Annotated in this window: 44 protein-coding genes (1 of these 44 cut by a window edge); 14 read left to right on the top strand and 30 right to left on the bottom strand. The window is 53.4% G+C overall.

What is annotated here, in order from left to right; translation table 11 throughout:
- Window positions 1–143 precede the first annotated feature (143 nt).
- From J1779_RS08290 to J1779_RS08195, 20 genes are all read right to left on the bottom strand, one after another.
- The gene (locus tag J1779_RS08290; protein WP_056770220.1) at window positions 144–1,040 is read right to left on the bottom strand and encodes a LysR family transcriptional regulator; all 897 of its coding nucleotides are present in this window, start codon (window positions 1,038–1,040) and stop codon (window positions 144–146) included.
- A 7-nt stretch (window positions 1,041–1,047) separates the two neighbouring features.
- A complete protein-coding gene (locus J1779_RS08285; RefSeq protein WP_183848188.1) occupies window positions 1,048–1,869 on the bottom strand; it encodes a M55 family metallopeptidase in 822 nt (273 codons plus the stop codon).
- Window positions 1,869–3,008, bottom strand: coding sequence for a P1 family peptidase (locus J1779_RS08280; RefSeq protein WP_217203532.1), 1,140 nt, complete (start codon window positions 3,006–3,008; stop codon window positions 1,869–1,871). Before J1779_RS08280 ends, J1779_RS08285 begins: the two co-directional genes overlap by 1 nt.
- A 34-nt stretch (window positions 3,009–3,042) precedes the next feature.
- Window positions 3,043–3,954, bottom strand: coding sequence for an ABC transporter permease subunit (locus J1779_RS08275; protein WP_056770214.1), 912 nt, complete (start codon window positions 3,952–3,954; stop codon window positions 3,043–3,045).
- A gap of 9 nt (window positions 3,955–3,963) precedes the next feature.
- Window positions 3,964–4,884 carry an ABC transporter permease subunit gene (locus J1779_RS08270; protein WP_056770212.1) on the bottom strand — a complete coding sequence of 307 codons (921 nt, stop codon included), beginning with the start codon at window positions 4,882–4,884 and terminating at the stop codon, window positions 3,964–3,966.
- Between the two features lie 76 nt (window positions 4,885–4,960).
- Window positions 4,961–6,523 (bottom strand): glutathione ABC transporter substrate-binding protein, encoded by a 1,563-nt coding sequence (locus J1779_RS08265; RefSeq protein WP_217203531.1) that lies wholly within the window; start codon window positions 6,521–6,523, stop codon window positions 4,961–4,963.
- Window positions 6,524–6,563: 40 nt separating this feature from the next.
- Complete coding sequence (locus tag J1779_RS08260; protein ID WP_217203530.1) at window positions 6,564–8,450, bottom strand: ABC transporter ATP-binding protein; 1,887 nt, start codon at window positions 8,448–8,450, stop codon at window positions 6,564–6,566.
- Window positions 8,451–8,480: 30 nt separating this feature from the next.
- Window positions 8,481–9,446 carry an N-acetyl-D-Glu racemase DgcA gene (dgcA, locus tag J1779_RS08255; protein ID WP_122095169.1) on the bottom strand — a complete coding sequence of 322 codons (966 nt, stop codon included), beginning with the start codon at window positions 9,444–9,446 and terminating at the stop codon, window positions 8,481–8,483.
- Window positions 9,446–10,456 (bottom strand): N-acetyltransferase DgcN, encoded by a 1,011-nt coding sequence (dgcN, locus tag J1779_RS08250; RefSeq protein WP_217203529.1) that lies wholly within the window; start codon window positions 10,454–10,456, stop codon window positions 9,446–9,448. The genes dgcA and dgcN overlap by 1 nt, the downstream gene beginning before the upstream one ends.
- A 284-nt stretch (window positions 10,457–10,740) precedes the next feature.
- Complete coding sequence (locus J1779_RS08245) at window positions 10,741–11,808, bottom strand: porin (protein WP_056770197.1); 1,068 nt, start codon at window positions 11,806–11,808, stop codon at window positions 10,741–10,743.
- A 772-nt stretch (window positions 11,809–12,580) separates the two neighbouring features.
- Window positions 12,581–14,293 (bottom strand): ABC transporter ATP-binding protein, encoded by a 1,713-nt coding sequence (locus J1779_RS08240; protein WP_217203528.1) that lies wholly within the window; start codon window positions 14,291–14,293, stop codon window positions 12,581–12,583.
- 104 nt (window positions 14,294–14,397) lie between these two features.
- Entirely contained in the window at window positions 14,398–14,703 is a 306-nt protein-coding gene (locus J1779_RS08235) for a hypothetical protein (protein ID WP_122095163.1), read from the bottom strand.
- Between the two features lie 14 nt (window positions 14,704–14,717).
- Window positions 14,718–15,242: a hypothetical protein gene (locus J1779_RS08230; protein ID WP_217203527.1), complete on the bottom strand. Its 525-nt coding sequence runs from the start codon at window positions 15,240–15,242 to the stop codon at window positions 14,718–14,720.
- 159 nt (window positions 15,243–15,401) lie between these two features.
- A complete protein-coding gene (locus J1779_RS08225; RefSeq protein ID WP_217203526.1) occupies window positions 15,402–16,139 on the bottom strand; it encodes a fimbria/pilus periplasmic chaperone in 738 nt (245 codons plus the stop codon).
- Window positions 16,105–17,436, bottom strand: coding sequence for a fimbrial usher protein StbD (gene stbD, locus J1779_RS08220; RefSeq protein ID WP_217203525.1), 1,332 nt, complete (start codon window positions 17,434–17,436; stop codon window positions 16,105–16,107). The genes J1779_RS08225 and stbD overlap by 35 nt, the downstream gene beginning before the upstream one ends.
- A 17-nt stretch (window positions 17,437–17,453) precedes the next feature.
- Window positions 17,454–20,012 carry a fimbrial outer membrane usher protein gene (locus J1779_RS08215; RefSeq protein ID WP_217203538.1) on the bottom strand — a complete coding sequence of 853 codons (2,559 nt, stop codon included), beginning with the start codon at window positions 20,010–20,012 and terminating at the stop codon, window positions 17,454–17,456.
- On the bottom strand, window positions 19,996–20,751 hold the full coding sequence (locus J1779_RS08210) for a fimbria/pilus periplasmic chaperone (RefSeq protein ID WP_217203524.1): 756 nt from the start codon (window positions 20,749–20,751) through the stop codon (window positions 19,996–19,998). Before J1779_RS08210 ends, J1779_RS08215 begins: the two co-directional genes overlap by 17 nt.
- A 108-nt stretch (window positions 20,752–20,859) precedes the next feature.
- A complete protein-coding gene (locus J1779_RS08205; RefSeq protein WP_217203523.1) occupies window positions 20,860–21,414 on the bottom strand; it encodes a fimbrial protein in 555 nt (184 codons plus the stop codon).
- A gap of 703 nt (window positions 21,415–22,117) precedes the next feature.
- Window positions 22,118–23,647: an EAL domain-containing protein gene (locus tag J1779_RS08200; protein WP_217203522.1), complete on the bottom strand. Its 1,530-nt coding sequence runs from the start codon at window positions 23,645–23,647 to the stop codon at window positions 22,118–22,120.
- 21 nt (window positions 23,648–23,668) lie between these two features.
- Window positions 23,669–24,334 (bottom strand): helix-turn-helix domain-containing protein, encoded by a 666-nt coding sequence (locus tag J1779_RS08195; protein ID WP_217203521.1) that lies wholly within the window; start codon window positions 24,332–24,334, stop codon window positions 23,669–23,671.
- Between the two features lie 96 nt (window positions 24,335–24,430).
- Between J1779_RS08195 and J1779_RS08190 the strand changes: the two genes are divergently transcribed.
- Window positions 24,431–24,748 carry a hypothetical protein gene (locus J1779_RS08190; RefSeq protein WP_217203520.1) on the top strand — a complete coding sequence of 106 codons (318 nt, stop codon included), beginning with the start codon at window positions 24,431–24,433 and terminating at the stop codon, window positions 24,746–24,748.
- On the opposite strand, the gene J1779_RS08185 is transcribed toward J1779_RS08190, so the two are convergent.
- The 5 genes from J1779_RS08185 to J1779_RS08165 form a co-directional block, all read right to left on the bottom strand.
- A complete protein-coding gene (locus J1779_RS08185) occupies window positions 24,739–24,978 on the bottom strand; it encodes a hypothetical protein (RefSeq protein WP_056770162.1) in 240 nt (79 codons plus the stop codon). The genes J1779_RS08190 and J1779_RS08185 overlap by 10 nt on opposite strands.
- Window positions 24,979–25,073: 95 nt before the next feature.
- Complete coding sequence (narI, locus tag J1779_RS08180) at window positions 25,074–25,754, bottom strand: respiratory nitrate reductase subunit gamma (RefSeq protein ID WP_056770158.1); 681 nt, start codon at window positions 25,752–25,754, stop codon at window positions 25,074–25,076.
- Window positions 25,747–26,472: a nitrate reductase molybdenum cofactor assembly chaperone gene (gene narJ / locus J1779_RS08175; protein WP_136377557.1), complete on the bottom strand. Its 726-nt coding sequence runs from the start codon at window positions 26,470–26,472 to the stop codon at window positions 25,747–25,749. The genes narI and narJ overlap by 8 nt, the downstream gene beginning before the upstream one ends.
- Window positions 26,469–28,007: a nitrate reductase subunit beta gene (gene narH / locus J1779_RS08170; protein WP_122095145.1), complete on the bottom strand. Its 1,539-nt coding sequence runs from the start codon at window positions 28,005–28,007 to the stop codon at window positions 26,469–26,471. The genes narJ and narH overlap by 4 nt, the downstream gene beginning before the upstream one ends.
- Window positions 28,004–31,768: a nitrate reductase subunit alpha gene (locus J1779_RS08165; RefSeq protein ID WP_217203519.1), complete on the bottom strand. Its 3,765-nt coding sequence runs from the start codon at window positions 31,766–31,768 to the stop codon at window positions 28,004–28,006. The genes narH and J1779_RS08165 overlap by 4 nt, the downstream gene beginning before the upstream one ends.
- Before the next feature lie 384 nt (window positions 31,769–32,152).
- Here J1779_RS08165 and J1779_RS08160 point away from each other — a divergent pair, with 384 nt between their 5' ends.
- The gene (locus J1779_RS08160) at window positions 32,153–33,172 is read left to right on the top strand and encodes a transporter (protein ID WP_122095141.1); all 1,020 of its coding nucleotides are present in this window, start codon (window positions 32,153–32,155) and stop codon (window positions 33,170–33,172) included.
- Window positions 33,173–33,179: 7 nt separating this feature from the next.
- On the opposite strand, the gene J1779_RS08155 is transcribed toward J1779_RS08160, so the two are convergent.
- The gene (locus J1779_RS08155) at window positions 33,180–34,877 is read right to left on the bottom strand and encodes a chloride channel protein (RefSeq protein ID WP_217203518.1); all 1,698 of its coding nucleotides are present in this window, start codon (window positions 34,875–34,877) and stop codon (window positions 33,180–33,182) included.
- Window positions 34,878–35,099: 222 nt separating this feature from the next.
- Here J1779_RS08155 and J1779_RS08150 point away from each other — a divergent pair, with 222 nt between their 5' ends.
- Together J1779_RS08150 and J1779_RS08145 are read left to right on the top strand one after the other, a co-directional pair.
- Window positions 35,100–35,567, top strand: coding sequence for a GNAT family N-acetyltransferase (locus J1779_RS08150; RefSeq protein ID WP_217203517.1), 468 nt, complete (start codon window positions 35,100–35,102; stop codon window positions 35,565–35,567).
- A 146-nt stretch (window positions 35,568–35,713) separates the two neighbouring features.
- Window positions 35,714–36,823 carry an AI-2E family transporter gene (locus tag J1779_RS08145; protein ID WP_056770133.1) on the top strand — a complete coding sequence of 370 codons (1,110 nt, stop codon included), beginning with the start codon at window positions 35,714–35,716 and terminating at the stop codon, window positions 36,821–36,823.
- 56 nt (window positions 36,824–36,879) lie between these two features.
- Here J1779_RS08145 and J1779_RS08140 read toward each other — a convergent pair whose 3' ends face one another.
- Window positions 36,880–38,637: a sensor domain-containing diguanylate cyclase gene (locus tag J1779_RS08140; protein ID WP_217203516.1), complete on the bottom strand. Its 1,758-nt coding sequence runs from the start codon at window positions 38,635–38,637 to the stop codon at window positions 36,880–36,882.
- A gap of 463 nt (window positions 38,638–39,100) precedes the next feature.
- On the opposite strand from J1779_RS08140, the gene iraP reads away from it, so the two are divergent.
- Together iraP and J1779_RS08130 are read left to right on the top strand one after the other, a co-directional pair.
- Window positions 39,101–39,448 (top strand): anti-adapter protein IraP, encoded by a 348-nt coding sequence (gene iraP, locus J1779_RS08135; protein WP_056770126.1) that lies wholly within the window; start codon window positions 39,101–39,103, stop codon window positions 39,446–39,448.
- A gap of 143 nt (window positions 39,449–39,591) precedes the next feature.
- Entirely contained in the window at window positions 39,592–39,876 is a 285-nt protein-coding gene (locus tag J1779_RS08130; RefSeq protein WP_056770122.1) for an ElaB/YgaM/YqjD family protein, read from the top strand.
- Window positions 39,877–40,007: 131 nt separating this feature from the next.
- On the opposite strand, the gene J1779_RS08125 is transcribed toward J1779_RS08130, so the two are convergent.
- Together J1779_RS08125 and J1779_RS08120 are read right to left on the bottom strand one after the other, a co-directional pair.
- Window positions 40,008–40,766, bottom strand: coding sequence for a GntR family transcriptional regulator (locus tag J1779_RS08125; protein ID WP_240993868.1), 759 nt, complete (start codon window positions 40,764–40,766; stop codon window positions 40,008–40,010).
- 142 nt (window positions 40,767–40,908) lie between these two features.
- Window positions 40,909–42,018, bottom strand: coding sequence for a sugar phosphate isomerase/epimerase family protein (locus tag J1779_RS08120; protein WP_217203515.1), 1,110 nt, complete (start codon window positions 42,016–42,018; stop codon window positions 40,909–40,911).
- Between the two features lie 564 nt (window positions 42,019–42,582).
- On the opposite strand from J1779_RS08120, the gene J1779_RS08115 reads away from it, so the two are divergent.
- The 7 genes from J1779_RS08115 (at window position 42,583) to J1779_RS08085 (ending at window position 48,819) form a co-directional block, all read left to right on the top strand.
- A complete protein-coding gene (locus J1779_RS08115; protein ID WP_056770115.1) occupies window positions 42,583–43,695 on the top strand; it encodes an ABC transporter ATP-binding protein in 1,113 nt (370 codons plus the stop codon).
- A gap of 25 nt (window positions 43,696–43,720) precedes the next feature.
- On the top strand, window positions 43,721–44,770 hold the full coding sequence (locus J1779_RS08110) for an ABC transporter substrate-binding protein (protein ID WP_122095133.1): 1,050 nt from the start codon (window positions 43,721–43,723) through the stop codon (window positions 44,768–44,770).
- A 9-nt stretch (window positions 44,771–44,779) separates the two neighbouring features.
- The gene (locus J1779_RS08105) at window positions 44,780–45,607 is read left to right on the top strand and encodes an ABC transporter permease (protein WP_056770107.1); all 828 of its coding nucleotides are present in this window, start codon (window positions 44,780–44,782) and stop codon (window positions 45,605–45,607) included.
- Window positions 45,600–46,421 (top strand): ABC transporter permease, encoded by an 822-nt coding sequence (locus J1779_RS08100; protein ID WP_217203514.1) that lies wholly within the window; start codon window positions 45,600–45,602, stop codon window positions 46,419–46,421. The genes J1779_RS08105 and J1779_RS08100 overlap by 8 nt, the downstream gene beginning before the upstream one ends.
- 38 nt (window positions 46,422–46,459) lie before the next feature.
- Window positions 46,460–47,884: a M24 family metallopeptidase gene (locus tag J1779_RS08095; RefSeq protein WP_217203513.1), complete on the top strand. Its 1,425-nt coding sequence runs from the start codon at window positions 46,460–46,462 to the stop codon at window positions 47,882–47,884.
- A 1-nt stretch (window position 47,885) separates the two neighbouring features.
- Window positions 47,886–48,542 carry a flavin reductase family protein gene (locus J1779_RS08090; RefSeq protein WP_217203512.1) on the top strand — a complete coding sequence of 219 codons (657 nt, stop codon included), beginning with the start codon at window positions 47,886–47,888 and terminating at the stop codon, window positions 48,540–48,542.
- A 79-nt stretch (window positions 48,543–48,621) separates the two neighbouring features.
- Window positions 48,622–48,819: a hypothetical protein gene (locus tag J1779_RS08085; protein ID WP_136376529.1), complete on the top strand. Its 198-nt coding sequence runs from the start codon at window positions 48,622–48,624 to the stop codon at window positions 48,817–48,819.
- A gap of 246 nt (window positions 48,820–49,065) precedes the next feature.
- Here J1779_RS08085 and J1779_RS08080 read toward each other — a convergent pair whose 3' ends face one another.
- On the bottom strand, window positions 49,066–49,338 hold the full coding sequence (locus J1779_RS08080) for a hypothetical protein (protein WP_217203511.1): 273 nt from the start codon (window positions 49,336–49,338) through the stop codon (window positions 49,066–49,068).
- 340 nt (window positions 49,339–49,678) lie between these two features.
- Between J1779_RS08080 and J1779_RS08075 the strand changes: the two genes are divergently transcribed.
- Window positions 49,679–49,815, top strand: the beginning of a protein-coding gene (locus J1779_RS08075; RefSeq protein ID WP_217203510.1) for an acyltransferase. Its footprint extends 637 nt past the window's final position; only the first 137 of its 774 coding nucleotides appear in the window; it begins with the start codon at window positions 49,679–49,681; its stop codon lies off the right edge, out of view.

The following is a 49,815-nucleotide window of genomic DNA, read 5'->3' as shown; positions in this document are numbered from 1 at the left end:
ATATGCCGCCCCCCAAGTCGGTGTGGGCCGACGCCCACGACCTTGAACTTGAACTTGAACTTGAACTTGAACTTGAACTTGACCTTAAGGCCAGTGTGGGTGGCAACCCACGGCCCATGTGGGTGGCACCCCACAGTATCAACCTACGATAACACCCCGCTATTCCCCAACTCCCATAATTTCCTGCGAATCAGCTGTTTGAGCTTCAGCGCGGCCTGGGATACCGGCTGGTCGCGGCGATTGAGCAGGATCACTTCAAACGGCAGCGGTTCGAGCACTTCGCAGATCTTCAGCTGATCGACATATCGCCGGGCGGTAAAAGTATCGACCACGCCGACGCCGCCACCGGCCAGCACCATGTCGGCGATCACTGAGTAGGTTTTTATGTGCAGCGAAGATTGCGGGGTCAGGCCGTTTTCGCGCAGGACGCGGTTGAGCACCAGCCCGAGCGGATCCTGCTGTTGCAGCATCAGTAATTCATTTTCACACAGCCACGCCAGCGAAACGGGGCCTTCGACCGGGGAATCCTTCGGTAAAAGCGCCACCATGTTGGCCTGATAAATCGACTCGGAAACCAGCTCCTGTGTCGCGGGTTCGCCGAAGGCCAGCGCGAAATCCATTTTGTATTGCAGCAAATCCTGGCTCAGCGTATTGAAATGCCCGGTCACCAGTTCGACACTGCCGCCCGGTGTCTGGCGGCGAAAATCCACCAGCACCGGCGCCATCACGCTGTGGCCCAGGGCGTGCGCCGAGCCGATACGCACGTGCTGGCCTTCGCCCTGCCGCAGTTGTTCCGCCAGTGCGCCGATGGCCTGAATATGGCTGAACAACGCCTCAACTTCCGGCATCAGCCTTCGCCCTTCCGGTGTCACAATCAGCCCCTGCGGTGTGCGGTCGAACAGCGTGAAACCCAACTGCTGTTCGGCATGATTGAGCACCCGGCTGACGTTGGGCTGCGAAACGTTGAGCAGACGCGCCGCGCCGCTGACGCTGCCCGCCTGTAAAACCGCCTGAAACACTTCAATGTGGCGTAAGCGCATTACGGCCCTATTTCTGCGTGGTCGCTAAGTACGAGAAGGCACTTAACAGGCTGATAATGTTGGCAACCGTCGGGCTGTGATAACCGACGGTCACCGCATCAAGACGCTCAACGCCGGGGATCAGGCAGAATAAATCCGCCAGTACCGGTCTGGCCGTCATCAGTTCGAGATGATAAGGCGCGCTGAAACGCCCGGCGGTGAGGGGCGCGGGTTTGCTGACGGCAATCGTCGCCTGTTTGCGGATTTTTGCGCAGGCGATGGACGGGCTGTCTGATTCGGCAGCGTTCGCCGAAATCGCACGTTTTACGCAGACGTACTGCGATTCCGGGTAATGGTTGCGGATCCAGGTCTCGAGATGGTCATCGCCGGTCACCAGCCACAGCGGGACGCCCAGTTCAGCCCCGGCGGCGGCGTATAAATCACTTTCGCCCACCACGTTGCCGTTAAGTTTGACGCGGTAAAAAGCGCGGCCATTGATGGTGTGCGCCAGTACGCCGTTTTCGCCCGCAGCGGTGTGAAAACCGACAAACATCAGACCATCGTATTGCTGCTGTTGCAGCCCTTCGACCATCGACAGGCCGCGCGGTTTACCCTGTACAAGACGGGCGCGCGGGTCGATTTTATCGGCGCGCAGGTTTTGCATCATCGCGTGGCTGTCAGCGACCGTCACTTCCATCGCGCCACCGGCAAAGGCACCGTCAATGGCGGCGTTGACTTCCCCTTCCATCAGCGCACGGGCAGCGTCGTAATCCGCATTGCCGGGGCTGCATTGTTCAGGGCGCATCACGCCCGCGATCCCTTCAATATCTGCAGAGATAAATACTTTCATCATTCGTTCCCTATTTGGTTGGGTGACCAGACTCCCCCGGCGTTCTCCTCGTGAGAGGGGAAGGCGCCAGACGAGTTCGCCAGGTTATCTAATACGTCACTTAACCCCAGCCGGTAGTGTCCGTCGAATCCACAGACCGTTTCTGCACTCAGTAAGGCATCAATGATCGCGTGCTCGGTGGCGTCCGCCGCCATCGCCAGCAGCGGTTCCAGCGCACCGTCGGATAACGTGACACCGTCACGCTGAGTTGAAAAAGCCAGCGCGATATCCCCCGAGCCGTGCCCCCAGTAACTGCCAAGGCGCCCTAGCCCGGCACCGGCGCGTTTGGCGATGCGCGAGAGCTGGCGGCTGTCGAGATAACGGTCGCAGGCCATGATGATGATCACCGAACCGGCGTCAACCTGCGGGGCAAGTTGCGGTAAAACTTGTGCGATCGCCTCGCCCGCCCGTACACCGTCGAGCGTCAGTTCTGAAAGTTTGCCGAAGTTCGCCAGCACCAGAACGCCCAGCGTGGCATTCAGTTCTTCGCACCAGCGGGAGGCAGTGCCAATTCCCCCTTTAAGGCCGAAACAGCTCATGCCGCGTCCGGCACCGACGCTGCCACGGGTGAAAGACGTTGCTGCGCTGTCGATGGCTGTTAATGCGTCATCTTCACACACCGCCATGGCCTGAATGTCGTTAAGGTAGAAGTCATTGCACTCGAGGATCACCGGATTGATGGTCGCATCCGGGCGGCCAATCTGCGGAAATTGCCGGCAGCTGCGGGCGATCATCGCGTTGAATATCGCACCGGTGGCGAAAGTGTTACTGAGCAGGATCGGGGTTTGCAGCTCGCCCAGCTCCATCAGCTGAATCAGCCCCATCGGTTTGGCAAATCCGTTGAGCACCGCCACGCCACAGGGTAGCGGATACTGATAAAGCGTGTCCCCCGGCGGCACAATCGCGGTGACGCCGGTCTGCACGTTTCCCGCCGCCAGCGTGCTGTGACCGACGGTCACGCCGTCAACGTCAGTGATCGCGTTGGTGGCGCCGCATGCATATCGCGGGCGAAAAATCTGGCGCGTGGTGCGCCAGCGGTGCAGCAACGCGGCCAGCGCCTGTTGCGTGAATTCATCATGTTCAGGGGCTTGCGGATGCATCACTCTTCCAATTCAGCGGGTTAAGTCAGTTTTACTATTTCTTCAGTTTAGGATCCAGCGTATCGCGCAGCGCGTCGCCGAGCAGATTAAATGCCAGGACTGTGAGAAATATCGCAAGCCCTGGGAAAACGCTGACGTTCCATTTACCCGCCATCATCATATTGCGGCTCATTGCCAGAATATTGCCCCACTCAGGGACGTCCGGTTCCGGGCCAAGCCCGATAAAGCTCAGGCTGGCCGCCGTCAGAATACTGGTTCCGATGCGCATGGTGAAATAGACAATCACATTCGACAGCGTGCCCGGCAGAATGTGGCGCAAAATGACCACCCTGTCCGGCGCGCCGACGCAGCGAACCGCTTCGACGTAAGCACTTTGTTTTATCGATAATGTGGCGGCGCGCACGATGCGGGCAAATACCGGCACGCTGAACACCGCAACCGCAATAATCACGTTATTCAGACCGGGGCCGAGGATCGCCACCACCGCAATCGCCAGCAACATGCCGGGAAAGGCGAACAGTACGTCCGAGCCGCGCATGATCAGCATATCGAGCCATTTGCCATAATAGCCCGCCAGCAACCCCAGCAATACCCCGGCGATCATGCCAAGCGTGACCGAGAAAATGCCGACGTAAAGTGAAATCCGCGCGCCAAAAATGATGCGACTGAGCACATCGCGGCCCAGATCATCGGTGCCGAACCAGTGTTCCGCCGTCGGCCCGACGCCGAGCGCCATCCAGTCCGGCGTCATCGGGTCATAAGGCGCCAGCCACGGCGCGAACACGGCCACCAACACCAGCAGCAGAATAAATCCGCCGGAAACCAGCGCCATCGGGTGGCGTAAAAACGTGTGAAAAAAGTCGTACCACGGTGAACGGATATCGTCGTTATGCGCGATAACCGCAGCCGGTGTGGTTTCTTCCAGCACAGAGACGGGTTCGGTCATGTGCAGCTCCTAACGCAGACGGATAGCGGGGTTGACCACGGCATACAGCAGGTCAACCAGCAGATTTATCAGAATAAATTCAAACACGAACAGCATCACCAGCGCCTGAATCACCGGCTGATCCTGCGTTTTGATGGATTCGATCAGCAGCCAGCCTAATCCCGGCCAGCTGAACACGCTTTCGACAATGATCGAGCCGCCGAGCAAAAAACCGAACTGCAAACCGAGCATGGTGATGATCGGGATCAGCGCGTTGCGCATGATGTGTTTCCAGGTCACCAGCCGCGCACGCAAGCCTTTCGCCCTGGCGGTGCGCACATAATCTTCCTGCGCCACGTCGAGAAACGCCGAACGGGTAAAGCGCGCCATCACCGCCGCCACCGAAGAACCGAGGGTGATCGCCGGTAATATGATGTCGGTCGGCTGGTTAAATCCGCTGACCGCGAAGAGCCCGAACGGCATGGCGACAAACTGGATAAGCAGCAACCCGAGCCAGAACGGCGGCATGGAAATCCCGCCGACGGCCATACTCATCAGCGTCCAGTCCTGCCATTTTCCGCGCTTGAGTGCGGACACCACGCCAATCACCAGCCCCAGCACGACAGACCAGGCGAAGCCCGCCAGCGCCAGCAGCAGCGTTGGCATAAACCCACTTTGAATCACGTTTAACACCGGCTGGCGCGTGCGGTAAGTCGTGCCCAGATCGCCGTGCACCATGCCATCGAGCCAGTGCCAGTACTGCGCGGGCAAAGGATCGTTGAGGCCAAGCAGTTGTCGCGCTGACTCAACCGCCTCGATCGGCGCATCCTGTCCGGCGTAAATACGCGCAGGGTCACCCGGCAGCAGCTTGATAAAGCCAAACACCAGTAACGACACCACCAGTAAAACGGGGATCATTTCCAGTATCCGGCGGATAAAATAGGTCAGCATAAATACGTTTCCCTGAATCTGAATGGGAGAAGTGCTTACTCCTCCCCTTTGCAGGGGAGAGAGTTAATTGAAAAAATTACTTAAACTGTGCCTGATTAAAGATCAGCGAACCGTCAGCAAGCATGTAGACGCCGGTCAGATCTTTGCTCTTTCCGACCAGATTGTCCGGCACGCCAAGGAAGGCCACCGGGGCATCAGCCCACAGCAATTTCTGCGCATCCGCGTAAGCGGTCTGACGTTTGGCGATGTCGGCGGTTTGCAGGCCGGCGGTGATCGCCGCATCCACCTGCTTGTTGCTGTAATAAGAGACGTTATACGCCGACGGGATCCAGGATTCGGTGGCAAACAGCGGGCGCAGCGCCCAGTCTGCATCACCGGTCGACGCCGACCAGGCGCCGTAATACATTTCCACTTTGGCATCCGCCGGTTTCGGGGTGCTCCACAGACGCTGGTTGAGCGAACCGGAATCCATCGGCACCAGTTTCACCCGCACGCCAATCAGTGACAGCTGCTGTTTCAGGAACTGCGCGCTGCGGATGCGGTCAGTTTTGTTCGAGCTCCACATTTCCACATCGAAGCCCTTCTCATAACCGGCCTCTTTCATCAGCGCTTTGGCTTTGGCGATGTTGTAGCTGTAATCCGGCGTGTTTTGCTTCTGGTAGAACTGAACGTTTTTCGGCAACGGCGACGTTGAAGGCGACCCCATTCCGGCGAACCCGACTTTCAGCCACAGGTTACGGTCAACGGCATAGTTGATCGCCTGACGGACACGCACGTCGGAGAACTCTTTTTTCTGCGTATTAAACGCGATGTAATACAGGTAGATGCCCGGATTTTGCGAAATATCCAGCTTAGGATCGCTCTTCACGGTGTCCACCAGATCGGACGGCAGCGGATAAACGGCTTCCACACCGCCGGATTTCAGTTTCGCCACCTGCGTGGAATCTTCCGGCGTCGGGTACAGCGTCACGGAATCGACTTTCGGCCAGCCTTTCTGCCAGTAGTTGTCGTATTTCACCAGCTTGACGTCTTTGCCCTGCTGCCATTCCACAAACTTAAACGGACCGGTGCCGACCGGATGCACACTCAGATCCTGCTCGTTCGGATACTGTTTCAGCGACGCAGGGCTGTGCATCACCGCAGACGGATGCGCCAAGGTGTTGATCATCGCGCCAAAGGGTTTATTCAGGGTGATCCTGACCTGATAAGGCGTCACCACATCTACGGATTTGATCATGCTGAACAGCGAGTTACGTTTCAGATGATTGGCCGGATCCGCCAGGCGGTCGAGGTTGATTTTCACCGCCTCTGCGTTGAACGGCGTACCGTCCTGGAAGGTCACGTCGTGGCGAAGATTAATCGTAAACTCGGTGGCATCGCTGTTGCTGGTGTAATCCGTCGCCAGCACCGGCACGACGGCCATTTTGCTGTCGAACTGGAATAAGCGTTCAAAAATACCGCTCTGAATGGAATAGCTCAGCGTATCCGTGGTGTCGTGCGGATCAAAACCGGTCACGTCGGCATACATGGAAATGCGCAGGTCTTTCGCCTCAGCCGTAGCGCCGAAACACAGCACCAGACCGGCAGCCATCAGCGTTTTACGGAAAACCCGGGGGTTACCAAGAAATGTCGAATGCATGTACTTCTCCTGTGTGTTGCAAAAAAGAAAAGAAAGATCGTTATGCCTGCGGTTCCGCCACCCAGTGATGCGGGGAAACCTGGCTGTACCTGAGTTTTTCTATCTGTACACCGGCAGGATGCACCGGCGATTTCACTTCCACGTCGTCAAACTGACGCAACGCGCGCTGCGTCGGATCCGCCACCGGCACGGAACTGAGCAGGCGTCGGGTATATGCATGTTGAGGATTGCTAAACACCGAATCCCGTGGCCCAATCTCAACAATCTGGCCGCTGTACATCACCGCCACACGGTTGGCGATGCGTTCCACCACCGCCATATCGTGCGAAATAAACAGCCAGGCCACGCCGGTATCGCGCTGCAGATCCATCATCAGGTTGACCACCTGCGCCTGAATCGACACATCCAGCGCGGACACCGCTTCATCCGCAATGATCACCTGCGGTTGCAGCGCCATCGCGCGGGCGATAGCAATGCGCTGACGCTGCCCTCCGGAGAATTCGTGGGGGTAACGCCGGGCAAACGAGGGATCCAGCCCGACGCTTTTCAGCAACTGGTTTACCGTCGGGGTGGCTTCCGCCAGCGATTTTTTCAGGCCGTGCAGCAACAAGGGTTCGGCAATGGAAAATCCGACGGTCAGACGCGGATTAAGCGAGGCGTACGGATCCTGAAATACCATCTGAATCTGACGGCGCACCGCCTGAAACGGCGTGTCGCGCATCAGGGTGATTTCTTTGCCCTGAAGATGAATGCTTTCGGATTCGCTGCCAACCAGCCGCAAAATTGCGCGTCCGGTAGTGGATTTACCGCAACCGCTTTCACCCACCAGCGCCAGCGTTTCCCCCGGCCAGATGGAGAAATCGATCTGTTCAACGGCGTGAACTTCTTTGGTAATGCGCGAGAGCACGCCGGAGCGGATCGGGTAGCAGACGCGCAGTCCGCGCACGTCGAGGAGAGGCGGTGCATCGTAATTGGCGGTCTTCTGGTCATCATCAGCCAGTAAAGTGTGAGGCTCATCACCTGCAACCGATTGCTTTTCTGCCGCATTTTTAGCCGTCATGACGGCACCTGCCTGCGTACTCAGCAACGGGAAACGGCGCGGCCATTTCAGCCCCTGCATATCGCCCAGTTTTGGCACGGCGGCAAGCAATGCGCGGGTATAAGGATGCTGCGCGTTGGCGAAAATTTCGGTTACGCTGCCCTGCTCCACCACCTTGCCCTGATACATCACCACCACGCGATCGGCGATTTCCGCCACCACGCCCATATCGTGCGTAATGAACAGAACCGACATATCCGTGCCTTGTTGCAGATCACGCAGGATTTGCAAAATGCGCGCCTGCACCGTGACGTCGAGCGCGGTAGTGGGTTCATCCGCAATCAGCAATGCCGGGTCGCATGCCAGTGCCTGGGCAATCATCACCCGCTGGCGCATACCGCCGGAGAGCTCATGGGGATAACATTTGAGAATGCGTTCGACGTCCGGAATGCGTACCTGTTTCAGCAGTTCGCGGGCTTTGATCAGCGCATTGGCTTTGGTCGCCATGCCGTGATCGAGTAAGCCCTCTGTCAGCTGATCGCCGACGCGCAGCACCGGATTGAGCGAAGTCATCGGCTCCTGGAAGATCATCGACATTTCCTGACCGCGCAGCTTTCGGCGCGCTTCTGCAGACAATGCGGTCAGCGCATGGCGCGTGCCATTACGGCCAATAAAATCGATGCTGCCTGCGTCGATGTGCGCCGAATCCGGCAGTAATCCCATCACACTCAGGGACGTGACGGATTTACCGGAGCCGCTTTCGCCGACCACCGCCACCACTTCACCTTTATTAATAGAGAAGGAAACGCCTTTCAGCGCCTGCGTTTTGCCTTGCCGGCCGGAAAACGTCACCGACAAATCGTTAATCTGCAAAATGGGCACTGTCATCAATAAACGCCTCCTTTATAAGTTGAACTGTTAAAGCCAGACTTCGCCGTTCTCGTAGCGCAATGCCGGTTCGGCGTCCTGCGCCAGCCAGATCGGGCCATCGAGATCGACACGCTCAGCCTGCACCGCCACCGGCAGCGCGGCTTCCATCGCCAACGAGGAACCGAGCATACAACCGACCATGATGCGCAGGCCGAGGTGCCGCGCCTGCGCGGTCATCGCCAGCGCTTCCGTCAGGCCACCGCATTTGTCGAGCTTGATGTTGATCATCTCGTAACGATCTGCCAGCCCGGCAATATCTGCGCTGACATGGCAGCTCTCGTCGGCGCAGACAGGTACAGGATGCAAACAACGCACCAGATCCTGATCATTTCCGGCAGGCAGCGGTTGTTCGATCATCGCAACGCCAAATTCGTGCAGTGCCAGAAACAGGCTTTCGAGATCCAGACCCAGCCAGGATTCGTTGGCATCCACCACCAGCGTCGCCTGCGGTGCCGCCGCACGGATGGCCGCCACTTTTTCGACGATCTCGTCACGGTCGAGTTTGATTTTCAGCAATTTGGCACCGCCGGCGACCGCCACCGCGGCTGCGGCTGCCATGTTTTCCCGCGTATCCAGACTCAGCGTTTCTGCGGTGATCACTGATACCGGTGCCGGCATATCCAGCAGTTGCCAGACGCTCTTGCCCTGTTTTGCCGCATCGAGACGCCACATTGCACAATCAAGGGCATTGCGTGCGGAACCGGCCGGTAACGCCTGTTGCAGTGCGTCGCGGCTCAGACCCTGCTCAACCTGCGGGCGGATAAAGGCAAGTTGTTCACCCACGCTGTCGGCTGATTCCTGATAATGCGCCGTCGGCGTGCATTCACCGGTGGCGCTGAATTCGCCGTCGGTCAGCGTGACCCGCACCACGGTAACGGCGGTGCGGGTGCCGCGGGAAATCACAAAAGGTTTTGCCAGCGGTAACTCAACGGCACCAAAACTCATCTCAGTCATCAGCCGTTGTCCCTGATCCATTGCGCGATATTTTTGATGCCAAAACGCACCGGATCGGTGGCCGGTACGCCAAATTCTTCGCTGATGTCAGCCAGCGCCGTGATGGCTTCTTCTTCACTCACACCGGATGTATTCAGAGAGAAACCGGCGATCCTGACGTCCGGGCTGGTGAGGCGGGCTGCGGCGAGGTTGGTGTCGAGGCACTGACGCAACGTCGGCATAAACTGGTGCGGCAGATGGCGCATGTGCGGGCGGCCCAGTTCATGACACATCACTAATAAATGGGCCTGCGCGCCGTGGATCAGGCCCATGCTGACACCGGCAAAAGACGGGTGATACAGCGAGCCCTGACCTTCGATGATGTCCCAGTGATTGTCGTCATTGGCGGGGGCTAACAGCTCCACCGCGCCGGAGATGAAATCGGCAATCACTGCATCAATCGCGATGCCTGCACCGGCGACCAGGATCCCGGTCTGGCCGGTGGCACGAAAATCAGCGTTCAGATCCAGCTCGCGCATGGCGGATTCCAGCGCCAGTGAGGTGTACATTTTGCCGACCGAGCAGTCTGTCCCCACGGTCAGAATGCGTTTACCACTGCGTGGGATGCCGGTGCCGGTGTCCAGTTCAGGGCGCATATGGCGCACGTCGAACAGCTCAACATGGTGTTCTGCCGCCAGTTCGACCAGTTCAGGAATATCATTGAGCCCCTGATGCAGACCGTTCGCGACGTTCATCCCGGCGCGGATCGCCGTTTTGATGGAATCGATCCAGTGTTTAGGCAGTTTTCCGCCGGAGTTGGCCGTGCCCAGCACCATGGTTTTCGCGCCTTGCGCTTTCGCGGTGGCGATATCCATTTCCGGTAATCCGAGGGACACCGAGTCCGTCGCCAGACGAATTTGTCCGACGCAAGATTCAGGGCGCCAGACGTGAATGCCGCGCGCTGTTTTAGCGGCCAGCGGATCCATCACATCGCCGAGGAATAACAGGTACGGCATCGGTATTTGCTGCATGTCAGTTTCTCCGTTGAGATTTTTTAGAATGTGTTTTGGTGGTGCGTGCACAGACTATTCCATGCGCAGACACGGGTGACGAATACTTGTTTGGCGAGGGGGTATAACCTGAGGCTATAGGTTTATTTTATTGAATTTAAAGTGGTTATTAAAAGTGGCTTAGCCTGAGAGGCTGACAGACAAAACGGGGAATTGCAGGCATAAAAAAAGGCAGAGCCAATGAACTCTGCCTTTGCGATTACCTTTTTCAGACACAGAATGGGGTAATAATTTTGTTCACTAACTTAGAAGCGGTAAGTCAGTGCTACAGCAACGATGTCATCAGAGCTTACGCTCAGTTTGTTGTTGTCATCGATCTGGTTGATCATGTAGTCAACATAGGTGTACATGTTTTTGTTGAAGTAGTAGGTTGCGCCGATTTCGAAGTATTTAACCAGGTCAGCATCGCCCACGCCTTCAACATCTTTCGCTTTGGACTGCACGTAACCGATTGACGGACGCAGACCATTTTCAAACTGGTACTGTGCAACTAACTCATAACCCTGAGTTTTGTTAGCGAAGCCGCCAGGGATAGACGCCAGGTTGCGGGTTTCGTTATACATTGCAGAGAGATAAATCTGGTTAGCATCGTATTTCAGAGCCGTTGCCCATGCAGAGGCTTTATCACCGCCACCGATGGCAGAGTTAGCTTGTGCATTGGTACGGTCAGAGGAAGAACCTGCGATAACCGCGCCGATACCTGAACCAGCGATATCTTCATAATCGATGGATGCGCCGTAACCGTCGCCGTTCGCTTTGTTGGACGCGCGGCCGTCGTTTTCGTTCTTAGCCTGGTACTGCAAGGCCAGGTTCAGACCGGTGACCAGCCCGAAGAAGTCCTGGTTACGGTAAGTGGCGAGGCTGTTAGAACGGCCAACCATGAAGTTATCGGAGTTAGCGGTATCACCACCAAACTCTGGCAGCATATCGGTGAAGCCCAGTGCGTCATATACCACACCGTAGTTACGGCCGTAGTCGATGGAACCGAAGTCTTTCACTTTCAGACCCGCAAAGCCCAGACGGGTTTTGTTGCCCAGGTCGCCCTGAGATTCAGCGTGGTTAGCCTGAATGTTATATTCCCACTGGCCATAACCGGTCAGTGTATCGTTAATTTGAGTCTCACCCTTGAAGCCCAGACGCGCATAAGTGTAATCGCCGTCAGAACTCTTATCGTCGGAGAAATAATGCTTGGCAGTCACGCGACCGTAGAGGTCCAGTTTATTACCGTCTTTATTATAAATCTCGGCTGCATTTGCGGTTGAACCCACTGCAATTAAAGAGACCGCTAAGGCCAGCACACTGCGCTTCATCATTATTTAAATTTCCTTGATTTTTTTATAAAGGATGTCTCATGCCCGCTTTCTTTTATATGACTGGAATATCAGGCTGTGAGTATTTGTACATGTTTTTAGATGCGTCTGTCTGTAAAACGACTTGAACCTTAACACTGCGCACAAAAAGTTAAAATGGAAAAGTTCGGCGATATGAGTCTTTTTTACGTAAAGAGATGTAACATTATGTTTCTATCATAAGCCGCTAACCCACTGATTATATGCGGTTTTCGCATAACGTTTTGCACCAGCACAGTGCATCGCATCAATTTGGTGCAAAAAGGGTCGGAGTTTGTAAAGTAGTTGCAAGCCAGATCACCATTCTCAAACGTTTTTTTCTGTTAACAATCGTTAAGGAATTATCTGAAAAATCGTGCCTGTTGCCTTTTAATAGTGCATAGCAGGATAATTATTTTCATTGAAATTTCATTATCTAAAAAATAGAAAATGCAGCCATAAGAATTTTGTACTACTCAATTTTTTGGCCTTTAGGATTTTTAATAAAGGCGCTGATTAAATTAAAACCAAATTTAAGATAAATATAATTACGCGGGTGATTAAATTGAACGAACTCGCCTATTTCTAAATGACCGTCTGGGTTATTTTATATTCAAAACGGGCTTTTGTTTAAAATGGCGATATGAGAACACAGAGAGTTGCATGGAGGTTTGGGCGTTTTTCGGGGAGAATTTTTTGGTGAAGTGGCGGTGAATCCTCCACTTCAGCCCTCCCCGTGAGAGGAGGGCGTCAGGAATCAACGGAACTGTGCGGCGTGAAGCTGGGCGTAGCGCCCCTGGAGTGAGAGCAGAGATTCATGCGTGCCCTGCTCGACGATCCCTTCTTTATCTACCACCACAATACGGTCTGCATTCTGGATGGTCGCCAGACGGTGAGCGATAACCAGCGTGGTACGCCCCTGAGAGAGTTCAGCCAGTGATTGCTGGATGGCCTGTTCGGTGGCGGTATCCAGCGCTGACGTTGCTTCATCAAGGATCAGGATCGGCGGATTCTTCAGGAAAATGCGCGCAATCGACAGCCGCTGCTTCTGGCCGCCGGAGAGTTTGACGCCACGTTCTCCGATCACCGTGTCCATTCCCAGCGGTAACGCCCCGATGACTTCATCTAAACGCGCCCGGCTGGCGGCCAGGCGGATCTCCTCTTCGCTGGCATCGAGCTTGCCGTACGCAATGTTCTCGCGGATTGTGCCGCCAAACAGGAAGACGTCCTGCTGCACAATGCCGATGTTATGGCGCAGCGAGGTTTGCGTCATGTCGCGGATATCGATGCCATCGATGGTGATGCTGCCGCTGTCCAGCTCATAAAAGCGGGGCAACAGCGAGCACAGCGTGGTTTTCCCCGCGCCGGACGGCCCGACAAACGCCAGCGTCTCTCCTGCATTAATAGAAAGCGTGATGCCATTGAGGATTTTTCCGGCGGGCGTGTAGCCAAAGGTCACGTTGTCGTAATGAATGTCACCACGCAGATGGCTGACGTTCTGCGCGCCGGGGCGATCGACGATATCCGGGGCAGTATCGATAAGTTGCGTAAAGCGTTTAAAACCGGCAATGCCTTTCGGATAGCTTTCCAGTACCGAACTGATTTTCGCCACCGGACGGAAGAACACTTCCACCAGCAACAGGAACCCGACAAATCCGCCGTAGGTCAGCTGATCGTTAATCACATACCAGGTGCCGGCGATCATCACGATGATCTGCACCAGGCGGGTACTGAGATAACTCAGCGTCAGGCTGGCCGTCATGATTTTGTAGGCTTTCAGCTTGGTGATGCGGTAGTTGTTGTTATCCGACGCGAACAGCTTTTGTTCGTGCTCTTCATTGGCAAACGCTTTCACCACCCGGATGCCACCAATGCTTTCTTCTATACGTGCGTTGAAATTACCCACCATCCCAAACAGCCGCCGCCAGGTGTCTGTCATCTGCGCGCCGTAACGGCTGACCATCCAGGTCATGGCCGGAACAATAATGATGGTCATCAGCGCCAGCTGCACATGCACGGTCGCCATCAGAATGAACGCGCCGATAAAGGTCATCACCGCGATAAACACATCTTCCGGGCCGTGGTGGGCGATCTCCCCCACCTCTTCCAGATCTTTGGTGACGTGAGTGATGATGTGCCCGGTTTTGGTATTGTCGTAATAACGGAAAGAGAGTTTCTGTAAATGGCTGAACGCCTGACGACGCATGTCAGTTTCAATCCCGACGCCCAGCGCGTGACCCCAGTAGTTCACTATCGCCATCAGCAAGGTGTTAATCACATAAATCATCAGCAAGCCGACGGTTGCACCGATGATCAGCACCCAGTCATGAGCAGGCAAAAGTTTGTCGATAAAGGTTTTGATCGCCATCGGGAAGCCCAGCTCCAGCAGCCCGGCCAGAATGGCGCATCCGAAATCGAGGAAGAACAGCTTTTTATAAGGAACGTAATAAGAGAAGAAACGGCGGAGCATCAGGCATCCTCATAGAATCGGCCCGCAGCGGGCAAGTCCGTCAGTCTAAATGAAAATAGTTATCGATAAAGATAATTTTAGACTTGCCCGCCTGAAGACCGTTTTCACAGAAGTTTGCGTACGCCGCTCAGAATCACGGTAAACGCCGCGTTAAGCGCCTGCCAGGCGATCTCCGTCGTGATCGCTTCATAGGTGGTCAGCACTGCCACAAAGGTGGATTTTTGTGTCGCCAGCAAAGACTCATATTCCCCCGAGCGGAAATCGCTTTTGCCTTTTTCAATCTCCCATGTCACCTGTAACAGGGCTTCAATCTGCGGAACGGCACTGTTTGCCACCGTATTCCAGTTTGCCCCCAGTGAAGCTTTTGCCGCCGCAATGGCACTGTCTTTTACATCAAAAATATCACTCATCTTTATCACCTTTATTATTTATTCGCTGTGCCTGTGCCATTTTTTAATACCAGCTGATACGTCAGCATTGACTGTAAAATCACGTTGACCTGTTTACGCTGGATATTGATATATGCCGGAGAGTCTTGTTGCGAACAATGCTGCCTTTTATAACGGACCTGATAGAAGATATTTCGCAGACCAAACATCTGCTGATCAATCGCAGGGTTGTTATTTAAGGTTTTGGTGCGTGATTCAATCAGTGTTAAATCCGTTTCCGCGGAATTAAAAAACTGACTGTCAGGTTCTGAAGGAGCGGATATCAGCGAAAGTGCCTGCCCTGCCGCCACGGGCGCGGCCTGACAGGCCACCACCGGGGTAACAGGCGGTGGATTATCCGACATTGCCTGCGCGGTCCAGGCAACAAACTGCCGGTCAGCTTTTAGCTGAAAATCGGTGATTTGATTATCTAATGTGGGATCGTATTGATGTGTAGAACACCCGGCCATTGTCATCACGATAATACACATCGCGACGCGGGCTTTAATGATTGAGTTCAAAATGCCTCTCCTGTGACTGATTCAGAGGGCGGACAGTATTCCATTGTCCGTGCCATCAAAAATTAGTCACAAGAGAGGGGCGACGCAATCAACCGGTTAATCATTTTCAATAAAATGATAAGGCCATTTTTATCATTGGAATAAAAAAGGCGTGGGTGATTATTTTAATTTCTGGCTGCCCTGCCACCGCGTGCCATTATCATTGATAACGTCATACTCCACTTTATCCGCCAGGGTTTTATCTGCCGTAATTTCCACCCGCTCTGAAGTGAACGGCGCCACCATCACACCGGGTAACGCCGTCTTTCCCGAGCGAAGGGAAGAAAGCGTCAGGTGCCACGGCGTCGGATTTTGTATCAACAGTGTTTTATTGCCCGACTCACGGTCGATGCTGAACTGCAATTTTTGCGCATCATTTTCCTGCAATTCACCGATTTTTTCCGGCCTGACAAACACTTTCATGCGGATTTTTAATGGCAGTACGATCTTTTTCTCACCTGTATGCTGTGTTTCGGTATTTGGCGGGATCTGATAGATATTCAGCCAGTAAATACTTTCACGGTCCTGCGGCAGACTTCCTGCTGACACCAGCAGCAGGCGAATATTGCGGATCTCCCCCGGTTTCATTTTGAATACCGGCGGGTTAATCACAACCGGCGTATGTAACTGATCCGGGCTGACGGTCGGGTCACCGTTGTCAGTCCACACCTGCACGACCACCGGTTCTTTCTCGGAATTCACTAATGACAGTGATTCGGCGATGCTTCCCGAGTTGAACACCACACGGGTCTTTTCCGCATTAACCACCGCGCTGGCGTGAAACGCCGTGCAACAGAGCATAATGCTCGCCGCAACGGTGACTTTATTGAAAACTGACCACCACTTGTAACTGCGCATTGACGCTCCCCGCCGTAACTGTTTCGCCACTGATTGCCTCCAGAGACGCCGTAAAATTTCCGGTGTAGGTTGTGACACCGTCCGTTGAATCGCCCTGACTGGTGGTCAGATCTTTATAGGCGTACCAGCCGCCCGCATTTCCGGTCGTCGCCGTTTTACTCGAAAGCAGGTTTAATGCATTACCACTTTCATCATAGATACGAATTCCCACCCCTGAAGCGACACCTGAACTGCCGTAATGAGTGTCCAGTAAATGAGTTAGCCCGCTGGTTGTGGTCAGACCCAGAGTTGTCGCGGCGGTGACCGCTGTTGACTGATTGACTAAGAAACCCATCGCAACATTTGAGGATGAGGTCGATGACTGGCTCACACTGGAAACAGCCCCATCTTCACAACTCAGACTTATGTCAAAAGTGTTTTGACTTGATTCTCCGCTATTAAGTAAAACAGTGGATATTGTGGGTAGCAGAACGACCGTCGGATAATCCTTGACCAAACACATCGCACCTTTAACAATGGTGACATCATTATAAAGCGCAATTTGACCCGGCCAGTTTGGTGACCATCCGGCATAGTTATTACCTTCTAAGTTACCCTCAACTAATGCGTTCATTCCAGGCCCTACAAAAGTAATAAAACCGGACGCCATATTGTTGGCCCAAGTGTAATAACTTCGAGATGCTGCAGCCGCACTGTTTGTATAGACGGTGGAAGCCGTTTTGAATACTTCTACAAAAACATCGCTGAATGCACTCGCAGGTATATAGATTGACGTACTGTCAGTGATATATTCGTCTTCTGTTATTTCCCGCTTCTGCCAGTAACCGTTGAAATAATTACCTGTTTTTAAATTGGTCAATCTTATTGCCAGACCATTGTAATAGGTATGGTATGCGCCTTCGATATCACTCGTTTCATTCAGACCGGCGAGTGCAGAATAGGATTGCGTGGCATAAAATTCATAAAGTGAACCTGCATCGGCTAAGGCACATTTATAAAGAATTTGATTTGCCGTGAACGCAGTGCTTGCCGCTGCTGTAAGAAAATTGGCCGTCGAGCTGGCCAGTAATGTTCCGGCAGGCATAAAACTGTCGCCTGAACTCATAGAGATAACCGATGGTAAACCAATATTACCACCCGTGCCGCGGCTCGTGCCCACCCAGCTTGTTGCTGTATAACCCGCGGCAATAATCTCACTAGATAATGCTGAAGTACTGGTGACCTTTGAACAAGTTGCATGAGATACAACAGGGAGCATAAGCATCAGTGAAGTTATAAGACCTTTTACACTAGACATTTTTCTTAACCCTAATATTAAATTCGACAATGCAGCGTCAGCTGTAAAAATTCATTATCATCACTCTCTGGTAACTGATAATTAATCCGGCACTGCTCTGACTTTTCCTTACCCCATGAAACAAACAGCACGCCGGAACGATCATTAATACGAGCATAGATCTGCCCGGCCTGACCGACCATGCCTATATTATTTCCGTCTTTATCGGTAACGTCCGCGCCCATCGGGATCGTTTGATCGCCATCGAGCGTAGTGTTAATTAATACCTGTTTACCCGAGACGGTTTCAAAATTAACCTGAACAATGGCACCGGAATAAGGCACGACCTGCTGACTTCCGCCCTGAATATCCACTTTTGAGTTTAATCCCTTTGGATCCAAACTCACGGTATTATATTGATAAGGCGATAGCGACGGCATAATAGCGTAACCAAAACTGTCTATTTTCGCGCCCTGCCCGTTCTTAATCTCTGCCCCTTTGGCGCCTTTGGCTTTGACCAGCGCAAAGGTATCGCTGACATAAGGTCCATAGGTCACACCGCCAGAATGAATAAGCAGCGTACCCGACGTGCCAAATCCATACTGTTTATAACCGGTGCCCTGGGAATAAGATCCCCGGAACGTTCCTTTGGAGGTATTTTGTTGCAGTGACCCACCCCAGGTCATTTCATTACCGTTTTCCTGGTAATTTTCTACACCGCTGTATACAGAATAAGATGAATTACTCTTCTCACCTAAGCTTCCCGATACGCTGGTGGTTGCGGACTCAGAGCTTTTATTTTTCGCCACGTTGAATGCCACGTTAGAACGTGAACTTCCCCAATCCAGCGGCATTGAGAAACCGATGGAAATAGTATTCTCGGTATACTTCTGGCGATTTGTCGTATCTTCCGGTTCGCTATAAAAATTATTGCGGGTGGTATAACTGGTTCTTTGCCTGCCCACGTTGACGTTATAACTGATTCTTTTGTAGCTGTTGCTGTATCCCAGCTGTAACTGAGTGATACGTGAATTATTGCTGTAGTAATCCGATGTGCTGGCATTGAGTGACAGTGAGCCAAAACTGTCAAAGCCCTGCGCAATCGTGGCACTGAACTGATTTTTCTGGTTCAGGGTATCGGAATAATAGTTTGTCGTACTTTCCGCAGCCCTTCTTACGCCCAGCACATCCTGCAAATCACGAAAACCTTTTGTTGAATAGCGATAAGCCGCCAGGGTCAGACTGGTTCCCGTGGTAAAGGTTTTGCTGTAACTGGCTTCTGCACGCCAACCCGACTGGGTTTTATTATTTTCAGCGATGGCATGTGAATACGTGGTGTTAAGCCCTATCGCGCCAAACTGCGTCGCCATCACACCGCCAAGCAAATAAGCTTCATAGTCTTTCGCCAGCCGCACACCCGCATTACCGGTAAAACGATTATTGAGCCCGCGCTGAATAACCCCTTCCACGAACTCATTATCTACATTGTAATAATTGCGCACCTTGCCGAGGGCAAACTCGTAATTCCACATACCAGGCCGGATAGAGTCTGGCACGGCAGAATACGGGACAGTGAAAGTTGACGTCTGCCCGTTCGCCTCAATAATCTGCACCTGCAAATCACCCTGCCCACGGGTGTTGCTCAAATCATCAATGACGAACGGTCCCGGTGACACCACCGTTTCATAAATGGTTTTGCCTAGCTGGCTGACCACAACGCGGGCCGTGGTGCTGGCAACACCCCGCACTTCGGGCGCATAGCCACGCTTGCCCTGCGGCATCATTCGGGTATCGGTGGCGAGTTTGACGCCATTATAAGACAAGCTGCCAAAGAGGCTGCTGTTGGTATAGCTGTCGCCCAATGTAACGACTGAATCAAGCGATGCCAGTGGCCGTTGCGCATAGGTGCGTATGCTGCTCAGCTTATGCCGGGTGCGGCCATTGGTTTCGTTATATGTCAGGCTTGACTGGTTCCTCAGTTGCCATAAGCCGATGTTGGTACCGTTGTTCAGTCCGCTCCAGAAGTTTCTGGTGGTGTATCCGCCGGTGTTTTTGGTTTCATAATAATTGGTGTTGTGTTTAATGAATAAACCCAATGTACCGCTGTCCCATTGCGAGACGGGAATATACCCGCGTGGCTGACGGTACAGTGAGGCCTGCGGAATGAGCAATTTCAGGTGCTGCGTTGATTGTTCAAACTCCCATGAAGAGCCTTTAGAAAGCGCAGCAAAACTGACACACTGGTCATTAACAGGCAGCAACGAAACCGCATCGGCTTTAAGTTGAATAATTTTAATCTGGTCTGCATTCAAACAGGGTTGTGCATTTTGACCATCAGCCTTATCTCTGAAGTTAATTTCAACATTCTCTTTGACCAGTTTATTATTAACATACAGATCGACGCGGTAAACGCCGGCATCCAGCACTGGCTCTTTTTCATTTAATTTAGCCAGATTGACTGCAACGCCCGAACCCTCAAGCAAACCCGGATCAAAATAGAATTCTTCAGCCATCGCCGCCGAAAAATACGTCGATGCAATACATAATGTTAAAAATGAAACAGAAGGAACAAAAGCTTTATTACGGATTGATACCATATTCATAACTCACAATCGCTCCCTGATCGTTGACATACTCAATGACAGCAGTGTCATTTTTCATTATCTGCATTTTTTTGAATTCCACATTCCCTTGCGAGAACGGCGCGAGCATATCGGCAGGCCGTGAATAAATCTTATTTTTATTTTTTATCTTCACACTGGCAATTGACAGATAAAACGGTGAATTGTTTTTAATCTGCAACGTGGTTCCGGCAGCCTTTACTGAAGAGGTAACACTAATATGTTCAGTTAACTGTCCGATTTTTTGCGCAATCTCTGCCGGGCGATAAAATACCTTAATACGGTTTTTCAGCATCACCAGCATTTTGTTTTTTTGCTGACTGTCTTCTCCGGCAGCATTCACCGGCGGAATTTGCAGAAAATTAAAATAGAATAGTGATTCGCGATCATGCGGTAAGTTTTTCTGGCCAGTATATGAAATCCTCAAAACCTGCCCGTTATTTGATGCGATTTTAAATATTGCCGGTGAGGCAATAAATGGCGCTTTGCCGGTTACCGGGGTTGATTCATTGTCACCGTCATCCAGCCAGGTCTGAACAACGTAGGGAAAGAGATCTTTATTGCTGAATTCAACGTTCATGGACGGCGCATCGGAGGGATAAATTATCCGGCTACCCATCATAGTGACGCTGGAAAATGCGAATGCAGGTAAAAATAACGACACCGCCAGCATTGTATTTAAAATTTTATTAACTCTTTTTTTGCTACACGACATTGATATTACTCTTATCATTAATATTACGATGTGATTAAAGAAGACATTCTCACTGGAATAAAAATAAGATGGCAGTCTGTCTGCCATCTTATAATCGGTGATGTTTACTTAGAGGTAGCTCACTGCATACTCAACGGAACCCGCAACAGTTCCCGCCTCTGCTGCACCGGTGGCATAATAACGAACGCTATATGTCGCGCTGGAAGACGTTTCCCCTGCCTCGATGGCAAGTTCATTATTGGTACTGGTCCAGGTTGAACTCAGGTCAATAGGCTGGTTTGCTGAGTCAACTAACTGAAGATTAACGTTAGTCGCCGTACCGGTATTTGAAAGCGTTCCAAGGTTCGCCGTATCCACCAGATTGCCAGAGAATACCGCATTGACGTTGGTGACGGTTTCAGCAGTAGAACAACCGGACAGCGCCAGTTCAAAGGTCGTAGCCCCGGCAACATTTCCCAGAGCAGTCAAAGCAGAAGTGGAAACCGTAGGTAATAACACCACCGGCGCTGAATCACTGTTTACAGTTACGGCACATGTTTGCGTGGAAACTTCACCCTGAAATGAAATGGTATTATTAGAAACAGCTGACGCCGTCATTGAAAAAGCTGCTACCAATGCACCACAAGCCACTACAATTTTCTTATTCACGTTTTGTCTCTCCATTAGATTAATTTCCTTCTGACGCAACTGACCTTCAGCCGTTCAATCAGAGTGGATAATCATAATGTCGTGACAAATTTTGGTAAACAATCACATCAAAAACAGATAAAACAGTGAATTATTCCATTTCTAACCACGTTAACATCACTTTTGTGCTGAAATTGATATAAATACAAAAACCACTCAGAGAAATAATCTGCAATTTTTGACAATGTTTTGTTACCAGGTGCGAGATTTACATATCCTTAACTAGGAATATTCTCACTGCAATTAAACGCGGGATAATCTCACGGGTTATTTAACGCAGGTTAAATGGCAGGTTTGAATATTATTTATTCATTCCATCGCTAAATTTCCGATATAAATTATTCACTCAGACAAACACCTGGGTAATGTTATGTCATCAATTCGTAAATATTGATTTGGCACATAAACAATGCGCGATGACTTTTGGCTCCCGCTGATCCTCATCAGGTTGTGCTACTGATGCCTGGAACAAAAAGACGTGGTTTGCACTGATTAGCCCGCACAGAGGAATGCAGACGATTTTATCGAAGGAACTGCCAACAAGTGTTCATCACATCGCGAAGGTGTATGGCACGCGGATGAAGTTTGAGAGGGTAAAAATTGAAGGGATAAAGGGAATCAGCGGGTGCCGGTTAAAAGTCGGTTCAGGGGCTGCCAGCCCCTGTCCGTCGGGTTCAGATCAGAGTTTTTCCACTTCCACCGGCCTGCCATATAACCAACCCTGTCCGACCACGGTCGGCGAATGGCTCAGTAAGAAATCAGCCTGGGGCTGCTCTTCAATCCCTTCCACGATGATGGTTGCGCCGGTGTGAGTGAGCATTTCGAGCATCATTTTTAGCATGTTGAAGCTGACCGATTCTGTGCCGATGGCATCGGTGAATATCTTGTCTATTTTAATAAAATCAAAGGATAACTTGCTCAGATAATCCAGATTGGAATAACCGGTACCAAAGTCATCCAGCGCAATCCGGTAGCCGTACTCTCTCAGCCTGACCAGCGCGTCTTTCAGCACCCGGTGATCTGCCGTCGAACGCTCCGTGATCTCAAGTACAATTTGCTGACGTTCAACCCCCGCGTTGTCGAGTTCTTCTTCGAGAAACACTTTAAAGTCCGGATCTGTCACATCCGCCGTGGTGATATTAATACTCACGAACAGCGCTTTATTATGGCGCAGATGCGGCCCTATATCTTTCAGCGCGCGGGAGACGACAGAACGGGTCAGCGCTTTAATCTGATGAGTGGACTCAGCGAGTTTGATAAAAATATCAGGCGGGATATTGTCACCGTGGGTATCTTTCCAGCGGGCTAATGCTTCGTAGCCCATCACCTTGCCCGTCGACATCTCAATAAAGGGCTGAAAATTGATATAGATATCATCATGGCTGATCGCCATTTTGAGTTTATTCTGCATTGAACGGTTATTGCTGACGTATTGCACAAGTGCAAATGTAAACATGCCGCCGGCGACCAGACCGGCCAGAATAATAAAAACAATGGCGGTCACCGGCAGGGAGAAAATGCCAATCTGAGTATTTCTTGCCAATACGCAAATATCATATTTTTTGCTGCATTCGGTGAAAAAGGCCTGATGCGACCAGTCCATACGCCCCGGTTTGGTGGCGCCCTCCACCAATCCTGCCGTTTCTCCGAACAACCGGAACACGTGGTTGTGCTGGTGATTGGTCAGCACCGCACCAAATCCCTTGTATGGAACATAAATGTCGCGAAAAGCCGCCGGTGTGGGAAACAGCAGCACGTTTCTGGATTCCATCATATCGGCGGTAATGCGCGGATCGACAATGCCGCTGAATGACGTCCAGATGCGCTGCCCGTAAAGGGTCACCGCATCAGGCACAGACATGGTCACCGGCTCCGGCAAGCGGCCACGCATCGCCGTACATTTCAGCTGGTGGTCCTGGGTGTATCCAACATCCGAGATAAACACCGAGGTAAACGAAAGATAGCGAATTTCATCAAGAAATCTGTCACTGCAGGGCTCCAGCCGTAACGAATTGACATTACTGACAATATTGTGGGATTCATCAGCCACTTCCAGCCCGCGCGCCATGATATGTCGGGCGTAAGAAGCCAGATCGTCGCGGTCATACGCGGCGATAGCGAAATGGGTCATCACCAGAGTGAGTGCGGCCACCAAAACAGTGCTGAACAGAATGAACAGGGGTTGGCCAAAAGGTTTCGCGGTCTTCATTGTGTACCTGAATCTGAAAGGTTATTGGCCCGGTGAGTTCAAGGAGACGGGCGGATAGTCGCCAAATTTACTGCCGGCCAGCGCCATCAGCTGACTGAATGCCACATTGTTACTGACTTTCAGTTTTTTCATCATAGCGTGTTTTGTCCGGCTGATACGGCGATAGTCCGTTTTCATTTCTGTCGAGATAGTGGTAATACTCATTTGCTGGCTGAACATAATAAGCACCTGCCATTCGAAGTCGTTCAGCATACCGAAATCGTAATGACGTTTTCGGTCTTCATAAAAAAGAACGCTGACCATACTTTCGGCATTTAATATTTGAGCCGCAGAAGCACGGCAGCCCTCAACGCCTAATTGTTTCATATAAATCGCGTCAGCATTACTTTGGATCAGCAGAGCTGGAATTTCTATTTCTGTGTGAACAATAATATCTATTGCGGGAAACTGAGCTTTGAGTTTTCTGAGGAAATCCAGCCCCTGAATAATAGACGTATTGGCGTCATACACTTCGCTAAAAATGACATCGATCTTTCTTAATTCCAGCAAAGATTGCAGTGATAAAAAACTTGAAAGTGTGCCCTCAATAATAACCCCACCCTCTTCTCTTAAAATCTGCGACATCACATCGCTGACCATAGAAAGGGGTTCCATAATTGCCACTTTCTCTCTTCTTTTCCACGCCATCTTTATTCCTTACTTTGATGAAATCCTCGTTTTATTTTATCAATTGATTTTGGGATTTTTGATTTGGGAATATATTTTTAGATTAGGTCAATAATCATGAAAAAACCAGTATGGCCGTGGAATACTTCAGCTAATGTCAGGTATTTGTATTATTTCAGAATAAATCTCTGCCAGGATCCTGACAGAACAGTGAATACACAAAGTGGTAATAGTTTGGCAACTAAGAATAATCTCATTAAAATTAAACCGGAACCGGATGAACGCCGCGTGCGGCAGCATGTAGTGAAAGAGCCGGAGATTCTTAAGAGGCCCTGCGAGAGGCGCCTCTTAAGACCGGTTTGGGTGGCAACCCTGGGATTTGAAATTAAAGCTGAAGTTGAAGCTGAACGTAAACAAACAACAGATCAGATCTGACCTTTCTTCTTTTTATTACGGATCACCAGCCAGCTGATCCCGCCCATTACCGCACCCATAAAAATAAACCAGATGCCAAGCAGCAATTGCGGCGCCATTTCTCCCGGCGGGGTTTCAGGGCTGCCGACGATCAGGCCGTGGAGAGTGGCAACGATGCCGATCACCAGTAAAATCATGCTGTTGCGAAGTAAACGGCGGGCTACGGTCATTGGAGGTCTTGGAGTGGCCATTAATGCGTCCTTGAGCAATAAAAAAAGATAAGGGCGCATCATAGCGCCCTTCGTTTTTATGTCAAAACAGACAGTTCACAATCTGCTGAGGTCAATCAGCGACGATTGCGTACCAGCTGATAGCGGCGGGTGAGATATTCCACCGGTGCGCTCCAGATATGTACTAAACGGCAGAACGGGAACAGCAGGAATAATGTCATCCCCAGGACCAGATGCACGCGGAAGATAAAGGCCACGCCATCGAGATGCGCCGCCGCGCCGCCACGGAAGGTCACCACAGACTGCGCCCAGCCGACCAGTTTCATCATTTCGCTGCCGTCAGTATGCTGCGCGGAGAAAGGAATGGTGCTCAGCCCCAGCGCGCACTGGATCACCAGCAACGCGATGATCATGATGTCACCGAAGCTCGAGGTCGAGCGCACGCGTTCGTTGCTCAGGCGTCGCCACAGCAGCAGACCGCCGCCGATCAGCGTCAGCACGCCACAGGCGCCGCCTGCCCACATCGCCATTTGCTGTTTCACCGGCACCGGCAGGAAGGATTCATACATCCAGTGCGGGGTCAGCATCCCGAAGGCGTGACCCGCGATGATGCCAAGAATCCCCACATGAAACATCGGCGAGGCAATGCGCAGGATTTTCTTCTCAAGGATCTGGCTGGAACCGGCACGCCAGCTGTACTGACCGTAGTCGTAACGCAGCCAGCTGCCCACCAGGAAGACCGTGCCACACAGGTACGGGTAGATGTTAAAGAAGAAGTTATTGAGGAAGTCAGTCATTTGCGTGGTTCCCCGCAGGTAGGTCGTCAAGGTTCAGATACTGTGGCGCGACCGCGCCGGCAAAGCGTTTCTGGTGCGCGGCTTCTTCACCTGTCGCACAGCTTTGCTCACCGAGGAACTTGATTTGTTCCTCTTCCCATACCGCGTCCAGCGCCGCAGGTGTGTCGTCACGGGCTTCCTGTTTGATCCCGGCGCGCACGGTGTCGGTGGCGATATCACTGCCGGACAGCGCCAGCAGCAGATCAAACAGTTGCGCGTAGTGGCTGTCGCGTTCCTGCATACGGGCGCTCAGCAGCGCGAGGATGGGTGCGATATCACGCAGGCCGTCTCGCGCCTGCGTTTCATCACGTGTGGTCAGATATTCCAGATACAGCGGCAGATAATCCGGCAGCTCGCGGCTGTCGATCTCCAGACCGGCGGCGCGGTATTGCTCCATCAGGTCAACCATCGCCTGACCCCGATCGCGGGATTCGCCATGCACATGCTCGAACAGCAGTAACGAGGTGGCGCGACCACGATCGAACAACCCGGTGTACGCCGACTGCGCATCCAGCAGGTCCTGTTTGCAAAACGATGTGATGTACAGCGCCAGATCAAGGCGCTGTTGAGGGTCCAGTTCCGGGGAGTCGGTCACCGCTTCCAGCAGTTCGATCTGGTGTTCCCAGAGATCGGCTGAAGGATAATCGAGCAGTAATCCTGTGAGTCGTAAACTGTTCATTCGCCCTTCCTTTCCGTTTTCGCGCCGATGTCGATGGCGTCGATACGTTTACTGTTGAACAGGTTGAATTTGCTGTCGCTGCCGTGGCAACCGTCACCGAAGCTGAAACCGCAGCCTTTGGCTTCCGGGAAGGCTTCGCGAGCCTGTTCACGGTGGCTGGAAGGCACCACAAAACGGTCTTCGTAGTTGGCGATCGCCAGATAGCGGTACATTTCTTCCGCCTGCGCCGCAGACAATCCGACCTGTTCCAGCGCGCTGGTGTCGGTCACGCCGTCCACGGTTTCAGCGCGTTTGAAGTGGCGCATCGCCAGCATACGTTTCAGCGCCCGCAATACCGGTGCGGTGTCGCCCGCGGTCAGCAGGTTCGCCAGGTATTCCACCGGAATACGCAGGCTTTCGACGTCCGGCAGCACGCCGCTGTGCGGCAATGCCCCGGCGTCGGCGGCTGACTGAATCGGCGACAGCGGCGGCACGTACCAGACCATCGGCAGTGTGCGGTATTCCGGGTGCAGCGGCAGTGCCAGCTTCCATTCAATCGCCATTTTGTAGACCGGCGACTGACGCGCGGCGTCCATGACGGAAATCGGAATGCCGTCTTTTTCAGCCTGGGCAATCACTTCAGGATCGTTCGGATCGAGGAAGATGCTCATCTGGCTTTCGTACAAGTCTTTCTCGTTCTCAACCGATGCCGCTTCGGCGATACGGTCGGCGTCATACAGCACCACACCGAGATAACGGATGCGGCCGACGCAGGTTTCAGAACAGACCGTTGGCTGGCCCGCTTCGATGCGCGGATAACAGAAAATACATTTTTCTGATTTGCCGCTTTTCCAGTTGAAGTAGATTTTTTTGTACGGGCAGCCGGTCAGGCACATGCGCCAGCCGCGGCATTTGTCCTGGTCGATCAGCACGATGCCGTCTTCGCCGCGTTTATAAATCGCGCCGCTCGGACAGGTCGCCACGCACGCCGGGTTCAGGCAGTGTTCGCACAGACGCGGCAGGTACGCCATAAAGGTATTTTCGAACTCGCCGTACATCTCTTTCTGCATGTTGGCGAAGTTCTGATCGGCAGAACGTTTGCTGAACTCCGTGCCCAGATCGTCTTCCCAGTTCGGGCCGCCGACAATTTTCTTCATGCGTTTGCCGGTCAGCAGCGAACGCGGACGCGCCACCGGCTGATGTTTACCGTCTTTCGCGGTGTGCAGATGCTGATAATCAAAATCGAACGGTTCGTAGTAATCATCGATTTCCGGCATGTGCGGGTTAGCGAAGATTTTATGCAGCAGGTTGGCTTTGTTACCCATGCGCGGCTGCAGTTTGCCGTTGATTTTGCGGATCCAGCCGCCCTTCCATTTTTCCTGGTTTTCCCAGTCGTGCGGATAACCCAGACCCGGTTTGGTTTCCACGTTGTTAAACCACGCGTATTCCATCCCTTCGCGGCTGGTCCAGACGTTTTTACAGGTCACGGAACAGGTGTGGCAGCCAATGCATTTGTCGAGATTCAGCACCATGCCGACTTGTGAACGAATTTTCATTTGGCTTTCTCCTGTTTGACCGCGTCCTGCACGTAGTCGTTACCTTCGTCATCCAGCCAGTCGATGCGGTTCATTTTGCGCACAATCACGAATTCATCGCGGTTAGAACCGACGGTGCCGTAGTAGTTAAAGCCGTACGCCAGCTGGGCGTAGCCGCCGATCATGTGGGTTGGTTTCGGGCACACGCGGGTGACGGAGTTGTGAATACCGCCGCGCTGCTGGCTGATTTCCGAACCCGGAATGTTCACGATGCGTTCCTGTGCGTGGTACATCATGGTCATCCCCGCCGGTACGCGCTGGCTGACCACCGCACGGGCGCTCAGCGAGCCGTTGGCGTTGAAGGCTTCGATCCAGTCGTTGTCTTCGATACCCAGTTTTGTTGCATCGTCTTCACTCAGCCAGACAATCGGGCCGCCGCGACCTAAGGTCAGCATCAGCAGGTTGTCGCTGTAGGTGGAGTGAATGCCCCATTTCTGGTGCGGCGTCAGGAAGTTCAGCGCCATTTCAGGGTTGCCGTTCGGCTTCGCGTTTAGCAACGGCTGCGCGGCGCGGGTGTCGATTGGCGGACGGTACACCAGCAGGCTTTCACCGAAGGCGCGCATCCACGCGTGATCCTGATAAATCTGCTGACGGCCTGACAGCGTGCGCCACGGGATCAGCTCATGCACATTGGTGTAACAGGCGTTGTAAGACACGTGTTCATCTTCCAGACCAGACCAGGTCGGGCTGGAGATGATTTTGCGCGGTTGTGCCTGAATATCGCGGAAGCGGATTTTCTCGTCTTCTTTGTTCAGCGCCAGATGCGTATGGTCGCGGCCGGTGTTCTGGCTCAGCGCCGCCCAGGCTTTCACGGCCACCTGACCGTTGGTTTCCGGTGCCAGCGTCAGGATGACTTCCGCCGCATCAATCGCGGTGTTGATCATCGGCTGGCCTTTGGCGGTGCCGTCCGGTTTGGTGTAATTCAGTTTTTTCAGTAAATCGACTTCGCTGTCGGTATTCCAGCTGATGCCTTTACCGCCGTTACCGAGTTTTTCCAGCAACGGACCGACCGAGGTGAAGCGCTCGTAGGTGTTCGGATAGTCGCGTTCAACGGCCATCAGATGCGGTGCGGTACGCCCCGGGATCAGGTCGCATTCGCCTTTCTTCCAGTCTTCCACGCCAAACGGCTGCGCCAGCTCAGCGGCGGAATCGTGCTGAATAGGCATCGTGACCATGTCGGTTTCCACACCCAGATGACCGACGCAGACGCGGGAGAACTCTTTGGCGATACCTTTGTAGATTTCCCAGTCGCTTTTAGAATCCCAGGCCGGGTCAACGGCGGCTGACAGCGGATGAATAAACGGATGCATGTCCGAGGTATTCATGTCGTCTTTTTCGTACCAGGTGGCGGTTGGCAGCACGATGTCGGAATACAGACAGGTGCTGGACATACGGAAATCAAGCGTCACCACCAGATCCAGTTTGCCTTCGCCGCCCTGCGCCTGCCATTCGACTTCTTCCGGCATCACGCCGCCCTGAATACCGAGATCATCTCCCTGAATACCGTGTTCGGTGCCCAGCAGATATTTCAGCATGTACTCGTGGCCTTTACCGGAAGAACCCAGCAGGTTGGAGCGCCAGACGAACAGGTTACGCGGGAAGTTCTGCGGATTATCCGGCTGTTCGGCGGCAAAGCGCACGCTGCCGTCTTTCAGGGCTGCGACGGTGAAATCGGCAGGCGATAAGCCGACCGCTTTCGCCTGTTCCGCGATGTGCAGCGGGTTAACGTTGAGCTGCGGCGCAGACGGCAGCCAGCCCATACGCTCGGCGCGCACGTTGTAGTCGATCATGCTGCCGGTGAATTTGGATTTATCCGCCAGCGGGGACAACAGTTCCTGCGGCGCGACGGTTTCGTAACGCCACTGGCTGGAATGGTTGTAGAAGAACGAGGTGCTGTTCATCTGGCGCGGCGGACGCTGCCAGTCCAGACCAAACGCCAGCGGCTGCCAGCCGGTTTGCGGACGCAGTTTTTCCTGCCCGACGTAGTGTGCCCAACCGCCGCCGCTCTGGCCGACGCAACCACAGAAGATCAGCATGTTGATCAAACCGCGGTAGTTCATGTCGAGGTGATACCAGTGGTTCATCCCGGCACCGACGATGATCATCGAACGGCCATGGGTTTTGTTGGCGTTGTCGGCAAATTCATGGGCGATACGCGCAATATTCTGCTGAGAAACGCCGGTGATTTTTTCGGCCCAGGCTGGCGTGTAGGCTTTGATTTCGTCATAGCTTTGCGCACAGTTTTCGTCGTTCAGGCCGCGCTCAATGCCGTAGTTCGCCAGCGTCAGATCGTAAACGCTCGCCACCAGACCGGTGCTGCCGTCTGCCAGTTGCAGGCGTTTGACCGGCAGTTTGTGCATCAGGATTTCATCCAGCGCCACGCTGTTGAAATGCTCGCTGACCGCGCCGCCGAAGTACGGATACCCGACGTTGACCACGTCATCGTGATCGTCGAGCAGGCTCAGCTTCAGGCTGACGTCTTTATGATCTTTCCCTTCGCGGGATTCCAGATTCCACTGGCCTTTTTCGCCCCAGCGGTAACCGATAGAACCTAACGGTGACACCAGTTCGCCGGTGTTTTCGTCAAAGGCGATGGTTTTCCACTGCGGGTTATTTTCCTGACCCAGATTGTCCACCAGATCGGACGCACGCAGCATACGGCCTGCGGCATAGGAGCCGTCTTCGCGCGGTTCGAGCATCACCAGCATCGGCATGTCGGTGTAACGACGCACGTAGTCGGTGAAGTACTGGCTTGGGTTATCAATATGGAAGGATTTGAGGATCACATGGCCCATTGCCAGCGCCAGTGCGCTGTCGGTGCCTTGTTTCGGTGCCAGCCACTGATCGCAAATCTTGGCGATTTCGGCGTAATCCGGCGTTATGGCAACGGTTTTGGTGCCTTTGTAACGCACTTCGGTGAAGAAGTGGGCGTCCGGGGTGCGGGTCTGCGGAACGTTTGAACCCCAGGCGATAATATAAGAAGAGTTGTACCAGTCAGCGGATTCAGGGACGTCGGTCTGCTCGCCCCAGGTTTGCGGAGAAGCCGGTGGCAAATCGCAATACCAGTCGTAGAAGCTCAGACACACGCCGCCGATCAGCGACAGATAGCGCGCGCCGGAGGCGTAAGACACCATCGACATCGCCGGAATTGGCGAGAAACCGATAATGCGGTCCGGGCCGAAGGTTTTGGCGGTATAAACGTTGGACGCCGCAATCAGCTCATTCACTTCCTGCCAGCTTGAACGCACAAAGCCACCGCGACCGCGTGCGGCTTTATATTCTTTGGCTTTTTCCGGCTGATTGACGATCGAGCCCCAGGCATCGACCGGATCGCTGTATTGCAGTTTGGCTTCGCGCCATAACTGGATCAGCTTTTTGCGCATCAGCGGGTATTTCAGGCGGTTAGCACTGTAGAGATACCAGGAGTAGCTGGCGCCACGCGGGCAGCCACGCGGTTCGTGGTTTGGCAGATCAGGACGGGTGCGCGGGTAGTCAGTCTGCTGGGTTTCCCAGGTGACCAGACCGTTTTTAACGTAAATCTTCCAGCTACAGGAACCGGTGCAGTTCACACCGTGCGTGGAACGGACCACTTTGTCGTGCTGCCAGCGGCTACGGTAGCCGTCTTCCCAGTCACGGTTGGTATTCAGCGTCTGGCCGTGGCCGTCAGCGAAGGGTTCAGCTAGCTGTTTGAAATAGCGAAACCGGTCAAGAAACTTGCTCATCCGGGAATCTCCTGTGCAAAGGCCTGTGGCGCTTTGTCATTATGTGAATGGCGGGGAATACAACTACATTGCTCAAGTTGGCCTCAGGGTATGCACCCCACACGCGCGTCTACTTGATTGCGATCAACGCCGCGTCGTCGTATAAAAATTCACATAACGATAAATACCCCTTAAGAGGTATTCTGCTATTTCTTAATAATTGATTGTTTTTAAACGGGTAATTTCTGAAAAACACCCCAAAAGCCCATCAGGAAGCCGGAGTAGGAAAATTGGGGGTAAGGCGGCGGGAATGTGACGGATTTGTGAAATTAGCGGGTGGCATATTGTATTTGTGCCGATGTCTGGCGTAATGGAGAAACCCGTTTTCTCCGCCAGAAGCCTTTAATGCAGACAGAAAAACCCGTCGTACTCAATTTCAATGATGAAGTCACCGGAATGATTTACGGCTTCGTTTTTCGGCCAAACCGCCCTGCCGAGCGCGTCTCTTCCCAACAGGTTCAGGAAGCCTATCAGCAGATCTGCCATGACCAGGGGTTTGTCTGGATCCACGTCAATCTCAATCACGCCATGGCAGAAAAATGGCTGAAAAAGCATTTTGCGGTCGGGGATGTGTTTTTCGAAGAAATCCGTGAAGGGTCGCGCAGTACGCGCATAGAGCGGGTGGATGACACCTTGCTGGCAGTGCTCAACGACGTGATTTTTCGCCCCGATGAAACCAGTGATGAAGCCTCCACCCTGTGGCTGAGCTGTCATCAGCAACTGGTGGTGACCGCACGCCACAAACCGGTGCGGCTGATCGAGCGGCTGTTTAAACGGCTTGATCACCTGAACATCGGCTCGCCGACCGCGCTGCTGGTGCATCTGCTGGAAGAACAGGAGGAGTTGCTGGAGCAGATCGTCCGCCGCGCCAACCAGTACGTGGACACCATTGAAGAGCGCCTGCTCAGTCATCACGTCAAAAAGAACCGCGCCAGTCTGGGCCGGCTGCGGCGAATGCTGATGCGTTTTCAGCGGTTGCTGGCGCCGGAGCCTACGGCGCTGTTTCGCCTGCTGAACCGCCCTCCCGCGTGGATCGCGCCCGCCGTGGTGCAGGACTTACGTCAGTTTGCCGAAGAATTTTCCGTGGTGCTCAATGATCTGATCGCACTGACCGAGCGGATCCGTTTGCTACAGGAAGAAATCACTTCGCGCCAGATGGAGCAAAGTAACCGCACGCTGTACGTGCTGACGGTGATCACCGTGCTGGCGCTGCCGATCAATATTGTGGCGGGATTTTTTGGCATGAACGTCGGAGGCATTCCGCTCGCCGGCAATCACCACGGTTTTATCCTGCTGGTGGTGATTGTCGGCGTCTGTACCCTGCTGGCGGGCTGGTACGCTTTCAGGCGCAGCGACGAGAACTGAGGCAAAGTTACAGGAAGTGGCTGGCCTTATTTAACAGCGCAGCTTTGGTGATCACACCCAGCAGGCGGCGCGACTGGGCATTTTCCAGTACCGGCAAACGTTCGAGCGGCGACGTGCTGAACATCGCCCACGCCTGTTCGTAGCTGGCCTGCTGGAACAGCGTGGTGAACTCCTGTTCGATAAACCCGTCGATCGGGCTGTCAGATTGCAGGCTGCCATCAATAATGCCGCTCGCCAGCACGTTGGTCGGCACCACGCCGAGGAACCGCTCTTCTCTGTCCACCACGTAAACGTAGCGCGTGCGCTGCTTCAGCCCTTCGCTCACCACCTCGGAGAGTGAGGCGTCCACGTACATTTTCGAGCAGGGCGTCACCAGCGAAGCCACGGTGCTGTACTCAAACTCGTTCTTCGCGAGGAAGCGGGCGTTGTGGCGCGTCAGCACCGGGTAGGTCCCGCCCTCTTTCAGACGCGAGGCAACCACGTAGGAAATCGCCGTCGCCAGCATCAGCGGGAACAACAGCGAGCTGTTGAGGGTCATTTCAAACGCCATCATGATCGACATCAGCGGCGCATGGCTGGTGGCCGCCAGCAGCGCACTCATGCCGATCGCCGCATACAGGCCGACCGGGCCGGGATCAAAGCCCAGCCATTGCAGGAAAGTACACACCAGCGCGCCGCCCGCCGCGCCGATCAACAGTGACGGCGTAAACAGCCCGCCCACCGCGCCAGAGCCGATGGTGATCGCCGTGGCGACAATTTTCAGGATCAGCAAGACCAGCAACGACGTCTGTAAATCGCCGTTGTTGAGGATTAAATCGATCACTTCAAAGCCGTTGCCCAGCACCAGCGGGGAAATAATTGCCACCAGCCCGACACCCAGCCCGCCAAGGCCAAGGCGCAGCGCCGGATGCGAAATGGGTTTCATCCACAGGCGCACTTTGTCGATGGAGGAGATAAACAGCGGCCCGAGCACGCCCGTCGCCGCGCCGATGATCAGCACGGTAATGATCGCGCCAAATGACGGGCTGAAGGTCGCCGAGGAGTAAAGGTAGAGCGGCGCATAATCGGTCAGCGAACGCACGGTAAGCACCGCGACCGAGGCCGAGATAAACAGCGGGATCAGCCGCTGCACCGCCGTCACGCCAAAGGCAATTTCTGCCACAAACAGCGCCCCCGCAAACGGCGCGTGGTACACCGCTGCCAGCCCGCCTGCCGCCGCCATGGCGATGATATCGGACTGATGGACGCCCTTAAAACGCGAGAAGCGCCCGACCAGACTGCCGCTCAGCGCAGAGAGTTGCACCATCGCGCCTTCACGCCCGATCGACCCACCGCTGGCGATACTGGCGAGCGACGACAGCCCGCGCAGCACGGTGCTGACCACCGGAATGCCCGGCAGACGCTGGTCGATCACATCGAGGTAATCCGGCATTTTGCCGTGCTTTTCTTCATGGCGCAGCGCCCACAGCAAAATGAAACCGGCAATAATGCCGCCTGCAGTCGTGATCAGCGGCCAGACCAGCCGGGGGTATTCGTTAAAGGCTTTGGTAATGTCGCTGCCGTCGGCAAACATCAGGCCGTTAATGCCGGATATCGCGCCGCGAAACGCAATGGTGACCAGTGCGGCAACAATCCCGGCGGGGATTGCGATCAGCAGGTTAATCCAGTCACCCTTTTGCAGGGAATCAAATGCTTTCAGGCCCATCAGGTTCTCATTATGGAAAGAGGCTGACGGGGAGAATACCATTTCAGCGTGAGTTTCTCATGCCCGCACTTTGCCGGGTGATTTCACGCTTTCGGTGCCGTCTCAGGGGCCGGAGGGAGATTTTCGGCGGAAAAATAAAGTGCATTTTGAAAGTTGCCCGGTATTCCTATAAAACATCCTCAGTACCTTCAATTCTGATTCCTGTTTAATAAGGGCCACGCCATGATAACCGTTGAGAAAGCAGATTTTTTCTCGCCCGAATCGCAATATTTAATCGAAAAGTTGTCATCAGAACTTGCCGCGATCACCGGTAACAGTGGCAAAAGCCATTTCACGGCAGATTCACTCGAAGAGGAGCGTTCGCTGTGGGTACTGGCAAGAAACCAACAAGGTGAAGCGATTGGTTGTGGAGCGATAAGGCCGTTAACACAACATATCGCCGAACTGAAAAGGATGTTTGCTGACCGAAGTTCACCCGGCATTGGTCAGGCTTTACTCGATTTTCTGGAAACATCCGCAGCACAGCGAGGTTATACCGAACTCTGGCTTGAAACCCGCCACGTTAACGTCAGGGCTGTCCGTTTTTACCTCAAAAATGGCTACGGAAAAATTGAAAATTACGGCCCCTATATTGGCCGGGAAGAGGCAGTCTGTTTCTCGAAAACATTGCTGCCCGCTCATTTGGCATAAATCGCAGGCAACGCCCCCTCCGGCAGAAAAATCCGCCTTCCGCGGGAGGCTGTTGCGCAGATTATCCGCAGCCAGGAACTAATTTTTGCAAAAACGAAGATGCACTCTATGCTTCGTGAGCAACAGAATTATTCAAAGGAATTAAAATGGTGGTTAAAGGTATTTCCAAGGGGTTTTTTCTTACGATTCTGGTCATCGTAACGTTGGCTTTTTTTGATGTTTTACGGCCTTACTACTCTTCCGTTTTATGGGCGATTATTCTGGCAGTGATTTTCAATCCATTAAAAAACCGTCTCAAACTGTACGTCGGCGATCGCAACGGCGTGGTTTCGCTGATCACGGTGTTGATCATTTGTCTTATCGTCTTCACCCCGCTGGCAATTATTATTTCCTCGCTGGCGATTGAGTTCAACGCGGTGTACGTCAAGTTGCAGGGAAATGAAACACAGCTGCCGGTGATCCTGGCGGATGTTATTCATCATCTGCCTCGCTGGGCGCGCCATTTCCTGTCCGATCACGATCTGGACAGCACCACTGAAATTCAGAAGAAGCTGTCTGATGTGGCATTGCAGGGGAGCCAGTATCTGGCGGGCAGCGTTTTCGTTATCGGTAAGAGCACCTTCGGGTTTGCGCTCGGTTTCGTCATCATGCTGTACATCCTGTTCTTCCTGATCAAAGACGGCGCTTATCTGGTGAACCTGACGCTGGCTGCCCTGCCGCTGTCGAGCTACGTGAAACACCATCTGTTCATGAAGTTCGCTGCTGTGGCTCGCGCAACGGTAAAAGGTACGGTGGTGGTGGCTATCGTTCAGGGTGCGCTGGGGGGGATTGCGTTTTACATCGCCGGTCTGGAAGGAAGCCTGCTGTGGGGCGCGCTGATGGCGTTTCTGTCCATCATTCCGGCCGTGGGTTCAGCGATCATCTGGGTACCGGCGGCCATCTATTTCTTTGCTTCCGGCATGCTGTGGAAAGGCATCTTTATTGTGGTGTTCTTCGTGGTGATCATTGGTCTGGTGGATAATATTCTCCGCCCGCTGCTCGTTGGCAAAGACACCAAAATGCCTGACTATCTCATTCTGATCAGTACATTGGGCGGAATGGAAGTGTACGGCATTAACGGATTCGTTATCGGCCCGCTGATTGCGGCGCTGTTTATCGCCTGCTGGAATATTCTTTCCGGGCGCGATCATCGCGATAACATTGAAGAGATTGACGAGGATTTTATCGAAGAAGGTAAAAACCATCCGGGAGCCTGACGGTTCCCGGCACTAATCTGAACATGAGCGGCCTGCGTGCCGCTCATTTTTTTTGCTTATCCCGCCGCCCGCTCTTCACACCAGCGTTCGAACAGATCGGGGTTGAGCGGCATCGAGTAGTAGTAACCCTGCACTTCGTCACACCCCAGCCCGCGTAAAATATCCACCGTCTCCTCGTTTTCCACCCCTTCCGCCAGCACTTCATAATCCAGCTGTTTGAGTAAACGGATAACGTTTCTGACGATCACCAGACTGGCGTGATCGGTAGAAATGGTGCCGACGATGGAGCGGTCGAGTTTGATGGTATCCATGGGAATTTTGCGCAGCACGTTGATGTTGCTGTACCCCGAACCGAAATCGTCGAGTGAAATCTTAAATCCGCGCAGTTTGAGCATTTCGAGCCCGGAAAGCGCATCCGGGCTTTCGAGCATTTTCTCGGTTTCCAGACATTCCACGCTCAGTAATGCCGGCGGCAGCGTGTGGCTGAGCATCTTCTCTTCCAGCGCATCGGCAAAACCAGGGCGGGAGAAATCGCTGGCCGCCAGATTGATGGACACCGGCACCCGCAGGTTTTTGTCGACCCACAGGCTGAGCTGCCGGATAGCGTGCTCGATAACCCAGTCGGTCAGCTCACTCATCAGGCTGGTTTTTTGCACCAGCGGAATAAACTGCCCCGGCATGATCTCGCCGAGCAACGGGTGTTTCCAGCGGATAAGCGCTTCCGCGCCGGTGACTTCGCCGGTGTTGAGGGAGATTTTCGGCTGATAAACCAGGTATAAACCGCTGCGCTCGTGCAGCGCTTTTCTCAGCTCGGCCAGCAGCTGGAAATCATTGCGTTTTTTGTCATCGATGTCGGCGTCATACGTCATGAACCTTTTCTTCTGACTGATCGCCTCATGCAGAGCACTGACCGCCCTGCGCAGAATTTCCGCCGGATTGAGCTGCGGGGAGAATTCACCGGAATCACCGATATGAATGTCCAGATTAAGCGGGATCTGATTATTCAGGCTGGCCTGCGTGCCGGTGAGCTTTTCACTGATCGTTTGCAGGCAAGGGGTATCGCTGTCTTTAAGGAAGAAGGCGTAACGCCCGACGGCGACTGCGTATAACAACCCGTCAAGTTTCAGGCGGGCTTTCAGTTGCAGCGCCATATCCTGCAGCAGGCTTTCCACCGCGCCCATCCCCATGGAACGTGCAACTTCATAGGCAAAGGCAATATCCAGACAGTCGATAATGACCAGCGTGCTGTCCGCACCGTTGAGGTAGGACATATCCCGCAGCAAACGCTGGCGGTTAGGCAGCAACGTTACAATATCGACGTAACCGACCGCATGCCAGGTTTCCAGAAACACGGACATCAGCTCGGCAATTTTCTCAAACGTTTCGATTTGCTCATGGGTAAACTCGCGCGCCTCGCTGTCCAGTACGCACAGCGTGCCGACGATCACCCCTTCACGCGTGCGCAGCGGACATCCGCCGTAGAAGCGGATATAGGGGGCTTCGTGAACCAGGCGGTAATGCATAAAGGTTTCATCCTGCAGCGTATCGTTGCAGATGAGGGTTTGTTCGCTGCGAATGGTGTGTGCGCAAAACGCATCGCTCAGGCTGGTTTCAGTAAAAGGAACGTTCTGGGCTGATTTAACAAATTGTTTTTCATCATCTAAAACGGACACAAAACACATCGGCACATTGAGCAAGCGACAGGCAAGAAAGGTGTATTTTTGCAGCGTCTCGTCACGGCCTCTGTCATCTGCCTTAAGAGCATCGATCGCCGCATGCCTTTTTGCTTCATTGTTACTTAAATTGGTCAGCATGGTTACACTCTTAAAATCAGAAATTTTTCTAATAATATTCTTATACCCTTTGGCGAACACACTCGACCAGTACTGGATCCACGTGGATCCAGAGGGATAAAAGCCGTTAATTTTATTTAATTCAGCGGGGAAACTGTTAAGAAAAGCCAATCTTTCCGCTTTTGACACGCGGCAATGCAAGGTTAATGAATACAAGTAAAATAACAAGGAAAATGCCGAAATACTCACATTTCGCGCTTCTGCAGCGCTTGTCCTTATGCATGTCGTGGATTATCTGTTTTAGTATGTGCTAGCCTGCTGTGAGAAATCTGATGTGTCGGGAATAAGATTTTCCTGCCCCGCCAAACAGACTCTTCAAAAAATGATTAACTTATTGATTATCTGAATATTACAGACAGTCGTTGAACCAGGCGAAGAAATAACGAGCGGGTAACACTTCTCTCTCTGTAGGAGCCATAACAAAATGAAAAACATTATATTAAGCATGATCGCCAAAATCTCCCGGATGGAAGCAGACGCTAAACAACTGACTGCACAGGTAGAAGCGCAGTCACTTCTTTTAAGCGCACTGTTTTTAACGGTGGGTAAAAATGGCGGTCCGCAGGAAATTATTGAGAGCGTAAATAAAGCCATTAATTCCGTGCTCGACTCGGACGATGACGCAATTAAATCCGACGCTTCACTTTTATTCGAGCAATTTCAGGCAATTATTTCGACCACACGCTTAATTGATCAGGCCGACCCGGAACTGAATGCTGAAGCACTGAACACGCTGAACGGCACCAGCCCGGATGCTGTTACTGAATCATAACATTTGATTGCACACGCAGCCCCTGTTTTGCTCACACGTTTGGCATCCGGGCTGCGTTCAGAAAATTCTCGGAATGTGCCCCGGTGAGTGCAAGGACAGAGATTCCCTACTACGCTTTAAGTCTGCAAACAAAGGAGAATACGATGTCATCACAAGATTACGATAAAGACCTGAACAAAGACGCAAACCGTCTGGCTGATAAAGTTGAAAACAAAGCCAATGAATTTGCCGGTGAAGCGCAGAAGCAATTCGGCAACTTTGTTGACTCGCCAAAGCATCAGATTGAAGGCGCTGCCCGTAAGTTGTCCGGACAGGCAAGTGAGGCCCTCTCCGGCGTGGCTGACAAGGTGAAAGATAACCCGCTGTCTGGTCTTATCGCCGCAGGTGCCATTGGTGTTGTGCTGGGTTTACTGCTTGGCCGTAAGTAATAAGTTATAAGCCGTAAGTCGTAAAACTTACGCCTCAGGGCCGGGAAACCGGCCCTGATAAAAATCCGGAGACTTCAGGTTTCCGGATTTTTTTTTGCGTGCAACCGGGGGGAGAGGCAAAGCAATCAGGCTCAGGAGAAATTTTCCAGCACTGACAGGAAGGAGTGTCTGTCGCCATGCCCCTCGGTGAGGCGCACGCGCCCTTCGATATCGGCAAGATGGTGATCCATCAGCTGCCGGGCTTTGTTCAGATCTTTTTCTTTCAGCGCCGCCACAATCATGCGGTGATGATCCGCCCCGCAGTCGTCTTTTCTTTTTTCTTCATACAGCGACATCACCAGCGAAAGCCGCGCCACGATTTTAGCCAGCATTTCCGTCAGCACAGGATTTCCCGCCAGCTCTGCCAGCACAATGTGAAACTTGCCGGAGAGCACGGTTTTGGATTTTTCGTCGCCGTGAGAATGGGTGTGCTCTTCTTCGTCTGCCAGTTTCTCCAGCGCGCTGAGCTGTTCAGGCGTCGCGCGCTCAATCACGAATTCCAGCAACAGCGCTTCAATTCTGCGGCGCGCCTCAAACAGATTTTTGGCTTCTTCAATGCCCGGTTCGGCCACGAACGTGCCCCGGTTCCTTTTGCGCTCCAGAAGATGATCGCTTTCCAGCACCCCCAGCGCGCCGCGCACCACGGTGCGGCTGACGCCAAAATGATCGGCAATCGCTTCTTCGAGTATTTTGGTGCCGGGGGTCAGCGCGCCCTCGCCGATCGCCGCCGCCAGGGTGGCGCGAATACGTTCGGACACATCGTCATTGCTGTCCGACTGGGTCACCGGTTTTTTGGCCGATGTTGCGGCTTTGCGAACCGGTACGCGCGGTTTGCGGGTTGTCTTTTCCACATCTGACCTCTTCTGGGATAAATTCGCAGTAACTGATGATGTTGTAATTATCTCGATAATAATATTGATTCGCCAATACACAATAGCCACGTGCAACCGGCAGCAGTGGCATTGCGTGGCGATCGGCCCGCCACAAACCGCTTTATGACGCCTGCAACGGGATCCCTTTTTCGGCACACAGGGAGCGGATGTGGTGTGCAGATTTTTTGATGAAATGCACTGCCTCGCTGAAACCGTAAGATTGCTGTTCATAGGCCGGGTAGCCATAGTTCAGGGTTTCATAGGTTTCCCAGTCTGCGATTTCACCGGCTTTCACCCTCCGCTCAAACACATCCACCATCGATAAATACGCCTCAAGCTCATGTGGCGACAAATCCGGATGACCGGCGCGCCACAGCGGATCGTCGAGCTGAATACACTGACGCGGATTGGCCAGACGGCGGTTGTCATCTGTCGACTGGGCGATTTCCAGCGAGAGATTCAGCGTCGGGTTGACCTTCGCCAGAACCGGCAGTATCGCGGCAAAATCGACGATGCCCTCGCCGCACGGGCGCGGCTGGAAGTCAAAACCGCCCGGCGCTCTTCCCACATAAGCATCTTTGATGTGCGTCTGACGGACATAAGGCGCCAGTCGCTGCGTAGCCAGCAGCGGATGTTCACCGCGTTGCAGCATATTTGCCGTATCGAGCACCACGCCCACGCAGTCCTCACCCACCGCTTCTATCAGACGTAAGATCTCGAAAGAGGTGATTTCGTCATGCGTTTCGATATTCATATGAACACCACAGGCACGCGCCGCCGGTGCGAGTTTTCGCAACACGTTTTCGATGCCCAGCAATTGTTCGTCCCAGGTGACATCTGTCCGAAAGCGGTCCACGGCCAGCCGCCCGCGATAGGCGGGTTTAAAATTGCCCGGCGACACCCACAATTCCCGGCAGCCGTTTTCGGCGCTGACTTCAATCATCCTGATCAACCCGGCGATAATGTCCCCGCCCCCTGCCGCACGCAGCTCGGGGGATTCAGCACTGCAATAGGGGTTAATTTTCCCCAGCCCGCTTTCCAGATACAGCCCCAGATCATCGGCTTTTGCGCGGATATCACGCAGCAACCCCCTGTCGAGATCAGGGCTCATATCTAAAACGCTACTGAAGAAGATGCCCTCCAGCCCCAGCGCTTTTACGTGATCCAGACTCGCCAGCGGTCCGCGTTTTTTCACTTCGGGTAATTTCAGCCCGTCAATGCCCAGTCTCATTCATAACTCCTAAACAGTGTGGAACGACCTGTCATGCGCTGCAAGGGTCATGCCAGCACGGGTAAAAAGGCCGTGACCATAAGTTCATCTCACTGATTTAATGCGGTTTTAGGGTGAAATTAATATTATTATAAACTTTCGTATACTTTTACGAATCACAAACACTCTACTAAAGATCAACTTACGCAGCGGGTTCCGGTGATGCTGCAAAATCCCAATAAATTATTAACCCACTGAAAAAGAAGGTTTTTCATTCTTTTCCTCTTTTTGGCCGGGAACAACGCTGTTATCAGAGCGCTCCCGTTTTGTTTGTTTATTGCACCATCACGACCCGTTTATCGCACCAAAATGGCGAAAACAGACTGAAAACTAATATTCGAATATTTCGTATTATATTTGTAATTATTAATATTCGGATATTAAAAATTAATTATCACTTTACATTCAATGTATTAAAAAACTTTCCTGCTTAAAAATTCATACTGGCATGCCGTTTGCTCTTTCCTTTTCCATGCACCACAACCCAAAACCGTCCATGACTGCGACGTAGGATCAGGAAGCAATATGTCAGATATGCAAAACAGCGCTGAAACCAAACGCCTGAAAGTTCAGGGTCTTACTCACAGCTACGGCGGGAAAAACGCGATCGACAATGTCTCCTTCAATATTGAAGCCGGAGAGATTGTGGCGCTGCTGGGGCCGAGCGGCTGCGGTAAATCGACGGTACTGCGGGCCATCGCCGGTTTAATCCAGCCGAAAGCGGGTCGCATTGAACTCGGCGGGCAGGATCTCAGCGTCGTCTCGGCCAGAGCGCGCGGCATCGGGATGGTGTTTCAGAATTATGCGTTATTCCCGCACCTCACCGTTGCCGAAAACATCGCTTACCCGCTGGCCTGCCAGCAAGTTTCGCGGGCGGAACGCAAACAGCGCGTGGAGGAAATGCTGGCGCTGGTGAGACTCAGTGATTTTGGTAACCGCCTGCCCCGCGAACTTTCCGGCGGGCAGCAGCAGCGTGTTGCGGTGGCACGCGCCATTGCCGGCCGCCCTTCACTGCTGCTGCTGGATGAGCCTTTTGGTGCGCTGGATCGCGCGCTGCGTTTTGATCTGCAGGTGGAATTGCTGCATCTGCAAAAAACGCTCGGCATCACCACGCTGATCGTTACCCACGATCAGGAAGAAGCGCAGAGTCTGGCTAACCGTCTGGTGCTGATGAACAAAGGTGAAGTGGAACAAATCGACACGCCGATGGCGGTGTATGACACGCCTAAGACGCTGTTCGTCAACACCTTTATCGGGCAAACCAATATGCTGCACGGCACGGTATCGAGCCTCGGCGAGAACACCACGCTGATAAGCCTTGCCAATGAAAAGACGCTGCGCCTGCCGCGCCGTCTGAATTTCACTCAGGGTTCGAAGGTGACCCTCACTTTCCGCCCGGAAGAAGTTCGCCTCACGACCCAACCCAGCGACAGTGCCCAGCCGGTGCGGATGACCGTATCCGTTCCGCTGGGGCCGTCGCTGGTGCATGACCTGGCCTTTGAGGATGGCACCCGTCTGCGGGCGTCGGAACTCAGAGGCCCGTCCACCCGGATCCCGCCACCGGGCGCACAGCTTTTTGCCGAGATCGACACCGCACGGTGCCACGCTTTTCCGGCTGAGCCGGAATTCACACGTTAATCACTGACTATCAGAGGTAGAGACAATGAAGGACTTTGAAATAAGTCGTCGCCGGTTCGGTTATCTTGTGGCGGGAGTAGCGGCATCGACAATGATGCCCTTTTCTCTGCGCGCCGCGGCTGCCAGCAAAAGCAGCGCCGTGGCAGCAACCTTTCCCGGTAACTGGGAAGACGCCTACCGCACCGTAATCACGCCGGTGCTGCAAAAAGAGGGCTACGGACTGACCATCGCGCCGGTCATGGCACAGGATCAGCTGGCAAAAACGCTGGCAAGCCCTGGCCGCCCGCCTTATGACACGTTGCTGATGTCGCCGGGGCAAACAACGATTGCCGTTGAAAAAGACCTGATCCAGAAGATTGACCCTGCCCGCCTGAAAAACTGGGCCTTGCTCGACCCGTCATTTCAGGGGGAATACGGCCCGACGGTGACCATTGAAGTCAACGGCATTGCTTACAATCCCGATCTGGTTCCGCGCCCCAAAGGTTACCGGGATCTGTTTGAAAATCCGGCTTACAAAGGGCTGGTGTCGTGGACCGGTTTTGAGTCGAACACTGCCGTCATGGCGTATACCGAGATCGCGAAAATCTTTGGTTCCGGTGCGCAGGACATGCAGGCAGTATTCGATCTGTTCAAAAAGCACCCCGAGCAACTTAAGGCGATCGTCGACAGCACCAACCATCAGATGACGCTATTTCAGCAGGGAGAGATCGCGGTCTTCATGTGCAGCACCAACAACGTTGCCCGCCTGAAAAGTCTGGGAATGAACGCCGAGTTTGTGCATCCGGAAACCGGCTCTCCGGCGGCACCGGTCAATATCCACCTGACCAAAGGCGCCGCGAATCTGGATGCGGCTTACGCCTACATGGACGCGGCCATTTCACAGAGCGTTCAGCAGCAGCTGATGCAACCGCCCACCGACATGTTCCCGACCAACCGGACGGTGGCACTGACCCCGGCGATTGCCGCGTACCTGACGCGTGATCAGATCAAAACGCTGGTCTACCCGGACTGGGCGGCCATCAATAAAAACCGTGACAGCTGGATCCGCCAGTTCGATACGCTTGTGGCGGGCTAAGGTGAAAACATGAAGCAGAGCGGCTTTCCCTATGTGATACCGATGCTGGTACTTTCGGTGGTGTTTTTCGCCACGCCGCTGGCGGTACTGGTCGGATACAGTTTCGCCGGTGCCGGTGGCATGACCCTCAGCCACTACGGCCAGTTTTTCGGCGACGCCTTTAATTTTCGCGTCCTGATTAACACGGCCCGTCTTGGCATCGAAACGGTGATCGGCACCACCTTGCTCGGCGTTCCCGTGGCTCTGCTTTACTGGCACAGCGGCAAGAATGTGCGCCAGGCGATCGTCTTTCTGACGCTCATTCCCATGCTGACCAGCAACGTGGTACGCACGTTTGCCTGGATAGTCATCCTCGGGCGTCAGGGGCCGATCAGCCAGACGCTGTTCTCACTGGGCATTACCGACGTGCCCACCAGCCTGATGTTCACCGAACTGGGGCTGGTGATGGCGATGTGCCAGATTGATTTACCGCTGATCATCCTGCCGCTGATTGCCGTGCTTTCGCGCACGCCTTATCAGCTGACGGAAGCCGCTCAGGTTTCCGGCGCCGGTTCCTGGCGCATTCTGTTTACCCTGCTGGTGCCACTGATGCTGCCGGGGCTGCTGGCCGGCTGGATCCTGGTGTTCGCCAGCACCAGCAGTTCGTTCGTGACTCAGGCGGTGATCGGCGGTGCGCGTAACGTGTACGTACCGCAGCTGATTTACCGCGAAGTGGGGACGCTGTTCAACTGGCCGCTGGCCTCCGCCATTGCCGTGGTGCTGCTGCTGACCACCGGCTGTCTGCTGGTCGCACTGACCATGATTTCACGCCACAGGAGACTGGTCGGCCATGCATAAACATCGCGAAAACCCGCTTCCGTCTTTGCTGTATAAGATTTTTGTTTTCGGCTTTGGCACGCTGTGCGTCATCTATCTGGTGGCGCCGATCGTGATCGCCCTGATGATGTCGTTCACCTCGGGGCAGACGCTGAAGTATCCGCCGCAGGGCTTTTCCCTGCGCTGGTATGAAGCGCTGCTCGACCCGGTGAAATCGGCAACGGAGCACATTGCGGCCTGGAACTCGCTGAACATTGCCGGTCTGGCGGTGGCTGGCGCGCTGCTGTTTGCGGTGCCTGCCACCATCGGTATGACCCGCATGAAACGCCGCAGCGTCAATACGCTCGAGCCTTTGCTGCTGGCACCGCTGGTTCTGCCAAGCCTGGTTTATGGGCTGGCAGCGCTGATCGTCGCCAATTTTATCGGCTTCCCGCCTTCTCTCTGGCTGACCGTGACCGGGCACGTGGTGGTGTTCGGGCCGCTGATGTACCGCGCGGTGTCGGTGGTTGCACAGGGCATGAATCCATCGCTTGCCGAAGCCTCGACAACCCTGGGCGCCAGCTGGTTTATGACGCTGCGACGCGTCACGCTGCCGCTGCTGACGCCGGGCATCCTGGCCGGTGCCTTTTTGGTGTTTATCCAGTCGCTGGATAACGTCACAGTGTCACTTTTTCTGGCTGACGCGCGCACCACCGTTCTGCCGTTGCGCATGTTTGCGCTTATCGAAGAATCACTCGACGTCCGCGTGGCGGCAATGTCAGGAATATTGATCGCCGTGACATTGCTCGGCCTGCTCGTTGCCCGGCGGGTGCTGACCCCTGCGCGACAGCCTTAACACGCCATTTCCATGATCTTATTTGAAAGGAACACCCTATGAATACTCGTGCGACACCTGCCGCTGGCTATCGCATCGGGTCGTTGCTGGCCGGTTTCGAGCCAGATTTCGACTTCTCCGCCCCGTTGCCTCTTCCGCTGGAGGAGTTTGAGGAGCGCCTGCGCAAAATCAGACGTCAGGCCGTTGAGGCCGGGCACGATGCGATCGTCGTTCATGCCGGCAGCGTGGGCTGGTTCCATGCCTCTAATGCCTACCTGCGCTACATTTGCGACTGGATGCGCGAAGGGGTCCTGATTATCCCGACGGACTCAGATAAACCGCTGACCCTGCTATCATTCTTCACCCAGTCGGTACTGCTGCCGCCGGGCGGTGAGCCTCTGCTGGTGGAAGATATCTGGCAGATTGGTCCGGTGGGCCGCGAGTATGCCGATCGCCCTGGCGATGCGGTGTTAAACACGGCAGAAAAGTGCGCAGACATCCTTTCACGGCTGGGCATGAAGAATGCACAAATTGGCAGGATCGGCGACCGGACCTCCCTCACCTTTTGGGCCGCCCTCAGCGCGCGGTTACCCGGCTGTCAGTTCGTTGCCGACAACGCCATTCTCGACCGGCTGCAAAAAGTCAGGTCACCCCGTGAAATTGAGATGTTCCGCGCCGCGGCGCAGTTGATCAGCATCGGCACTCAGGCGGCTTATCACGTCGCCAGACCCGGCGTGACCGATCACGAAATCTTCGCCGCGTTTACCGCCGCACAAATGGCTTTTGGCGGCGAAACCGGCGACGGCTATCAGATTGGCATTAATGAATTTGGTACGCACTGCGGAAAACCTTACGGCCACGTCGTCCGTCCCGGTGATCTGATTAATCTGTACATTTCGAACGTCACCTGGCGGGGATATACCGCGCAGACGGCGCGTATGATCGCCGTCGGCGAGATCACCTCGCGCCAGGAAGAGGTGCTGGCCGCCTGCACACAAGGCGTTAAGCGTGCCGAGCAGCTGATAAAACCCGGCGCACTGATGCGGGACATTAACAATGCCGCGTTTGGCCCGATGATAGAGCGCGGCATGCTGACGTCACCGGAAGCGCGCACCATGCCTTACAACTGGTCGCCGGAGTCAGACGGTTCCGCAAGACTTATTCCGCGTCAGTATGTGCGTGATATCGACTGGGAAGCGCAGGGTCGGACACTGATGCACGTTTATCCGGCGACGCACGGTCCGCACAATCCTAATCTCGGCCATTCCGTTGGCATGGCGGGCGCGCAAAACAGTTTTAATATTTCATCTCATAACTACGATCGCCTGGAAGAAGGCATGGTGTTTGTGCTGCACGCCCAATGGCTGGAACCGCTGTCCGCCGGATGTAATATCGGCGATTGCTACGTCGTCACCCGGGACGGGTTTGAGAACCTCAGCCGTCATACCCCGCTTGAGACACATCGCATAAAAACCGGAGCCTGAGATGAACAGCAAGACATCCCATACCTATTTTGATTTTGCGACGCTGACTGAGAGGGAACGCTACAAAATTTTGATCGGCACGGTGATCCCCCGCCCTGTCGCGCTGGTGACGACCCTGAGCACAGACGGCATTCCGAATGCGGGACCCTTCAGTTTTTTCAATGTGCTCACTCACGATCCGGCAATTGTGGCGATTGGCGTGGAGAATTATGCCGACATGCGCTTTAAAGACACGGCGCGCAATATTCGTGAAACCGGTGAGTTTACCGTGCACATTGTCGACGATGCGCTGGTCAGCCAGATGGAAATCTGTGCCATCAAATTTGGTCCGCAGGTCAATGAACTTGATGAGGCAGGGCTTGAGACAACGCCCGGTGAACGGGTGCGCAGCCCGCGTATTCTCGCCGCACCGGCCGCGCTGGAGTGTCGGCGGCATACCATTTTGCAGGTGGGCGCCGCCCGTGAAATTATTCTGGGCGAAGTGGTAGGGGTTTATGTGCGCAGTGATGCCGTGAACCCGGAGAATTTACACATCGACCAGAAACTGATGGATGCGGTCGGTCGCATGGGTGGCAACACCTATTGCAGAACGCGGGAGCAGTTCGATGTAAAAACCCTCACCCCGGAACAATGGGAGGCGCGCAGGCTGGCAGAATAATCGGGGAAATATGCCAAATCCTAATGAATTGACTCACATAGGCTATCATTAAGGTTTAGCTGAGAATGAGGAAACAACCATGACTCCAGTTGCCAGTTACACCGGTGCCGCAGTGTTTGTCCTGATTGGGATAGTGATGATCGTCATATTGTTCCGAAATCACAGAAGCAAGAATAACAGCAAGTTCCTGACGCCCGGCAATTGCCTGTTATCGGCTCTGGCGGTGGTGTCGTTCGTGATTGCCATCATCTTTGTGGGATCGTCGTCAGCCATGTGACGGCACAGTGATGCGGCGGCTTGCCGCATCGCTTTCCATCTGCAGTTCACTTCAGATGATTACTTCAGACAGTTACTTCGCCCAGCTTGGCTTGTTCAGGATAGGCGGCTGCCGTAAACCGAAGTGACATGAAGTAAGTTTTAATCACGGTTGAAACAGAGTATTACCGCAAACTGAAACGCTGCTTGTCACGTAGTAACATCGGTTTGCGGTAATTTTTTGCCCCGAATATGCCCCCTGCTCATTTCACTCACTCTTCAGCATGAAGTTATCCAGGCTGTCATCAAACTTCATGATGTCTTTCTGCTGCCCCGCGATTGTCTGCAACATCTCCATCCCATACCTCAGTGACACCGGCTCCTCGATCACGAAGCCAAACCAGTCATCATATGCCTGACCCAGCCAATAACCGCCACCGTGCTCTTTCAGGCGCTGGAAGAAGACGTACTTGCCCGGCTCTATGCGATCACGTGTCTCGCCGCGGTACACGATATCAAAACCCAAATCCTTCTTAGCCATAACAACCTCACAAACACTGTTCATGAATACAGTATAATCACATTTCATCCATCGATAACAACGATCGATTACAGTTTTATGATCGGTAATACCCATTGGTAATTTGTGGTGATTGGGCAGAAGATCGCCAAAACTTTGAGAGCAAAGAACATTATGAAGATTATGCTGATTGTGCTCATCGCCCTGGCGATTTTGGTCGGTCTGGTTTGTTGGGTAATGAAGTCAGGAACTGACGATTCTTCTAATGACTATTAATTCAGTCAGTATTGTTTGCATACATCTTTTGTAGTTTGTACATTCATTTAAAATTCTATGAAGCATAAATGGAGCAAACTACTGAATGGAAACAACCCTTCAGAAATATCATGATGAAAATGGGAACTCTATAGCCTATTCCGGTGAAGAGCTGGCGGGAGTAAAGGTTGTTTTTTTAGGAAAAAACAACACATTGATCGTTTCCGACATCACCCGGATTAA

Source organism: Rahnella rivi (assembly GCF_019049655.1).
GTDB lineage: Bacteria > Pseudomonadota > Gammaproteobacteria > Enterobacterales > Enterobacteriaceae > Rahnella > Rahnella rivi.
This window is presented reverse-complemented; position numbering and strand designations above follow the sequence as displayed.

Excerpts from the sequence above, each read along its gene's own strand:
- dgcN (WP_217203529.1), bottom strand. The coding sequence starts at position 10,456 with ATGCAGCAAATACCGATGCCGTACCTGTTATTCCTCGGCGATGTGATG.
- J1779_RS08155 (WP_217203518.1), bottom strand. The coding sequence starts at position 34,877 with ATGGGCCTGAAAGCATTTGATTCCCTGCAAAAGGGTGACTGGATTAAC.
- J1779_RS08280 (WP_217203532.1), bottom strand. The coding sequence starts at position 3,008 with ATGCATCCGCAAGCCCCTGAACATGATGAATTCACGCAACAGGCGCTG.
- J1779_RS08085 (WP_136376529.1), top strand. The coding sequence starts at position 48,622 with ATGACTCCAGTTGCCAGTTACACCGGTGCCGCAGTGTTTGTCCTGATT.
- J1779_RS08235 (WP_122095163.1), bottom strand. The coding sequence starts at position 14,703 with ATGAGTGATATTTTTGATGTAAAAGACAGTGCCATTGCGGCGGCAAAA.
- J1779_RS08205 (WP_217203523.1), bottom strand. The coding sequence starts at position 21,414 with ATGGAGAGACAAAACGTGAATAAGAAAATTGTAGTGGCTTGTGGTGCA.
- J1779_RS08200 (WP_217203522.1), bottom strand. The coding sequence starts at position 23,647 with ATGAAGACCGCGAAACCTTTTGGCCAACCCCTGTTCATTCTGTTCAGC.
- J1779_RS08245 (WP_056770197.1), bottom strand. The coding sequence starts at position 11,808 with ATGATGAAGCGCAGTGTGCTGGCCTTAGCGGTCTCTTTAATTGCAGTG.
- J1779_RS08285 (WP_183848188.1), bottom strand. The coding sequence starts at position 1,869 with ATGAAAGTATTTATCTCTGCAGATATTGAAGGGATCGCGGGCGTGATG.
- J1779_RS08185 (WP_056770162.1), bottom strand. The coding sequence starts at position 24,978 with ATGGCCACTCCAAGACCTCCAATGACCGTAGCCCGCCGTTTACTTCGC.
- J1779_RS08095 (WP_217203513.1), top strand. The coding sequence starts at position 46,460 with ATGAATACTCGTGCGACACCTGCCGCTGGCTATCGCATCGGGTCGTTG.
- J1779_RS08140 (WP_217203516.1), bottom strand. The coding sequence starts at position 38,637 with ATGCTGACCAATTTAAGTAACAATGAAGCAAAAAGGCATGCGGCGATC.
- J1779_RS08100 (WP_217203514.1), top strand. The coding sequence starts at position 45,600 with ATGCATAAACATCGCGAAAACCCGCTTCCGTCTTTGCTGTATAAGATT.
- J1779_RS08145 (WP_056770133.1), top strand. The coding sequence starts at position 35,714 with ATGGTGGTTAAAGGTATTTCCAAGGGGTTTTTTCTTACGATTCTGGTC.
- J1779_RS08165 (WP_217203519.1), bottom strand. The coding sequence starts at position 31,768 with ATGAGCAAGTTTCTTGACCGGTTTCGCTATTTCAAACAGCTAGCTGAA.
- iraP (WP_056770126.1), top strand. The coding sequence starts at position 39,101 with ATGAAAAACATTATATTAAGCATGATCGCCAAAATCTCCCGGATGGAA.
- J1779_RS08260 (WP_217203530.1), bottom strand. The coding sequence starts at position 8,450 with ATGACAGTGCCCATTTTGCAGATTAACGATTTGTCGGTGACGTTTTCC.
- J1779_RS08195 (WP_217203521.1), bottom strand. The coding sequence starts at position 24,334 with ATGGCGTGGAAAAGAAGAGAGAAAGTGGCAATTATGGAACCCCTTTCT.
- J1779_RS08265 (WP_217203531.1), bottom strand. The coding sequence starts at position 6,523 with ATGCATTCGACATTTCTTGGTAACCCCCGGGTTTTCCGTAAAACGCTG.
- J1779_RS08130 (WP_056770122.1), top strand. The coding sequence starts at position 39,592 with ATGTCATCACAAGATTACGATAAAGACCTGAACAAAGACGCAAACCGT.
- J1779_RS08080 (WP_217203511.1), bottom strand. The coding sequence starts at position 49,338 with ATGGCTAAGAAGGATTTGGGTTTTGATATCGTGTACCGCGGCGAGACA.
- J1779_RS08215 (WP_217203538.1), bottom strand. The coding sequence starts at position 20,012 with ATGGTATCAATCCGTAATAAAGCTTTTGTTCCTTCTGTTTCATTTTTA.
- stbD (WP_217203525.1), bottom strand. The coding sequence starts at position 17,436 with ATGTCTAGTGTAAAAGGTCTTATAACTTCACTGATGCTTATGCTCCCT.
- J1779_RS08115 (WP_056770115.1), top strand. The coding sequence starts at position 42,583 with ATGTCAGATATGCAAAACAGCGCTGAAACCAAACGCCTGAAAGTTCAG.
- J1779_RS08275 (WP_056770214.1), bottom strand. The coding sequence starts at position 3,954 with ATGACCGAACCCGTCTCTGTGCTGGAAGAAACCACACCGGCTGCGGTT.
- J1779_RS08120 (WP_217203515.1), bottom strand. The coding sequence starts at position 42,018 with ATGAGACTGGGCATTGACGGGCTGAAATTACCCGAAGTGAAAAAACGC.
- dgcA (WP_122095169.1), bottom strand. The coding sequence starts at position 9,446 with ATGACTGAGATGAGTTTTGGTGCCGTTGAGTTACCGCTGGCAAAACCT.
- J1779_RS08240 (WP_217203528.1), bottom strand. The coding sequence starts at position 14,293 with ATGCTCCGCCGTTTCTTCTCTTATTACGTTCCTTATAAAAAGCTGTTC.
- J1779_RS08270 (WP_056770212.1), bottom strand. The coding sequence starts at position 4,884 with ATGCTGACCTATTTTATCCGCCGGATACTGGAAATGATCCCCGTTTTA.
- J1779_RS08225 (WP_217203526.1), bottom strand. The coding sequence starts at position 16,139 with ATGCGCAGTTACAAGTGGTGGTCAGTTTTCAATAAAGTCACCGTTGCG.
- J1779_RS08090 (WP_217203512.1), top strand. The coding sequence starts at position 47,886 with ATGAACAGCAAGACATCCCATACCTATTTTGATTTTGCGACGCTGACT.
- J1779_RS08290 (WP_056770220.1), bottom strand. The coding sequence starts at position 1,040 with ATGCGCTTACGCCACATTGAAGTGTTTCAGGCGGTTTTACAGGCGGGC.
- narI (WP_056770158.1), bottom strand. The coding sequence starts at position 25,754 with ATGACTGACTTCCTCAATAACTTCTTCTTTAACATCTACCCGTACCTG.
- narH (WP_122095145.1), bottom strand. The coding sequence starts at position 28,007 with ATGAAAATTCGTTCACAAGTCGGCATGGTGCTGAATCTCGACAAATGC.
- J1779_RS08190 (WP_217203520.1), top strand. The coding sequence starts at position 24,431 with ATGAAAAAACCAGTATGGCCGTGGAATACTTCAGCTAATGTCAGGTAT.
- narJ (WP_136377557.1), bottom strand. The coding sequence starts at position 26,472 with ATGAACAGTTTACGACTCACAGGATTACTGCTCGATTATCCTTCAGCC.
- J1779_RS08160 (WP_122095141.1), top strand. The coding sequence starts at position 32,153 with ATGCAGACAGAAAAACCCGTCGTACTCAATTTCAATGATGAAGTCACC.
- J1779_RS08110 (WP_122095133.1), top strand. The coding sequence starts at position 43,721 with ATGAAGGACTTTGAAATAAGTCGTCGCCGGTTCGGTTATCTTGTGGCG.
- J1779_RS08150 (WP_217203517.1), top strand. The coding sequence starts at position 35,100 with ATGATAACCGTTGAGAAAGCAGATTTTTTCTCGCCCGAATCGCAATAT.
- J1779_RS08105 (WP_056770107.1), top strand. The coding sequence starts at position 44,780 with ATGAAGCAGAGCGGCTTTCCCTATGTGATACCGATGCTGGTACTTTCG.
- J1779_RS08210 (WP_217203524.1), bottom strand. The coding sequence starts at position 20,751 with ATGTCGTGTAGCAAAAAAAGAGTTAATAAAATTTTAAATACAATGCTG.